54 protein-coding genes (2 of these 54 only partly in view) are annotated in these 55,590 nt (G+C 59.1%); 37 read left to right on the forward strand and 17 right to left on the reverse strand.

Features of this window, described 5'->3' with window-relative positions; all coding sequences use genetic code 11:
* Both QSJ36_RS07240 and QSJ36_RS07245 read left to right on the forward strand, forming a co-directional pair.
* Positions 1-477, forward strand: partial view of a 3'-5' exonuclease gene (locus QSJ36_RS07240; protein WP_102726579.1) — the 3' portion only. 117 nt of this gene lie to the left of the window's left edge; the window shows 477 of its 594 coding nt (coding positions 118-594); its start codon lies beyond the left edge, outside the window; its stop codon occupies positions 475-477.
* Between the two features lie 36 nt (positions 478-513).
* A complete protein-coding gene (locus QSJ36_RS07245) occupies positions 514-1,263 on the forward strand; it encodes a GDSL-type esterase/lipase family protein (RefSeq protein WP_285467938.1) in 750 nt (249 codons plus the stop codon).
* Positions 1,264-1,339: 76 nt separating this feature from the next.
* Here QSJ36_RS07245 and QSJ36_RS07250 read toward each other — a convergent pair whose 3' ends face one another.
* Positions 1,340-3,655 carry a thioredoxin family protein gene (locus tag QSJ36_RS07250; protein WP_285467940.1) on the reverse strand — a complete coding sequence of 772 codons (2,316 nt, stop codon included), beginning with the start codon at positions 3,653-3,655 and terminating at the stop codon, positions 1,340-1,342.
* Between the two features lie 81 nt (positions 3,656-3,736).
* On the opposite strand from QSJ36_RS07250, the gene QSJ36_RS07255 reads away from it, so the two are divergent.
* Together QSJ36_RS07255 and QSJ36_RS07260 are read left to right on the forward strand one after the other, a co-directional pair.
* Positions 3,737-4,144, forward strand: coding sequence for an OsmC family protein (locus tag QSJ36_RS07255; RefSeq protein ID WP_022397756.1), 408 nt, complete (start codon positions 3,737-3,739; stop codon positions 4,142-4,144).
* Positions 4,145-4,276: 132 nt separating this feature from the next.
* On the forward strand, positions 4,277-4,738 hold the full coding sequence (locus QSJ36_RS07260; protein WP_146017876.1) for a hypothetical protein: 462 nt from the start codon (positions 4,277-4,279) through the stop codon (positions 4,736-4,738).
* 11 nt (positions 4,739-4,749) lie between these two features.
* On the opposite strand, the gene QSJ36_RS07265 is transcribed toward QSJ36_RS07260, so the two are convergent.
* Positions 4,750-5,214: a hypothetical protein gene (locus QSJ36_RS07265; protein WP_022397758.1), complete on the reverse strand. Its 465-nt coding sequence runs from the start codon at positions 5,212-5,214 to the stop codon at positions 4,750-4,752.
* Positions 5,207-7,816 carry an MFS transporter gene (locus QSJ36_RS07270; protein ID WP_285467942.1) on the reverse strand — a complete coding sequence of 870 codons (2,610 nt, stop codon included), beginning with the start codon at positions 7,814-7,816 and terminating at the stop codon, positions 5,207-5,209. The genes QSJ36_RS07265 and QSJ36_RS07270 overlap by 8 nt, the downstream gene beginning before the upstream one ends.
* Positions 7,817-8,213: 397 nt before the next feature.
* Here QSJ36_RS07270 and QSJ36_RS07275 point away from each other — a divergent pair, with 397 nt between their 5' ends.
* The 10 genes from QSJ36_RS07275 to QSJ36_RS07320 all read left to right on the forward strand — a co-directional run bounded on the left by QSJ36_RS07275 (position 8,214) and on the right by QSJ36_RS07320 (position 19,243).
* Positions 8,214-8,780 (forward strand): hypothetical protein, encoded by a 567-nt coding sequence (locus tag QSJ36_RS07275; protein WP_285467944.1) that lies wholly within the window; start codon positions 8,214-8,216, stop codon positions 8,778-8,780.
* A gap of 86 nt (positions 8,781-8,866) precedes the next feature.
* Positions 8,867-9,754: a prephenate dehydrogenase/arogenate dehydrogenase family protein gene (locus QSJ36_RS07280; RefSeq protein WP_285467946.1), complete on the forward strand. Its 888-nt coding sequence runs from the start codon at positions 8,867-8,869 to the stop codon at positions 9,752-9,754.
* A 120-nt stretch (positions 9,755-9,874) separates the two neighbouring features.
* Positions 9,875-12,094 (forward strand): TonB-dependent receptor, encoded by a 2,220-nt coding sequence (locus tag QSJ36_RS07285; protein ID WP_285467947.1) that lies wholly within the window; start codon positions 9,875-9,877, stop codon positions 12,092-12,094.
* 15 nt (positions 12,095-12,109) lie between these two features.
* Complete coding sequence (locus QSJ36_RS07290) at positions 12,110-12,856, forward strand: ABC transporter ATP-binding protein (RefSeq protein WP_022397764.1); 747 nt, start codon at positions 12,110-12,112, stop codon at positions 12,854-12,856.
* Complete coding sequence (locus QSJ36_RS07295; RefSeq protein WP_285467949.1) at positions 12,853-15,678, forward strand: ABC transporter permease; 2,826 nt, start codon at positions 12,853-12,855, stop codon at positions 15,676-15,678. The genes QSJ36_RS07290 and QSJ36_RS07295 overlap by 4 nt, the downstream gene beginning before the upstream one ends.
* A 79-nt stretch (positions 15,679-15,757) precedes the next feature.
* Positions 15,758-15,940: a hypothetical protein gene (locus QSJ36_RS07300; RefSeq protein ID WP_285467951.1), complete on the forward strand. Its 183-nt coding sequence runs from the start codon at positions 15,758-15,760 to the stop codon at positions 15,938-15,940.
* Between the two features lie 77 nt (positions 15,941-16,017).
* Positions 16,018-16,527 (forward strand): DUF805 domain-containing protein, encoded by a 510-nt coding sequence (locus tag QSJ36_RS07305; RefSeq protein WP_215458406.1) that lies wholly within the window; start codon positions 16,018-16,020, stop codon positions 16,525-16,527.
* A gap of 674 nt (positions 16,528-17,201) precedes the next feature.
* Entirely contained in the window at positions 17,202-17,921 is a 720-nt protein-coding gene (locus QSJ36_RS07310; protein WP_285467952.1) for a DUF805 domain-containing protein, read from the forward strand.
* 4 nt (positions 17,922-17,925) lie between these two features.
* The gene (locus tag QSJ36_RS07315) at positions 17,926-18,555 is read left to right on the forward strand and encodes a CatA-like O-acetyltransferase (protein WP_180971077.1); all 630 of its coding nucleotides are present in this window, start codon (positions 17,926-17,928) and stop codon (positions 18,553-18,555) included.
* Positions 18,506-19,243, forward strand: coding sequence for a four helix bundle suffix domain-containing protein (locus tag QSJ36_RS07320; protein WP_285467953.1), 738 nt, complete (start codon positions 18,506-18,508; stop codon positions 19,241-19,243). Before QSJ36_RS07315 ends, QSJ36_RS07320 begins: the two co-directional genes overlap by 50 nt.
* Positions 19,244-19,293: 50 nt before the next feature.
* Here QSJ36_RS07320 and QSJ36_RS07325 read toward each other — a convergent pair whose 3' ends face one another.
* The 10 genes from QSJ36_RS07325 to QSJ36_RS07370 all read right to left on the reverse strand — a co-directional run bounded on the left by QSJ36_RS07325 (position 19,294) and on the right by QSJ36_RS07370 (position 30,887).
* Positions 19,294-20,271, reverse strand: a complete 978-nt coding sequence (locus QSJ36_RS07325) for an ABC transporter ATP-binding protein (RefSeq protein WP_102728495.1) — start codon at positions 20,269-20,271, stop codon at positions 19,294-19,296.
* A gap of 18 nt (positions 20,272-20,289) precedes the next feature.
* The gene (gene der / locus QSJ36_RS07330) at positions 20,290-21,684 is read right to left on the reverse strand and encodes a ribosome biogenesis GTPase Der (RefSeq protein ID WP_285467954.1); all 1,395 of its coding nucleotides are present in this window, start codon (positions 21,682-21,684) and stop codon (positions 20,290-20,292) included.
* 75 nt (positions 21,685-21,759) lie between these two features.
* Complete coding sequence (locus tag QSJ36_RS07335) at positions 21,760-22,851, reverse strand: LptF/LptG family permease (protein ID WP_022397772.1); 1,092 nt, start codon at positions 22,849-22,851, stop codon at positions 21,760-21,762.
* A 151-nt stretch (positions 22,852-23,002) separates the two neighbouring features.
* Entirely contained in the window at positions 23,003-23,539 is a 537-nt protein-coding gene (locus tag QSJ36_RS07340) for a recombination protein O N-terminal domain-containing protein (protein ID WP_022397773.1), read from the reverse strand.
* The gene (locus QSJ36_RS07345; protein WP_022397774.1) at positions 23,539-24,312 is read right to left on the reverse strand and encodes a tetratricopeptide repeat protein; all 774 of its coding nucleotides are present in this window, start codon (positions 24,310-24,312) and stop codon (positions 23,539-23,541) included. Before QSJ36_RS07345 ends, QSJ36_RS07340 begins: the two co-directional genes overlap by 1 nt.
* A gap of 7 nt (positions 24,313-24,319) precedes the next feature.
* Positions 24,320-26,206, reverse strand: coding sequence for a 1-deoxy-D-xylulose-5-phosphate synthase (gene dxs, locus QSJ36_RS07350; RefSeq protein ID WP_102727666.1), 1,887 nt, complete (start codon positions 26,204-26,206; stop codon positions 24,320-24,322).
* Positions 26,187-26,447 (reverse strand): exodeoxyribonuclease VII small subunit, encoded by a 261-nt coding sequence (gene xseB, locus QSJ36_RS07355; RefSeq protein WP_102727667.1) that lies wholly within the window; start codon positions 26,445-26,447, stop codon positions 26,187-26,189. The genes dxs and xseB overlap by 20 nt, the downstream gene beginning before the upstream one ends.
* Before the next feature lie 8 nt (positions 26,448-26,455).
* The gene (locus tag QSJ36_RS07360) at positions 26,456-28,339 is read right to left on the reverse strand and encodes a hypothetical protein (RefSeq protein ID WP_285467959.1); all 1,884 of its coding nucleotides are present in this window, start codon (positions 28,337-28,339) and stop codon (positions 26,456-26,458) included.
* On the reverse strand, positions 28,336-29,739 hold the full coding sequence (locus QSJ36_RS07365) for a sigma-54 dependent transcriptional regulator (protein ID WP_102721866.1): 1,404 nt from the start codon (positions 29,737-29,739) through the stop codon (positions 28,336-28,338). Before QSJ36_RS07365 ends, QSJ36_RS07360 begins: the two co-directional genes overlap by 4 nt.
* The gene (locus QSJ36_RS07370; RefSeq protein ID WP_102727669.1) at positions 29,736-30,887 is read right to left on the reverse strand and encodes an ATP-binding protein; all 1,152 of its coding nucleotides are present in this window, start codon (positions 30,885-30,887) and stop codon (positions 29,736-29,738) included. Before QSJ36_RS07370 ends, QSJ36_RS07365 begins: the two co-directional genes overlap by 4 nt.
* 126 nt (positions 30,888-31,013) lie before the next feature.
* On the opposite strand from QSJ36_RS07370, the gene QSJ36_RS07375 reads away from it, so the two are divergent.
* From QSJ36_RS07375 to rplN, 19 genes are all read left to right on the forward strand, one after another.
* Complete coding sequence (locus tag QSJ36_RS07375) at positions 31,014-31,445, forward strand: thioesterase family protein (RefSeq protein WP_102721864.1); 432 nt, start codon at positions 31,014-31,016, stop codon at positions 31,443-31,445.
* Between the two features lie 5 nt (positions 31,446-31,450).
* Complete coding sequence (gene gpmI / locus QSJ36_RS07380; RefSeq protein WP_102728500.1) at positions 31,451-32,995, forward strand: 2,3-bisphosphoglycerate-independent phosphoglycerate mutase; 1,545 nt, start codon at positions 31,451-31,453, stop codon at positions 32,993-32,995.
* Positions 32,996-33,630: 635 nt separating this feature from the next.
* The gene (locus QSJ36_RS07385) at positions 33,631-34,185 is read left to right on the forward strand and encodes a hypothetical protein (protein WP_285467960.1); all 555 of its coding nucleotides are present in this window, start codon (positions 33,631-33,633) and stop codon (positions 34,183-34,185) included.
* 409 nt (positions 34,186-34,594) lie between these two features.
* Positions 34,595-34,978, forward strand: coding sequence for a 30S ribosomal protein S12 (gene rpsL / locus QSJ36_RS07390; protein ID WP_285467961.1), 384 nt, complete (start codon positions 34,595-34,597; stop codon positions 34,976-34,978).
* A 27-nt stretch (positions 34,979-35,005) separates the two neighbouring features.
* The gene (gene rpsG / locus QSJ36_RS07395) at positions 35,006-35,479 is read left to right on the forward strand and encodes a 30S ribosomal protein S7 (RefSeq protein ID WP_012419364.1); all 474 of its coding nucleotides are present in this window, start codon (positions 35,006-35,008) and stop codon (positions 35,477-35,479) included.
* Between the two features lie 63 nt (positions 35,480-35,542).
* Complete coding sequence (gene fusA / locus QSJ36_RS07400) at positions 35,543-37,690, forward strand: elongation factor G (protein ID WP_022397786.1); 2,148 nt, start codon at positions 35,543-35,545, stop codon at positions 37,688-37,690.
* Between the two features lie 37 nt (positions 37,691-37,727).
* A complete protein-coding gene (gene rpsJ / locus QSJ36_RS07405) occupies positions 37,728-38,036 on the forward strand; it encodes a 30S ribosomal protein S10 (RefSeq protein ID WP_022397787.1) in 309 nt (102 codons plus the stop codon).
* Positions 38,037-38,081: 45 nt separating this feature from the next.
* The gene (gene rplC / locus QSJ36_RS07410) at positions 38,082-38,717 is read left to right on the forward strand and encodes a 50S ribosomal protein L3 (RefSeq protein ID WP_022397788.1); all 636 of its coding nucleotides are present in this window, start codon (positions 38,082-38,084) and stop codon (positions 38,715-38,717) included.
* A 41-nt stretch (positions 38,718-38,758) separates the two neighbouring features.
* A complete protein-coding gene (gene rplD, locus QSJ36_RS07415; protein WP_022397789.1) occupies positions 38,759-39,367 on the forward strand; it encodes a 50S ribosomal protein L4 in 609 nt (202 codons plus the stop codon).
* A 6-nt stretch (positions 39,368-39,373) separates the two neighbouring features.
* The gene (rplW, locus tag QSJ36_RS07420) at positions 39,374-39,658 is read left to right on the forward strand and encodes a 50S ribosomal protein L23 (protein WP_022397790.1); all 285 of its coding nucleotides are present in this window, start codon (positions 39,374-39,376) and stop codon (positions 39,656-39,658) included.
* 27 nt (positions 39,659-39,685) lie between these two features.
* The gene (gene rplB, locus QSJ36_RS07425; RefSeq protein ID WP_012419358.1) at positions 39,686-40,522 is read left to right on the forward strand and encodes a 50S ribosomal protein L2; all 837 of its coding nucleotides are present in this window, start codon (positions 39,686-39,688) and stop codon (positions 40,520-40,522) included.
* A gap of 35 nt (positions 40,523-40,557) precedes the next feature.
* Positions 40,558-40,827: a 30S ribosomal protein S19 gene (rpsS, locus tag QSJ36_RS07430; protein ID WP_022397792.1), complete on the forward strand. Its 270-nt coding sequence runs from the start codon at positions 40,558-40,560 to the stop codon at positions 40,825-40,827.
* Between the two features lie 20 nt (positions 40,828-40,847).
* On the forward strand, positions 40,848-41,558 hold the full coding sequence (locus tag QSJ36_RS07435) for a hypothetical protein (protein ID WP_022397793.1): 711 nt from the start codon (positions 40,848-40,850) through the stop codon (positions 41,556-41,558).
* Between the two features lie 39 nt (positions 41,559-41,597).
* Positions 41,598-41,936, forward strand: a complete 339-nt coding sequence (gene rplV, locus QSJ36_RS07440) for a 50S ribosomal protein L22 (RefSeq protein ID WP_022397794.1) — start codon at positions 41,598-41,600, stop codon at positions 41,934-41,936.
* Positions 41,937-41,975: 39 nt separating this feature from the next.
* Complete coding sequence (gene rpsC, locus QSJ36_RS07445) at positions 41,976-42,665, forward strand: 30S ribosomal protein S3 (protein ID WP_022397795.1); 690 nt, start codon at positions 41,976-41,978, stop codon at positions 42,663-42,665.
* Between the two features lie 51 nt (positions 42,666-42,716).
* Positions 42,717-43,139, forward strand: a complete 423-nt coding sequence (gene rplP, locus QSJ36_RS07450) for a 50S ribosomal protein L16 (protein ID WP_022397796.1) — start codon at positions 42,717-42,719, stop codon at positions 43,137-43,139.
* Positions 43,140-43,153: 14 nt separating this feature from the next.
* Positions 43,154-43,357 (forward strand): 50S ribosomal protein L29, encoded by a 204-nt coding sequence (rpmC, locus tag QSJ36_RS07455; RefSeq protein ID WP_022397797.1) that lies wholly within the window; start codon positions 43,154-43,156, stop codon positions 43,355-43,357.
* Positions 43,358-43,406: 49 nt separating this feature from the next.
* Positions 43,407-43,679, forward strand: coding sequence for a 30S ribosomal protein S17 (rpsQ, locus tag QSJ36_RS07460; RefSeq protein WP_012419351.1), 273 nt, complete (start codon positions 43,407-43,409; stop codon positions 43,677-43,679).
* Between the two features lie 37 nt (positions 43,680-43,716).
* Positions 43,717-44,082 (forward strand): 50S ribosomal protein L14, encoded by a 366-nt coding sequence (gene rplN, locus QSJ36_RS07465; RefSeq protein WP_012419350.1) that lies wholly within the window; start codon positions 43,717-43,719, stop codon positions 44,080-44,082.
* A 633-nt stretch (positions 44,083-44,715) separates the two neighbouring features.
* On the opposite strand, the gene QSJ36_RS07470 is transcribed toward rplN, so the two are convergent.
* The 4 genes from QSJ36_RS07470 to QSJ36_RS07485 form a co-directional block, all read right to left on the reverse strand.
* Complete coding sequence (locus tag QSJ36_RS07470) at positions 44,716-45,579, reverse strand: hypothetical protein (RefSeq protein ID WP_022397798.1); 864 nt, start codon at positions 45,577-45,579, stop codon at positions 44,716-44,718.
* An 18-nt stretch (positions 45,580-45,597) separates the two neighbouring features.
* A complete protein-coding gene (locus tag QSJ36_RS07475) occupies positions 45,598-48,270 on the reverse strand; it encodes a valine--tRNA ligase (RefSeq protein ID WP_285467982.1) in 2,673 nt (890 codons plus the stop codon).
* A gap of 154 nt (positions 48,271-48,424) precedes the next feature.
* On the reverse strand, positions 48,425-51,388 hold the full coding sequence (gene galB / locus QSJ36_RS07480; RefSeq protein WP_022397800.1) for a beta-galactosidase GalB: 2,964 nt from the start codon (positions 51,386-51,388) through the stop codon (positions 48,425-48,427).
* A gap of 306 nt (positions 51,389-51,694) precedes the next feature.
* Positions 51,695-52,813 (reverse strand): peptidylprolyl isomerase, encoded by a 1,119-nt coding sequence (locus QSJ36_RS07485; RefSeq protein WP_022397801.1) that lies wholly within the window; start codon positions 52,811-52,813, stop codon positions 51,695-51,697.
* A gap of 177 nt (positions 52,814-52,990) precedes the next feature.
* Here QSJ36_RS07485 and QSJ36_RS07490 point away from each other — a divergent pair, with 177 nt between their 5' ends.
* The 4 genes in view from QSJ36_RS07490 to QSJ36_RS07505 are tightly spaced (at most 55 nt apart) and all read left to right on the forward strand, a layout consistent with a single transcriptional unit that may run on beyond the window.
* Entirely contained in the window at positions 52,991-53,716 is a 726-nt protein-coding gene (locus tag QSJ36_RS07490) for a UbiA family prenyltransferase (RefSeq protein ID WP_022397802.1), read from the forward strand.
* A gap of 55 nt (positions 53,717-53,771) precedes the next feature.
* On the forward strand, positions 53,772-54,422 hold the full coding sequence (locus QSJ36_RS07495) for a MotA/TolQ/ExbB proton channel family protein (protein ID WP_022397803.1): 651 nt from the start codon (positions 53,772-53,774) through the stop codon (positions 54,420-54,422).
* Between the two features lie 24 nt (positions 54,423-54,446).
* Positions 54,447-54,881: a hypothetical protein gene (locus QSJ36_RS07500; RefSeq protein ID WP_022397804.1), complete on the forward strand. Its 435-nt coding sequence runs from the start codon at positions 54,447-54,449 to the stop codon at positions 54,879-54,881.
* Positions 54,882-54,900: 19 nt separating this feature from the next.
* Positions 54,901-55,590 carry the 5' portion of a hypothetical protein gene (locus QSJ36_RS07505; RefSeq protein ID WP_022397805.1) on the forward strand. It continues 75 nt past the right edge of the window, so 690 of the gene's 765 nt are visible here — the first part of the coding sequence; the start codon lies at positions 54,901-54,903; its stop codon lies off the right edge, out of view.

The raw sequence follows: 55,590 nt of genomic DNA on the forward strand, positions 1-55,590 counted from the left end.
CCTTCCCTGGAAGGGGAGCCGGAGCTGTGGACGTCCTATATTTCTACGGACAAACCCGTTTTATGGTCGGCCTCCCAGGTGCACGGCATTACTACGGAGATGCTGGCGGATGCGCCTTCCTTTCCCTCCCTGTGGCCGGCTATCCGTTCCCGCCTGGGGGACGCCGTGGTGGTGGGGCATAACCCCGCCACGGAACGGAAGTTCCTGCGCCGCTTTCCGGGGCACGGCTTCGGGCCGTGGCTGGATACGCTGGCGCTCGGGAAGATGTGCGTGCCGGGCCTGCCGGATTATTCCCTGTCCACCTTGTGTGATTCCCTGGGGCTTACTCCTTCCGTGGATGCGCTGCTTCCCGGCCGCCGGTGGCATGACGCCCTGTACGATGCGCTGGGAAGCCTGCTCGTCGTCCGGTTCCTGGTGCGGGAGCTGAAGCTGTCCTCCCAGCCCCTGGAGGTGCTTGGCAGGGCGTTGGGAAAGTGATTTTCCTTTTCTCTTGGAAAGATTGGCCTGCCGTCCATGCGTATTACAGGGAAGATGAAAGCTCCCGTTTTTCTTGCCGCTTTTCTGCTCCTGTCCCTTTCTTCCGTTTTTGCGGAGAAGCCCCCGGCAGGGATTGTCCCGGATCCCCCGGACGTTCCCAGGATGAACACGCAGCACTGGGTTCCCGCCCGTTACAAGGTAGTCCGGGAGCAGTTGCTGGGGAAGGAGTGCGGCATCCTGTTCGTGGGGGATTCCATCACGCAGGGCTGTGAGCAGGAAGGCGCGGAATGGTGGAAGAAGGTGTTCCTGCCGATGAAGGCGGTCAACTTCGGCGTCAGCGGAGACAGGACGGAGAGCATCCTGTGGCGCATGGAGGATACGGAGCTGGCAGTCAAAACGCCGCCGCGTTACTGCGTTCTGCTGGCCGGGACGAATAACATTGGCCGGTGGGAAGGGAAGCAGCCCGCGGAAGAAACGGTAAAGGGCATCCGGGAAGTGGCCGTGCGCCTGCTGAAGAGGTTCCCGGAAACCCGTCTGATCCTGATGGAGGTGACGCCCTACGGTCCCGATCCTTCCGCACCCCTCCGCAAGCGGCAGGAGGAGATCAATGAACGCCTGCGCGGTTTGAAACTGCCCCGGACCACCGTTCTCTCCATTAACGGACGCCTGTTGAATGCGGACGGAACGTTCCGGGAAGGAATGTTCAGAGACAAGGTGCACCTGACGGCGAAAGGCTACCAGGCCTGGGCGGAGGCGCTGATGCCCCTGCTGAACCGGGAAGGCTGAGTTTTCCCGGTTTCTTGTCCGCCTTGCCGTTGCTTTTGTGGTCCGGACTGGTTTCCGTCTGCGGAAAAGGCCGCTTTCAGCGGTCCATTTCCGTTTCCAGGAATTCCAGCAGGTAGGAGGGGGACAGGAGTTCCCGGGTGACGACCGGCTTTTTGCCGGGCAGGTACAGGGCGTTCACGGGAACCGCCGTGCGTCCCAGGTTTTTGAGTTCCTGGTCAATGGCGGGGTTCGTGCGGGTTTTGTCCGCCTTCATCATGACAATGCCGTATTTCCTGAAGGCGGCCAGCACTTCATCCGTGTAGGACGCCTTGTTGACCTGGCAGGTGGAGCACCACCGGGCCGTGAAGTCCACGTAAACGGGCTTTCCCTCTTTCAGGGCGGCCTGCATGGCTTCCGGGCTCCAGGGGGTCCACACGCTTCCTTCCGCCTGGCGGGCGGGAGCCGTAGCTGCGGAGGAATCCGCTGTTCCGGAATCCGCTCCGCGGCCGAACCAGGCGGCTCCTTCCGGAGGGAGCATGTAGTACAGGCCGGCCAGCAGGAAAATCACGGAGAAAATGCCTCCCGTGATGCGGGATTTCCGGTTGCGGTACATGGGGCACCATCTGCCGTACACCCAGAAGGCCATGGAGAACAGCACCAGGCCGAAGAACAGGAACAGGATGTCCTGCGGATGGTTGTCCGCGTCAAAGAACGCAATGTAAATCCACAGGAAGTAGGCGGCGGTGCCGAACATCAGGAAGGACATGGACTGCTTGAAGGATTCCATCCACGCTCCCGGTTTGGGAAGGTATTTGGTCAGGACGGGGAAGGCTCCCAGAATGATGTAGGGCAGGGACATCCCGAGGCCCATCATGGTCAGGCAGAGCACGATGCCCAGCGGCGGCTGGAGCATGGCCGCGCCGATGGCCTGCCCCAGGAACGGCGCGCTGCACGGAGTGGAAATGACCGTAGCCAGGGCGCCGGACCAGAAGGAGCCGGCATAGCCCTTCTGGTGCTGGAGGTCGTTGCCCATGGTGGTGGCCTTGACGCCTATTTCAAAAACGCCGAACATGCTCAGCCCCATGGCGAGCATCAGGCCCAGCAGGCAGAAGTTCACCCAGGGGTTTTCAAACCAGAAGGCCCAGTTCACAACGCCTTCCGCGCCGTGGCCCAGCCAGAATTCACTGCTGAAAATGCCGGGTCCCGCAGGGGCGCCCCAGTCGAACATGTTCGCTTTCAGCGCAATCAGGATGGCCGTAATGATCCAGAAGGAGATCAGGATGCCCAGCACGAAGGTCAGGGAGTGGGCCAGCACTTTTTTCCGTTCCCCCCCTCCCAGCTGGACGAAGCTCATGATCTTGAGGCCGATTACCGGGAAGACGCACGGCATGACGTTCAGGATGATGCCGCCGATGAACATGAAGAACATGATTTCCCCCAGTCCCATCAGCGGCGGCGCGGGAACGGGTCCGGAAGACGCGGGGGAGGCTTCCGCGGCTGTTGCCGCCGCCTGCGCTCCCTCGGAAAAGGGGCGGTTGTCAGCCGTGATGCTGACGCCTTCCTTCCCTGCGCGCAGGATGCCGGAAAGGCTGGCCAGCGGTTTTCCTTTGTCCGCTTCCGACAGGTTGTTGGGGTAAAGGCCGTCCGTAGTGTCATTGTACTGCATGGCCAGCTCGTAGTTGGAGCCGTCCAGTTTTTTGAAGGTCTGGGGAGTGGTGGGGTTGATTTCCCCCTGGTCGCAGAAGAAATAAACGGAATCTTCCGGAACCGGTTGCCCGTTCGTCCTGAGGTGCAGGGTGACGGTTTTTCCTTCCTGGGAAATCCGGGCCTTCAGTCCCTGCGCCCATGCGGGGGTGGAAAGTCCCGCCATGCCGCCGGACAGTTCGGCCGCGTCGGGGGCGGCCTGTCCGTCTCCGCGTTTCAGCGTCACGCTGAAGTCTTTGGTCTCCGGTGCGGCGCATTGTTCCGCGCACATTTGCCACGTCATGGTGGTGGTGAAGGTCGTTTCCGCGGGGGCGTCCTTTTCCGGAGTCACGCGGAAGGCCATTTTCGCCTTCCCGCTGTAACCGTAAAAATCCACGAGTCCTTTCCCCAATTCCGGAATTTGCCAGAAGGGGCCTTCCACCCGGAAGCCGGGAACGGCCTTGAACGCGGCTTCCATGGGCAGCCCTACCGTTCCCGGATTCTTGTAGTAGACGTGCCAGTGGTCCGGCAGAGTCAGCTCCGTCACGATGACGAAGGGTGTTTCTCCGTAGGACGTGACTGTAGCCTTGGAGGTTCCGGATGCCTGGGGCGTTCCAAAATCTCCCGCGCCGCCGAAGTTCATGGCTCCGAAGTCCTGTGCCGCCCCCGTACCTGCTCCCCCGGCAAAAATACCCAGGGAAACGGCGGCGGCTTTCAAAAAGTTTCTCATAACAAAGGCGGTTACCATAAAGAAAGGGGGGATTCAATGTTTGTGTGTTGCATGGTGCGGCGCCTTGTATAAAATAGGGTCATGGTAAAAACTAAAACGACGTACGAGGGCGGCCTCCACTGCTCCATGGTTCATGAGCCTTCCGGGGCCAAGCTTTCCACGGATGCCCCCGTGGATAACAATGGAAAGGGCGAGTCCTTCTCCCCCACGGACCTGGTAGGCGCGGCGCTCGCCGGCTGCATGAGCACGATCATGGGCATTGTGGCCGAACGCAAAGGAATTAAGCTGGAAGGCATGACGGTGGAAGTGGGCAAGCACATGAATGCTGACCCGCGCCGCATCGGCAAGCTGGAAGTGGTCATCACCGTGCCCCTCCCAGCCGATCATCCGGACAGGAAGCTGCTGGAACAGGCCGCCCTGAGCTGCCCCGTCAAGCACAGCCTGCATCCCGATATTGAAGTTCCCATCACCTGGAACTGGGTGGGTTGACAGCCGCCTGTGTTTTCTTGAGGCCGCCTGTGAAAACAGGCGGTTTTTTTATGATATTAAAAAATGTTGGAAAAATGTAATAATACTTGAGTGAACTTGACTTATATTGTCAGGTTGTGCATTTTTCCGGGCATGAAGAAATTTTTCCCTGTTTTGTGTTTGGTTCCTGTAACAGTGTGCGGGCTTTTGTGCGGATGCGGCGGCGGTTCGGGAAAATCAGGGGATGACGGGAGCGTTTCCCTCAGCGGTCAGCAGGTAAGCCTCTTTGAGGGAGGGGACATGCTGTTCAGGCTTCAGTTCGGCGGACGGGATGTGGACGTCATCAAGATGGAGACGAGAATCGTGTATGATGGGGTTTACACGTACCGGTTCAATGAAGGCGCGAATTCCGGGGTTTTGAATATTGTGCCGGCTTCCAACAGCCGCGCCGCCTGCGCCATGGCGGACGTGAATATTTCCTTTGACGATGCTGAAAGGAGCACGGGCGTGATTGTCTCCGGAACCGTTACGGAAACCGGACCGGACATTGATTTCTCCATTGACGGCGTTCCGCGCCCCATGGCCGGCTGGACGTGCCGCGTGCACCGGGATTGAGTTTCCGCAGATCAGCAGTCCAGGACGAGGGGAAAGTGCTGGCTGAGCGGGTAATCCGTGACCTGGATCAGCTCCACGCCGTAAAGGCTGGCAATGGCCGGAGCCTCGGACTTGTCATACGGCTCGCAGTAATAAATGGTTTTAACGCCATGGGCGCACAGCGCCTGCATGCATGAGGTGCAGGGCATCGTGGTGCATGCCACCACCTTCGCCTCCCCCCTGCGGAACAGGCTGCACAGGTTGATTTCCGCATGCAGCATGTATTTCTGGCGTTCGTCCCGGCTGGCCCAGAAGGTGTCCTGTGCCTTGAAGCCGGGGTACAGGCCGTTGTAGGCGGTGCCGATCACGCGGTTGTCCGCATCCAGGGCGGCGGCTCCCACCTTGCGGTAGGGGTCTTCCGAGCGCAGGGCGGCCGCATGCGCCAGCGTCATTACATATTGCGGAATGGGAAGGCGGGATGATGAGTTACTATTCATGGTTGGAAGACTGGAGTTCCGCCAGGAAGCCCGACTCGTCCAGATACAGGTTGGGCGGCAGGGAATAGGGGGTGGGGAGCGTAGCCCCGGCGATGACGTTGGAGAGGGGGGGATTCAGGTAAAAGCCCGGGAGAAGGCGTCCTCGCGTTCTGGCCCGCATGCCGAGCTGCACGGTGCCGTCATCCAGCTTGAAGACGCTCCTCTTCATGGACATGGCCAGGATGATGCCGCGGTCCGTGGCGAAGCAGGGGCGCCACCCGATGTTGGGAAGCACCAGGTCTCCGGAGCCGCTGAAATCGTAAAACGGCGTGCGCGTTTCCGGAACCAGGCTGTACAGCCTGCGGCGCAGGAAGTCGGAGCCCGTCACCTGCTTGATGCCCTCCGGCATGCTGTGGTCTCCGTCGCTGATGAGGTACACGGGGGTGCTGGTGAGGATGGGCCACAGGACGGAGGCCACCGTTTCATGCACTTCGTCATGCCCCACGCTGGTGAGCAGCAGTTCCCGGGGCTGGAGGGAGTTCACGCGCTCCAATTGCTGGGCGTTCATCCAGAAGTCGCACAGGCGGCTCTGGGAGCGGGAGCTGTCCAGCAGGGTGGCCAGCCACTTCCTGAGTTCCGGGTGGTCCGCCTCCACGGTGTCGTTCATCAGGCATTCGGCTATTTCATACCCGGTGAGCCGCGCGTTTTTGGCTAAAACGAGCGGCTTGTGGGCGATGCGCTCCAGGTGGTTCAGGATGGTGTCCCTGCCGATGCTGGCGGCAATTTCCAGGCAGGTGGAGGAGAGCTCCCTCAGGGTGTTGATGACGATGCGGGGGTTGACGGCATCAGGCGCAATGGGTTCTCCGATGGCGGCCGTGAAGCGGTAGGGGACATGGAGGGGGGCCTTGGAGAAGAAGCGGTTGCCGGAGTAGGAGAAGATGCTCCCCCACAGCTCGTCCATGTAGATGGGCACGATGGGGCAGCGCGATTTTTTCGCCAGCATTTCCAGCCCCCTGCGCGCGGCGCACAGGGTGCCCGTGCGGGTGAGCTGGCCTTCCGGGAAGATGCAGATCACTTCTCCGGCCTTGAGGGCCTGAATGGCCTTGGACAGGGATTCCCGGGGATTCCGGGATGAAATGGGGAGGCAGTTGAAGAGTTCCAGAATCCAGCCGAGCCAGCGGATGGCTACGAATTCCTCCGCCACGATGAAGCGGATGGGCCGCGGACAGATGAGGGAAAGGAACAGCGCGTCCCCGTACGTGACGTGGTTGGAGACGATGATGGCTCCGCCGTCCTCCGGAATGCGGTCCTGGTGGATGATGCGGGAGCGGTAGACGATCCTCATGATCCAGAGGCCCATCATGCGGATGAATTCGCGGGGAATGAGACGGAACGCCACAATCGTGATGACCACGCCCAGGGCGGCCAGCACCCAGAATTGGTTCTGGATGGAGAAGATGTTCCTGAGCATGAGCTGGAAGCCGACGGCCACCAGGCCCATCAGGCAGTCCATCAGATTGCCCGCGGCGATGACCGTGCTGCGGTTGGAGGGATCGCAGTTGTCCTGGAGGTGGGCGTTCAGCGGCACCAGGTACGCGGCGGCGAAGGCTCCCGTGATACCGAAGCCGATGTTGCTGGGCAGCGAGCCGGGAGCGAAGAAGGACAGGAAGATGCAGCCGATGGTGAAGCCGATCGCGCCCAGGGGGATGAGGCCCAGTTCAATTTTTTTACGGCAAATGATGGAGGCTATGACGCCGCCCACCACCGTGCCGCCGCTGAGCCACGCCATGAGAATGGCCGCGGACATGCTGAATCCGGTGCCGTCAATGGGGTGCTCCTGGGCGATCTGGAGGGAGATGAGCATCAGGGCCCCGGCCAGGAACCAGAAGTAGGAGACGCCGATTTCGCTGAGCCTCAGGTCCCGCTGGCTCCACAGGTACTTGAGCTGCACGAAGTGCTCGTAAAAGAGCTTCCACTCGAATTTCCGGGTCTGGTTGGCCGGGTACCGGGGAAGGGACAGGGCCGCAATGGCTACGGGAACGGCGATGCAGGTGAGGATGAGCGTGGGGAAGGCGGCGGCTTCCCAGCCGTCGTTGGAGGAAACTTGCAGGATGTCGAACCAGACGAAGATGCCGATCTGCGCCGCCAGCATGGACAGGATGAGGCTCATTTCCATCAGCCCGGAGGCGTAGCCAAGCTGGCGGGAGCCCACCATGTCCTTCACCACCCCCTTTTTCGCCGGGCTCAGGATGGTCGCCTGGACGGAGAAGACGCAGAACCAGAAGACGGCCATTTCAATGTTCTCATACTTGTAGCACAGGAACATGGCCCCCAGCACCAGGATCTGGAGGAAAGACATGAACTGGATGATGCGGGCCTTGCAGAAGCAGTCCGCCAGCCAGCCGACGAAGGGGGAGAACAGGATGTAGGGCAGTACGAAGATGCAGGCAAGGATGTACTGGAGGGAGTTGACCCAGGAGTCCGGCCCGTACACGGCGCTGTTGGCGGCCAGCCAGACGCCCAGGGGAATCAGCAGGAACTGGGCGGCTTTTTCATTGAAGGCGTTCTGGGCTTGAATGAGAATCAGGGAATAAAAGCCCCTCCATTCCTTTTTTGAGGGCATTTTTTTCTTAGATGTCTGTACGTCATCCATGTGGGGCGGATTGTAGCAGATCACAGGGGGTAGGGAAGGATAATCTGTTTCCGTACCGGAGCGCTCCGGGGAAGGCGTGCAGGAGGCTTTTTCCCGATTTTTGGAAAGGAAAAGGATGCGGGGACGGTGGAACGGCCATGGCCGGACGGAGGTGAAAGCGTGTATTCCCGCAGTGAAGCGGAGGACGCGCCACCGGGCCTGAAAACCCCCGTGGAGCGCCGCAGCCCCGTACGGCTTTGCACGGATGAGGGGCCGGAAGCCGGAGAATCCTTGTCATGAAGCGGTTCGGCAAACAGGCTTTATGGTTGACATGAAGGTAGGGGGCCGTAGGATGCTGGCAGAAAGCTATCACCCGAAGAGAGATCATATGAATACTTCCCAGACGATAGGCGTGCTGCTGGCCGCAGGCGCAATCCTTCTGCCTTCCTGTGAAACGGAACGCGTGAATGAACGCCCCATCGGCATTTATCCTACGGAAAATGTCTATCCGTCCGGCTCCGGCGTCATGGGCGCCCAGGGCAGCAGCCTGTTGAATGAGATTCAGCGTGAAAATTCTCTGGACCCGGTAGCGGGTCAGAATTCCGGCTTCAATCCGGATCCGGCCCAGACCAATTCCGGCACCATCGGCAACATGGTGGGGGGCACCAACAATATCACGCCTCCGCCGCCCGTTGCGCCCAAGCCTGTCGTTCCCAATCCCGTGAGTGACTCTGCCAATTCCGGCATTGCCGCTCCCAGGCCCGTGGAGCCCTCCACTGCTTCCTCCATTCCCGTGGCGTGGCCCACGGCGGACCCCACGGTGGTGGTCAGCCCGTATGACCGCACCAAGAAGATCAAGATTCTGAACCGGGGCACCAACAAGCCCTACCCTTCCGGTACCGTGCTGCGGGACACCAACTTCCCGAATGAGATCAAGAAGTTCCGCGTGCCCTGATGCGGCCGCCGCAAAAAGATGATGCCCGCGCCCCTGAACATGCTGTATGTTCCGGGGCGCTGGTGTATTCTACCCCCTGTGAAACCATGAGCGAAGCTTCCAGAAAACAGCTTTCCTTTTCCTCCGTAGCCATTCTCGGCCCCGGCCTTCTGGGCGGTTCCCTGGCGCTTGCCGTCAGGAAGCAGCTGCCGCATGTCCACGTGCGCCTGTGGGGCAGGAGGGAGGAGCCGCTGGAATATGCCCGCTCTTCCGGAGCCGCCCATGCCGCCTCCACCCGGTTGGAAGAGGTGGTGGAAGGCGCGGATCTGGTCGTGCTGGCTACCCCGGTGGGCGTGATGTCCCGCCTCATTTCCGGAATGCTCCCCCTGCTGAAACCGGGCGTGCTGGTGACGGACGTGGGTTCCGTGAAGGGCTGCGTCCACCAGTCCGTGGGTTCCGCTCTGACGGAAACCGGCGTGGCGTTTATCGGCTCCCATCCCATGGCCGGTTCTGAAAAGCAGGGCATGGAGCATGCCTCCGGGGAACTTTTCCGGGACGCCACGTGCATTCTGACCAATGACGAGCACGTGCATGAAGACATGCTGCTGCTGCTCCAGCGGTTCTGGGAGCGCGTGGGCTGCCACTGCATCCGCATGAAAGCGGCGGACCATGATTCTTCCGTAGCCCGCATTTCCCATATACCGCATGCCTTGTCCGCCCTGTGCGTCCACACCGCCTTGGACGGGGGGGATGTGAAGCTGCTGGGGCTGGTGTCCGCCGGCGGTTTTCGCGACACCACCCGCGTTTCCATGGGGGAACCGTCCATGTGGGCGGAAATCCTGACGGAGAATGCCCCCGCCGTCCTGGACCGGCTGGACGAAGCCCTGTCCCAGTTGGGGGAGGTGCGGAACCGGCTGGCCTCCGGAGACAAGGAGGCGCTGCGGGAATGGCTGAAGGCCGCGGCGGAGAGCCGGGCGCAGGCTCTTGGCCTGTGAGAGGCGCCGGGAGCGTTCTGCTGCCGGATGTGCCTTTGCAGGAAGGGAAAGGAACGGCCTGTTATCAAATTGTTAACAATCCGGGATGGACGGCCCGATGTTCCGTTTTATACTTGCCCCATGCGTTTATCCAACATGAATACCCCGCGCCGCCGCCAGGGGCGTGGTTTGCACCGTGCCGCCGCCATTGGGAGCCTGCTTGTCCTCGGGCAGTCCGCCTATGCCGAGACTAAACCCGCCGCCGCAGAGGAGGGCGTGCAGGAAATGCCGGAACGCGTGATGACCATCCGTTCCAAGTCCCTGCGGGCGGAGACGGTCAGTTCCGCCACCCTCACGAACATGAAGACGGAAGAAGTTCCGCAAACGGTAAACGTTATTACGCGGGATCTGATGGATTCCAAGGGTTCCGATTCCCTGGTGGAGGCCCTGCGCATGGATTCCTCCGTCAATACGGGGGGGGACATGCTGCTGTCCCGCACGGCGGACCAGTACACCATCCGCGGTTTTGCCGGCACCGATGTGCAGATAGGCAACATGCCTCTTCCCCGCGGCATGGGATACGGCATGGATACGTCCCTGATAGAAAATATTGAAATTGTCAAAGGCCCCATCGGGTCCATTTCCGGCGGCCAGACCAGTACGCTCGGGGCATACGGCGCCGGCGGTTCCATTAACCTGATCCTGAAGGCGCCTGATTTTGAGGAACGGACGGAGTTGACGGCTTACGCCCGTCTTTCCCATCACGGGCAGAAGTACCGCGTAACTATGGACGACACCCGGTACAGGGGTAATGAAACGGACGGTTTTGCCCTGCGCACGGTGGTAGCCGCCGAGTATGAACGCCCGTTCTGGCTGAGCAACGGAGCCAACGGTGGCCAGAAGTACACGGTTTCCCCCATTTTCCGCTGGCAGCATGATTCCCGTACCAAGACGGTGCTGACGACCAGTTTCCAGTACCAGAATTCGCCGACGACGATGGGCATCCCCGTGCTGGGCGGCCACTTTGTGGGGCCGTATGACGCCTGGTACGGTTCTCCGAGCGGAAGGCTCAATTCCAAATCCCTGCTGGCGATGCTGGATTTCGAGCGCAAGCTGGAGAAGGTCTGGACAATCCGCATCGGCGGCGGCATGGGGTACAGCGATGTGGATTACAATGTCTGGGGCATTTCTTCTTCCGCCGGACGCGGAATGAGCACGGAGGATTATTACAACCAGATGATCGCTTCCGGAAAGGCCAAATACGAAGCCGCGTGGAGCGACGAGTGGAACATCAACTGGAATTTCTATTCCAACGCGCTGGCGGAGTTCAAGACCGGACAGGTGGAGCATGAAGCCCTGATGGGCGTTTCCTACACGGGGAGCAGCACCTATGGCGACGGTTCCAGCCTGGTGACGAACGCTACCGCGAACACGAACGGCTATTTCTCCCTGTACAATCCTCCGCCCTTTTTCCCCGCCGGGCGCGACTATTCCGGAGCCAATGCGACGGATACCGTGGTTCAGCGGGCGGGCGTCCTGCTGCAGGATGTCCTTAGCTACGGACAGTGGCGTTTCCTGGCCGGTGTGCGCGGGGACGCGCATTTCAGCCTGGACAACAATTACGCGTTTGCGTGGAGCCCCCGTTTCGGAATTACCCGCATGTTCGGTGAGCGCGTAGCTCTGTTCGCCAATGCGGCCCGTACTTCCGCCCCCAATTTCGGGTATCTGGATGAAAACGGGAAGGAACTGACCGATTCCTGGCGTACGGACCAGATGGAATTCGGCTTCCGGGTCAGCCCGGTGGACAAGGTGTGGTTCTCCGCTTCCTGGTTTGACATCATCCAGAATAACACTCCCGTAGCCATAGACGGATATACCAACCGGTACTATTCGGACGGCTCCAAGAGGGCGGAAGGCGTGGAACTTTCCCTGAACGGGGAAATCACCAAGAACTGGAGTTCCTACCTTTCCTACACCTACACCCGCACCAAGAACCGGACCTCCGGGGAAGTGTATCCCACCATCGCTCCGAATGCGCTGGCCCTCTGGCAGAAATACCGCATTGACGGCGGCCTGCTGAACGGCACGGTGCTGGGCCTGGGCTACCGCTGCAAGGATTCCTACTACGCCACGTTCCGCGGTGCAAAGATTGCGGACAATTATACCATTCCTTCCTACAGCGTGTTTGACTTCACGGTGGAAATCCCCCTGCCGGAAACCAAATGGCTGAAGGATGCCACCCTGAGGCTGGCCGTATACAACATTTTCGACAAGAAATACGTGCAGTCCACCCGCCACGCCGTGCAGTGCACGGTGGGAGAGCCCCGCACGTTTGAAGTAGGCGTGAAGACTACCTTCTAACCATTCCTTCCAGCCATGAGTTCCCCCGTCATTTCCGTCACCCGCCTCAAGCGCAGCTTCAAGTCCGGTTCCGAGGACATAGCCGTGCTGAAAGACATCAGCCTTACCGTGAACCAGGGAGAGTTCGTCGCCGTCATGGGCGCGAGCGGCTCCGGAAAAAGCACCCTGCTGAACGTGCTGGGGGGGCTGCTGCCTCCGGATTCCGGCACGGTGACGGTGGATGGGCTGGACCTCGGCTCCATGTCTGATGCCGCCCTGACAGTGTACCGGCGCGACCGCGTGGGGTTCATCTTCCAGATGTTCAACCTGGTGGGAACCCTGAACGTGGAGGAAAACATCCTGCTGCCCTCCCTGGCGGGGGGCAAAAAAGTGGCCTCTTCCACTCTGGACGCCATGATTGAAAAAGTGGGGCTGTCCCACCGCCGGCACGCCATGCCGGATACGCTCAGCGGCGGGGAACAGCAGCGGGTGGCGATTGCCCGTGCGCTGGTTTCCGGCCCGGCGCTGGTGCTGGCGGATGAACCCACGGGCAATCTGGATTCTGAAAACACCCGGCTCATGGGGGACCTGTTCCGGGATTTGCACCGTACGCAGGGCTGCGCCTTCGTGCTGGTGACGCATGCGCCGGACGTAGCCATGTGGGCGGACCGCGTGATTGTGCTCAAGGACGGCCGCATCGTGGACGACAGGCCCACGGCGGAATTTGCCGGGCCTGTAGAATTGTCCTCCTTCTATGAACGCACGCTGAATGACGCCTTATGACGCTGCTGTTCAAACTGATTTGGCGGGACCTGCGCGCCAACCCCGGCCGGGTGGCGGTCAGCGTGTTCGCCATCCTCGTCTCCGTCAGCCTCATCGTCTGGATGATGGGGAGCTATGATACGCTGGTCAAGGAGTTCGATAACGACGCGGAGGCCTACATGGGCAGCTATGACCTTTGCCTGGTGCCGGAGGCGCCCAGAGGGCCGCTTCCCCCCGGGCAGTACTCGCGGTTCAGTGATCCGGATCTGGCCGCTCGCCTGGCTGCCTCCCCTCTGGTGGAATCCGTGAACGCCGCCTGCCAGGTGCCCCGCCTCCAGATCGGCTGCGGGAATGAACGCGGCAGCTTTGACGAGCAGACGCGCGACCGCATGGGGATTCCTCCGCAGAGCCCCATCCTGGTGGGGAACCATGCCGTGGAATGTCCTTATGATTTGAAGGAAGGCGTCTGGCCGGATATGGCTTCCTCCTCCGCCATGGAGGGGGTGCTGGGCAGCGGAAGCGCCAAGTATTTCAGCGCGGGCGTGGGAACCGTCATGAACGTGCGCGTGGGAACGCACGTGTACGACGTGAAGGTCGTGGGCATCGTCAAGCAGGCCAAGGCTACCCCCGGCGTCATTATGGGACCGGGCGGCATGTCCGGACCGGCTTTTTCCTCCCTCTTTGTGCCCGTAAAGGTGTGTGAAAAAATCACGGGTCAGCCTTTTGCTCCCAATTTGATTTACGTTCAGCTCAAGGAAGGGGTGGACAAAAAGGAGTTTGTGGACGGCCTCCGGCAGGAGCTGGCCCAGGCCTCCGCCGTGGTGGCGGATACGGATTCCATTATCCAGCGGCTTTCCAGCGACCGTTCCGTCCGTTCCCAGAAGGAGAGTGCGGAGATGTCTGTCTGGCTCGTCCTGTTCTCCTGCGTCTTCATCATTTTCACGACCCTGAGCATCGGCGTCAGCGAGCGCACCCGCAGACTGGCCCTGATGCGTGCGCTGGGGATGAGCCGCATGCAGATCGCGCTGCTGATTGTGGGAGAGGGGCTTTTCCTGTGCATTCCGGCGCTGCTGGGCGGCCTGGCCGCCGGCTTTTGCCTGGTGTACCTTCTGGAGGAAGGTTCTTCCTCGGTCCCCGTCCTGACCTGGACGACGGTGCTGGCTGCCGCCGCGTGCGCCGTGGGGGGGGCCTTGCTGGCTTCCATCATTCCCGCATGGCGCGCTTCCCGCCAGTCTCCGCTGGAAGCGGCCGTGCCCTCTTCCGGATTCATCGGGAAAGTGAGCCGCGTTCCCGTGTGGTCCGTGATCGCCGGGCTGGCGTGCGTGTGCCTCCAGCCTGCGGCCCTGCTTCTGCCGGGCCTGGAGGTGGAGACGCGCAAGTGGATCTTTTTCTGGCTGGGGTATCCCGGCCTGGTGGCCGGTGCGCTGTTCCTGGCTCCCGCCTTCGTGCGCGTGACGGAGTGGGCCGGATCATGGATCACGGGGCTGCTGCTGCGCGTGCCGCATTCTTTCCTGAAAGTGCAGCTCAGCCGCAACCTCAGCCGTTCCGTGGGAACCGCCGTATCCATGTCCGTGGGCCTGTCCCTCTTTGTAGGGGTGCAGACGTGGGGATATTCCATGCTGGTTCCTTTCTCTCCGGATACGTCCACGCCCGGAACGCTGGTTTCCTTCCTGCATACGGAGTTCAAGCCTGCGGACGTTCCGGAGCTGATGGCGCGGTCCAGCCTGAGGAATTCGCGGATGTATCCCATTTACGTGGATGAACCGGACATTGCCCCGGCGCAGATGAAGACCCCAGGTTTTTCCGGAATGCGCAACCGCTCCATCGTGCTGGCCGGCATTCCCGTGGCGGAGATGGCTCAGGGAAGCCATCCCCTGTTCAGGCCCGTGTTCGTTTCCGGCAACCCGCAGGAAGCCTATGCCATGCTGGAATCCACCCGTTCCCTGCTGATTCCGGACACCTTTGCCCGGACGGTGGGGCTGAAGGCCGGGGATGACCTGATGCTGGTGAATCCGTCCCATCAGGGGCGCCGTTCCGGAAATGCTCCGTCTGCCGGAGCTCACGGACGAGGCAGAGGCCCCGGCATGCAGGGGGAACCCTGGAAGGTGGCGGGAGTCGTCTCCTTCCCCGGCTGGCACTGGCTGACCAAGACCAGCGGCATGCGCGTGCGTCGCGGCGGCTTTGTGGCGGCCCTGGCGATTGCCGATGAACGCTGGCTCAAGGAGGAATACGGCCATCAGGGGTTCCAGTTCATCTGGGGGGACACCGCCCCCGGGGTAAGCAACCTGGAGCTCCAGAACGACCTGGGGGAATACGCCCTGATGAAGGTGCGGCAGCAGGAGAACGAAGGGGAAGGCGTGAAGCCGCTGGTGAAGGCCCTGACCCGGGAAAGCCTGGGGGGGAGCGTCACCAGCCGCGGTGACGACGTGATCTTTACGATGAGCAAGCTTCCCATCATCATGATGGTGATTGCCGTGCTGGCCGTGCTCAATACTGTTCTGGCCTCCGTGCAGTCCCGCCGCCGGGAATTCGGCCTGATGCGGGCGGTAGGAGTGCCGGCCGCCATGGTGATGCGGATGCTCTGGGCGGAGACGCTGATGGTCTCCCTGTGCGCCGTCGTCATGAGCCTGGCCCTGGGCGTGCTGGGAGCCTGGTGCTCCATCCAGATTCTGGAATACGGTTATCACTTCGGCATCGTCACTCCTCCCATCACGATGCCCTGGGCCCATCTGGGGTATGCGGTGCTTCTGGTGCTGGCCCTTTCCTCCCTGGCGTGCCTTCTGCCTGCGTGGCGCATGAAGCGCGCGTCTGTGACGGACTTGCTTTCCGTCCGGGAGGGGTAGGGGCCTTCTGGATTATATTTGTCGAAAAAAGTATTGATTGCTGAAAATTAAGCAAATAGGATCAGCTGTATACTTTAGAATGAAATATTTTTACCATGACCGGAATGGAGAATTGCATGGTCCTGCTGAACTGGATTTTCTGGCCTGTGAGGTAAAATGGGGCGGTCTGCCTGATCATTTGATGATCCGTCCAGTGGATGGTGAAGAATGGGTTGCCCTGGCGGAGGCAGTGAAACGGGAACCGGATTTTATCCGAACGTGATGTCTGTTCCGCCGGAAGAGGTAGCCGGTCTGTCGTTTTGGAAGCGTCTCCGGTATTATTATCGGAGATCATGGAGAATGGCATTCGTCTTTTCCGGACGCGCTTCCCGGCGGGAATGCCTGTCCGTTTTCCTGTCCATGACGCTGGCGGATTGCCTGGGGCTGGCGGTTGCCCAGATTCTGCTGGGGCTTGCTCTTCCTCCCCTGATGCCGGGAATCGACGTGTTTTCCTGTTTGTTCTTCATCTTCCTGCTCTTGAGATTGTTGCTGGGGTTGCTGATTGTCCTTCAATTCTTTGCCTTGTGTTGGAGAAGGCTTCATGACTTGTCCCTGGCGGGCGGTTGGTCGTTTGTTCTTCCTTTTGTCCTTCTGGCTGGCAGTTTGCCGGTAGAATGGTTGTTTGGTCGTTTGTTCCAGTCTGATGCGTGGGGAATGTTCATGGCACATGCAGGAAAGGCCGGAGTAATGGCGGCAGGAGGAATGGGAGTGGCCGTTTTCGTGTTGTCCGGAACCTGGGTTGTTGCGCTGCTGGGCCTGTTTCCCGGTACGAAGAAGGAAAATCAATACGGTCATCCCCCGGAGGTATGACCGTTCCGTTTCCCGGACAGAGAAGAACCGGGGATTTTTCCTTTCGCCGGAAAGGGAGGATAATATCGACAAACCCCGTAATGCGTGTTTGACTGAAAGGGCTTTCCCGTGAACCTGTCTTCTTCCAGTCCTGGTCCTTTTTCTGAAAGGAAGTTCAGCTTGCCTGAATGGATGGCGGCAAGATGGAGGTGGTTGTTTTCTTGGTCCGGCCGCATTTCCAGCGCCTCATATTTATATGCGTGGCTGTTTTATGGCGTGTGCATGGGGACGCTGGTTTTTTCAGGATATTGGGCCGCGGTGAATGGGAGTATTCATCCGCGTTTTATGGTAACGGCTGAGCATGGAATAAACCTGGCGTGTTTGAGTGCGGCCATGCTTGTTCCATGCCTGGGACTTGTTTTTCGCAGGCTCCGTGATCTTGATCCGGGCCTCCTCTGGGCGGTTCCCGTTTACGCGGCTTCCTTGGGATGTGCGGAGACGGGCTTTTATCATGTGTACGGATGGGCGCGGGCTGCGGCGGGAGGGAATGCCTCCCTTTTAATTTGCGGCGCCATGTTTTTCTGCATGTTTCTGTTTTGTTCCCTGGCGCCGCTTGCGCTGGGATGTGTTCCCGCCAACAGCCGGTCCGGCATTTCCGGGCGAACCGGGGAAAGAACGGAAGGAAAGGAGTGATTGTGAAACGTTATTATTACCATACGCCGGATGGGGAATTGCATGGGCCGTCCGATTTTGATTTCCTGGTCAGGGAAGTCCGCTATGCCGGATTACCGCTGGGACTGATGGTCAGGGAGGAGCGTTCGGAAGACTGGATATGGATAGGAGACATTCCGGGAGCTCCGCCGGAATGGAAGTTGCTCAAGGAGCGGTATTCCAGAACCGGGGAATGGATGAAAGTGGGCAAAATATGGAAATGCGGCAGAAGAAGTCGTTTTAAGTGGTTTTTTTCCCTGCTGGTGATGCAGTCCCGTTCCTCGCGCCGGGAGGCGGCTGTTGCCTACGGCGCACTTCTGGCGTCTGCTCCTCTCGTCTGGATAGTTTGTTTTTGTGGAGCCTGCGATGTTTTTGAACCTCTTCCTTTTGGGATGCTTTTTGCTCTTCTGTCGGGGTTGTTGCTGTTGTTTTTCTTCTTGTTTTGCTTCATTGCGCTGGGCGTCAGACGTTTTCATGATGCCGGGCTGGATGGGGGCTGGTTGGCGATCGTCTGGCCGGTATGGATAGCAGTCCTGATTTGTTCTTTTAAGGGAAAGTTTCTGGCAATGTCCTTTTGCTGGGATCTTGTAGGGGGAATATTTACGGGCATAGCTGTCTTGACTGCTCCCGTCCTGTTCAGTCTTTTGCTGCCGGAGCAAAAGCGCAAAAACATCTATGGAGAGCCTTCCTGGAATAGAAAATAAGCGCATGAAAAAGAAAATAGAAATCGCTTCCTGGCCGCGAAGGTCCCATTACGAGTATTTCCAGACGTTTGAATGTCCCATGTTTTCCATCACGTCTCCCGTGCGGGTGGATGCCTTGTACCGTTATGCGAAACAGGAGGGGATTTCCTTTTTCGCCCTGTGCCTGTTTGTGCTGTTGAAGGCAGTGAATAAGATTCCCCAACTGCGCCAGAGGGTGGAGGAAGGGGAGGTGTGGGAGTATGAATCCGTGGACGCCCTGGTTCCGGTGCTGGCTAAGGATGGGGAATTCACCCAGATTTTAGTAGAGTACCGGGCGGAGCTGGCTGATTTTCTGGAGCATGCCGTTCCGCTCATTCAGGCGGCCAAGCAGGCTCCGGCCCGGGCGAATCCCTGCCATCGGACGGATATTGCCGTGTTCAGCTGCCTGCCGTGGATTCCGTTTACGCAGGTGGCCAGCGCCTACAGGGTGTTCCGGGGGCAGTACCTTCCCCTCATCCATTGGGGGAAGATGGAGGCGGACGTTTCCGGCAGGCTGATGATGCCCGTGGCCATTCAGGCGAACCATGTGCTGGTGGACGGGGTCCATGTTGGTAATTTTTATAAAAATATTGATTGTTTTTGTTGCGGGTTTTAGGCTGGGACGCATGGCTTCCCTGTTGCGCCCTTCCGGCGATTACCGGTCTCTGCTTTCCTACAGAAAGGCGGAGCAGATTTATGATCTGACCTATTATTTTTGTAAGGCGTACTTGTCTTCTCGTGACAGGACGGTTGATCAGATGGTTCAGGCTGCCCGTTCCGGAAAGCAGAATATTGCGGAGGGAAAGGAGGCGGGGCTGGTCTCTATGGAAACGGAAATCAAGCTGATGAATGTAGCCAGAGCCAGTCTGGATGAATTACTGGCTGATTATGAAGACTTTTTGAGAGTGAGAGGCTTTCCCGTGCGGGAAAAGGATTCACGAGAGTCCCTTTTTGTCAGAAAGAAGGGTGCGGATAAATGTCTGGCCCGGGATTATTTTTTGGAACTGGCCCGGACAAGGCCGCCGGAGGTGGTGGCCAATATGGCCATTTGCCTGATTTTCCAGGCCAAGTATTTATTAATGCGGCAGCTCAGGTTTTTGGAGGGGAAGTTTCTTGGAGAAGGGGGGATGAGGGAAAGAATGAGCCGGATGAGAAGGGATAGGGGTGATAGGGGTGATAGGGGTGATAGGGGTGATAGGGGTGATAGGGGTGATAGGGGTGATAGGGGTGATAGGGGTGATAGGGGTGATAGGGGTGATAGGGGTGATAGGGGTGATAGGGGTGATGATGGGAATTCCCTATAATCCCTAAAGTTTCCTGTGAGCCCCATAGGCCCTATTCTTCTCCCAAGGTTTTACTGATTCCCGGCCAGGCATCCCGGGCAGTTTTGGACTGAGTGCCCCGGAGATATTTCCACCAGCTCCGGTTCCCGGTCCGTCAGGCAGAGTTCCGGGTTCCCGAGGGTATTTCTGGGGCGGAAGCTGCATCCGCAAGGTTCCTGCATCATGTTGGGGGGCAGTCCGGGAATGGTGTAGAGGGGGGAGCCTTTCGCATGGAGTCCGGGAATGGATTTCATCAGGGCCCTGGTGTAGGCGTGCCGGGGATGTTCCAAAAGCTCCCGCGCCGGGGCGCTTTCAACAATGCGGCCTGCGTACATGACGTTGATGCGGTCCGCATATTGGCGCACCACGCCGAGGTCATGCGTGATGAGGATGACGGAGGTGCCCATGTCCTGCTGAAGTTTTCTGATGAGGTCAAGCACCTGCTTCTGCACGGTGACGTCAAGGGCAGTAGTGGGCTCGTCCGCAATGAGGATTTCCGGCCTGGTGATAAGGGCCATGGCGATCATGACGCGCTGGCGCATGCCGCCGGAGAATTGATGGGGATAGGCGTCCATGCGCTGTTCCGCGTCCGGTATGCCTACCAGGGCAAGCTGTTCCAGCGCGCGGTCGCGCGCCTCTTTTTTGCCGGCTCCCTCATGAATGACGAGGGGTTCCGCCACCTGCTCCCCGATGGTCAGGTACGGATTGAGGGAGGTCATGGGATCCTGGAAGATCATGGAGATGCGCTTGCCGCGGATGGAACGGAGTTCCTTTTCCGGACAATGAAGCAGGTCCGTGCCGTCCAGCATGGCGGAACCGCTTTCAATGCGGCCCGGAGGCATCGGGATGAGCCCCATCATGGAGTAGCAGGTGACGGATTTTCCGGACCCGGATTCCCCCACGATGCCGAGCGTTTCCCCCGGCGCCACGTCAAAGGACACGTTTCTCACCGCCCGGACGATGCCGGCCCTGGTGTGGAAGGAGGCGCTGAGGTTCCTGACGGAGAGCATGCGGAGAAGGCGGGATTGTCAGTCATTGCGCACGCGCGAGCGGGCGGAGAAGATGACCGGGATGCCGGGAGCGGGGTAGGCTTCCCTGATTTTGTTGCGCAGGTACTGGGAGTAGCTGTCCGTGAGCAGGTTCTTGTCATTGACGAAGAGGACGTAGCGCGGGACGGGAATGGTGTTGTACTTGGGGTCCACCGCCGTGGTGACGTAGTAGATTTTCAGTCTTCTGGTGGAGCCGCTGGCGGTGCCGGGAGGGTTCATCTGCTGGGCAAGCTGGATGAGGCGGTTGAGCTGTCCGGTGGTGGGCAGGTTACGGGATTCCCGGCGGATGCGCGTGATGACCTTGAAGATGATTTCCACGCCCTCCGCTTTTTTTGCGGAGGTGGCGATGAAGGGCGCATAGTTGATGAAGAAGAGTTCCCTGCGCACCTGTTCCTCCACTTCCGCCATGCGGTCCTTGCGCGGGGCATTCGGGTGGAAGAGGTCGAATTTGTTCACGATGATGATGCAGGGTTTCCCTTCCTCCGCAATGATGCCGGCGATACGGCGGTCCTGCTGCGTGATGCCTGCCGCAATGTCAATGACCAGCAGGCAGATGTCCGCCCGGCGGATGGCTTTTTCACTGCGCATGGCGGAGAAGACTTCCACGGAGGTGTCCCGCCGGGAGCGCGGGCGCATGCCGGCGGTGTCGATCAGCACGTAGGGCTGGCCGTCGTGCAGGTAGGGGACGTCAATGGCGTCGCGGGTGGTGCCCGCCACGTCGGAAACGATGGTGCGCTTGTCCCGGAGGATGGCGTTGACCAGGGAGGATTTGCCCGCGTTGGGGCGTCCAACGACGGCCACCTTGATGGGGGGGGCGGCGTCCTCCCCGTCTTCCGCTTCTTCCTCCAGTTCTTCTTTCAGCGGGGCGCCCTCCTGTTTGAGGAAGTCGTCCAGCCGGGAGGCGAGTTCGGAGAAGCCCCTGCCGTGGGCGGCGGAGAGAAAGATATGGTCGTCAAAGCCAAGTCCGGCGAATTCGCCCAGGTTCAGATCCTGCTTTTCATGGTCCGCCTTGTTGAGCAGGAGGATGACGGGAACGTCCGACTTGCGGAGGTGGTCCGCAATGCTCTGGTCGATGGGGGTGAGGTGGTCCCGGCAGTCCAGCACGAAGAGGATGAGGTCCGCCGTTTTCATGGCTATGTCCGCCTCTGCCGCCACCTGTTCCGCAAAGCCGTCGGTCAGGCGCGCGCCGATGCCGCCCGTGTCCATGATTTTACAGGCGCGGTCCGTAATCTTGCAGGGGGCGGAGAGCCGGTCGCGAGTGACGCCGGGTTCATCATGCACGATGGCGATGCGCCTTCCGGCCATTCTGTTGAAGATGGCGGATTTCCCGACATTGGGCCTGCCTACGATGGCGATGGTGGGGACGTGCTGCATGCACGCCATGTTACCCGAAGGGCCGGAGCTGTGAAAGCTAATTCCGCGCCAACGGCGGGCGCTTCCGCCGGGGGCTTATCCCTTGTGCCTGGCCTGATTGTGAAGGTACAGCGCCACGGCGATCGTGATGACGTTGGGAAGCCATAGCAGGATGTAGGGGAGCATCGTGTCGCTTTTCCGGGACAGGTCCGCAAAGATCAGGGCCACAAAGTAGAGGGAGGCGATCAGGATGCCCAGGGCAAATCCCGTGGAGGTGTCTTTTCTGCGGGTGTTGATGGCCAGGGGCACGCCAATGAGGGCAAAGACGATGCAGGCCAGGGAGAAGGAGGCGCGCCTGGGCAGTTCCGTGGCGAATTCCGTGGTCTGTTTTTTATCCAGATAGCCGGGCGTGTTCAGGGCTTCCCTGATTTCCCGGTTGGTGAAGCGGTTGGCCTTGATGCGCCGGGAGCGGGATTTGTCCAGGTTGATGCTCAGGGGCATTTCATCCATGGTCACGCTTTGGGAGATGGAGTCCTTTTCCTGCGTGGTGATGAGCGGATTGATGAGGTGCAGGTAAAGGGTTTTTTTCTCGGGAGAGAAGTCCATGGTCACGCGTTCCGAGTGCATGGCCACGGCGGGGGATTTGTCGTCCGCCTTCTGATAGATGTGCATGCCGTGGATGACGTCGTCCACGCGCTTGTCAATGTAGATTTCCAGATTATCGAATTTGGTGATGGCCTGTCCTTCATTGAGAAGCCCCTTCGGGTTGATGGAGGCGGCCTTGATGAGCAGTTCGGAAATGGATTGCTTGGCGCGGGGCGCGATGTCTATGTTGATCCAGTAGCAGAGGCCGGAGAGGGCGATGCCGATGGCGATGGCGGGGGCGCTCAGACGCCACAGGCTCATGCCGGACATGCGCATGGAGGTGAGTTCGTTGTCCGAGGCCAGGCGTCCGTATACCAGCAGCACGGCCGTCAGGAATCCCCATGGAATGGAGAACATCAGCGAGAAGGGTATTACCTGGAAGATGAATTCCAGAACGATGCTGATGGGCGCCTTGTTTTCCACCAGAAGGGGGCGCAGTTCCTTGAACAGGTTGCCCAGGAGCAGCAGGGCGCTCAGGGCCATCACCCCCAGGGCCGTAACACCCAGCAGCTGGCGGGCAATGTATCTGTCAAAGATCTTCATGCAGTAAAACCGTGCCGGAGATTTTGCCCGAAGGCCGCGGACAAGTCAATCACGCGCACGGAACAATCCGTATCCTTCCCCGGAGGGAAGGAGGAGTTGGATGGGAGGATGAAAGTCCGTGCGGCTGGTGAAAAAGGATGCGGCATGTTGTTCAGTTTTCTTTTTGTTCCAGGCTGCCGAGCAGTTTTTCCCGCTGCGGGGGAAGCTTGCCGAAGTGGGATTTCAGAATGACGTGCGCCGGAATGCCGGGATGCGCGATGCCGTGCAGCCGCGCGAGTTCCTGTTCAAAGTGCAGGACGGCGCGGAGGGTGGGGTCGTTGTTTTCCAGATAGGCGTATGCCCGTTGCAGGAGGTCGTAGAATTCCGGGATGGGCGTGTCCGGCTCCAGCATTTGGAGAAACAGGCGCGCGAAGTAGCCTGCCGCGCTGAGCCGGAGGTAGCTTTTCCGGAGGGGCAGGCGGGGGGAGAGCAGGTCTGCGGAAGTCAGGGAGTGCAGGTCTCCCGTTTTTGCCTGCGTCCACTGCATGCGGCACTGGTAGAAGAGGTCCAGGCGCCCGGCAAAGGGGCTGTTGGGCTTTCTGGCGCTTTTGGCCGCCGTTCTGATGATGCCTTCCTCCGTGCACCAGACGACAATCAGGCCGTTCTCTCCCAGGGGATAGAGCTTCAGGACCGTCGCTTCCGCATTCATCAGCGGCGTTTTTCCAGCCCTGTTTTAGCCGGTTGTTCCGTTGGGACGGTCTGCCCGTAGGGGGAGGGCAGGATGCCGGCTTCCGTCATGGCGTCCGTAAAGGCCTGGATGGCGCTGGTGCCTCCGTGGATGCGGATGGCGGAAAGGAGCTGTTCCTGGGCGGCGTCCTTGTCTCCTCCCATGAATTTGATGATGGCCTGGGTGCAGTAGTAGTACGGCGTGTCGTCCATCGGGCCGTACAGGTTTTCCAGTTCCTTGGCCAGGGGCCGGTTGTCCAGCTTGCGGGCGCAAATATAGCGCTTGAATTGCAGCAGGGGAGTCATGCCGGGATTGTCCTTGAAGGGAGGCAGAAGCTCCGTGAAGGCTTTCAGCGCCCTGGCATAGTCATGATTGACGTAGTGCGCTTCCGCCAGGTTGAACTGAATGGTGAGGTTGGAGGGATCCAGCTTCTGGGCCTTTTCAAAGTTTTCCAGGGCCTTTTCAATGTTGCGGATTTCAATGTAGCATGCGCCGCGGAGATTGTATAAGCCCGGGTTTCCTGCATAAAGCTTTTCCAGCTCCGTCAGGGAGAAGAGGCATTCCATGGTTCTCTTCTGCGCAAAGAGCTGTTCCGCCTTGCGGAATTGGTCAATGTAGCTTTTTCTGGTTGCTTCCGGCAGGCTGTTGAATTCCTGAATCCACGCCGGGGACGGAGGTTCCGGCGGTGTTTGCTGCGCGGAGGCGGGGAGAAGGGCAAGCGTCAGGGCTGCCAGTAGGAAGGTGCATGCTTTCATGGATGGGTCAGGAATTCAGGTGGGGAATGATTTTTTGTAGCGCGGCTTCCGCCGTGAGTCCATATTTTTTTCTGAGGATGGGTTCCGAACCGTGTTCGATGAACTGGTCCGGCCATGCGATGGCTTCCACGGGCGTGGTGACGCCTCCGGCTTCCAGGGATTCAAGCACGGCGGAGTTGAAGCCGCCGCTGATGGAATGGTCTTCAAAGGTGCAGACCACCCGGCTGGAGGCCGCATGCCGGCGGATGCATTCGTCATCCAAAGGCTTGATGAAGCGGGCGTTGATGAGGGTGACCGTGTGGCCCTGCGCTTCCAGCAGCGCTGCCGTCTCCCGGGCGATGCCGATCATGGTGCCCAGGGAAACGAGGGTCACGTCCTTCCCCGTCTGGAGCACTTCCGCCTTGCCGATGGGGAGGATTTCCGGCGTGGAGGGAAGGGGGACCCCGGCGCCGCAGCCCCGGGGATAGCGGATGACGGTGGGGCCGTTCTGGTAATGGTTCATGGTCCGGAGCATGTGGACGAATTCCGCTTCATCCTTGGGTTGCATGAAGACGATGTTCGGGATGCTGCGGATCATGGCGATGTCAAACAGGCCGTGATGCGTGGGGCCGTCGTCCGGGGAGAGCCCGGCGCGGTCCATGCAGAAGCGCACGGGTAGCTTTTGGAGCGCGGCGTCATGCTGGATCATGTCAATGCAGCGCTGCATGAAGGTGGAGTAAATGGCGATGTAGGGCTTCATGCCTTCCGCCGCCAGCCCGCACGCAAAGAGGGCTCCGTGTTCTTCCGCAATGCCTACGTCAAAGTAGCGCTTGGGGAAGGCTTCCTTGAACAGGTCCAGCTTGGTGCCGCTGGCCATGGCGGCCGTGATGGCCGTGACGGATTCGTCCTCGTGCGCCATTTCCACCAGCGTGGAACCGAAGATGTGGGAGAAGGTGGGGGTGGCGGTTGCCTGCGTTTCGCCGTCCCGCACGCAGTAGGAGCCCAGGCCGTGGAATTTGGTGGGGTTGTCCAGTGCGGGCTGGTAGCCTTTTCCCTTCTGGGTGACCACGTGCAGGATAACGGGTTCGTTGAGGTCCTTGATGTAGGAAAGGGTGCGGATGAGGGTGGGGATGTCGTGCCCGTCCAGGGGGCCGAAGTAGCGCAGGCCGAATTTATTGAAGAGCAGGGAGGGGAAGATGAGGTTCTTGGTGGTGCCTTCCAGCTTGAAGGCGAAGTCCCTGGCCTGCGTGCCCCCCAGCTTTTCAATGAAGGAGGCCGTCTTGTCCCTCAGCCAGGAGAAGGTTTCCGAGGTTTGCAGGGAGTTGAAGTATTTTGCCAGCGCGCCCACGTTTTTATCAATGGCCCATTCATTGTCGTTCAGAATGGTGATGTAGCGCTTGGTGGTCTGGCTGATGTTGTTCAGCGCCTCCAGGGTGGTGCCGCAGGTGAATGCCGCATCCCCGGCTACGGCCACTACATGGTAGTCCTCCCCTTTCAGGTCCCTGGCCGCGCACATGCCCAGGGCGGCGGAAAGCGCCGTGCCCGCGTGGCCTGCGCCGTAGGCGTCATGGGGGGATTCCGACATTTTGGCAAAGCCGGAGAGCCCTTCATGCTGGCGGATGGTGTGAATCAGCGGCGCGCGCCCCGTGAGCATTTTATGGACGTAGGCCTGGTGGGAAACGTCAAAGATGATTTTGTCCCGCGGTGTTTCAAAGACGCGGTGAAGGGCAATGCTCAGTTCCACCACGCCCAGGTTGGGGCCCAGATGGCCGCCGGTGAGGGAAAGGGAGTGGATGAGGGTGTTCCGGATTTCTTCCGCGAGCCGGGGCAGTTCCGATTCAGGGATTTTCATCAGGTCTGCATGGCTGCGGATGCTTGCCAGCAGCTCCGGAAGTTCAGGTAAGGGAGAATTCATTGCTGTCTGGTTCATCGGGATCCGTTCCATCCTGGACGGTCTCCGGGTTGCTGAGGGTTTGGATGCGCAGTTCCGCATCATGAAGGATGCCGCGGCAGTGGCGGATGAGCTTGTTGCCTTCTTCCACCAGGGCTATCATGTCTTCCAGTTCGGTGACGGGGGCTTCCGTCAAGCGTATGATTTCTTCCAGGCGGGCTACGGATTCTTCAAATCCGGGAGCGTTTTTCCGTTGTTTGGTCATATGGGGAATTAAGGTTGAGGGGTGGAAGCGGTTTCCTGAAGGTCTTTGTAAAGAATCATGTCCGCTCCCTGGATGAATTGGCGGGAGTCCGGCGTCCCAAAGCGTTGCGACAAGGGGTAGAGCGCACGGCTGTGGTCAAAGAGGTATACGGGATTCCTGTCCTTCGTCTGAAGCAGGACGGTGCCTTCCAGAACGAGGGGGGTGAATTCCCCGTAGGAGGCGGCAATGGTGCGGAGGTCCGCATTGAGCGTGGATGAGGGAGTCACCAGGATGCTGCCCACCTTCCCGCCGTGGAATTTCAGAATGCGTTCCAGCACCATGAATTGCTCCACCATTTTGGGGAGGCCGATGGCTTTCCTGTCTGCGTACCAGCCGACGGCGGACGGCTGGTCCGTGAGGATGAAATCCTTTTCCGACGTCTGGGCGCGAAGGTCCCGGTTGAGGCCCGGGGGGAAATAAGGGGGCCATGCCGGAATGCCGCGGCTGGCCGTCAGGATGCCCACCCGCACCATCTGGGGAAGGCTGAGCAGAAGGGGGAGGGAAGTGATGAGCAGGGCGAGCAGCAGGACGCCGCCCCGCAGGATGGGGACTACCTCCTTGTTGGAGTGCCGTGCGATCAGGTTGAGGACGAAGGCCGTGCCGTAGGCCGTGAAGAAGGGGGCGAAGAGGATTTGAATCTGTCCCAGGGAAATACCGGATTTGTTGGAGGTGTAAAGGGCCATGCCGATGACGGCGGGCACCCACATGGCGAAGACGCCCCATTTGGCCTGGTTGACTTCCGGCCTTCTGAATTTGTGCAGGAGGGCCAGCAGGAACACCATGGCCAGGGGAAGGTTCCCGAGGTTTTCGTAAAGGAGGTCGCCCTGCGTCAGGATGTTGTTGACGATGGAGGTGACGGCTTTCTGGGCGGCGATGGGAATGTCCCCGGCGGCCAGGGAGTTCATCGCGATTTCTTCATTGCCGGTCAGCCCCGTGAAGATGGTGTAATAGGCCGTTCCGAAGAAGCCTCCGCTGAGGGAGCGGTTGATGTAAACGGGGTAGGCCAGGAGGAGGAACAGGATCACAAGTCCCGGAATGCAGTACAGGCCGTGAGGCTTGAAGCGGATGCCCACGAAAATCAGAAAGCCGGCCATGGGCCACAGGCCGATCCAGCCGGCGAGGCAGACGCATGAAAAACAGATGGAGCTGTAAATGAGCGGCATCAGGAATTTACGCTTTTCCTCCCTGTTTTGCAGGGCCGTGGACAGGAAATGGATGCCCCAGGCAAAGAAGAAGAGCATCATCATCTGCGGGAGGCCGCTGGTGGCGTATTGCAGGAAGAGGTTGCTGAGAATCATCGTCAGGCAGGTGAAGCTGGCGATGGTGACATCAAACATTTGGTGGAGGATGTAATAGCAGCTCAGGACAGCCAGGATGAAGAACATGCAGGAAATGCCCGCCACGATGCGGTCCGGCAGGTAGATCATGGAGCTGCCCGTCATGCTCCACAGGTCAAACTTGTGGACGCCGGCCACCTTGAAGACGGCGGCTTCCACCAGGATGTTCAGAGGGGCGTTGCGTGTGTCCCGGAGGGCGTAGGGATTGAATTTTTCCGGATTGACGAGGGATTCCCCCTGTCCCGCCAGAATGGTTTCCTGTTCGCGGATCTGGGCGTCGGAAAGAAAGGGGTTGAGGCCGGCGCGGGTGCTCCCGGAGACCATCTGGATGGGTCTCAGCCAGTTGGTGGCCATCCCCTGTCCCCTGGCCACGTTCCGGGCGATCTGGGCCTGGTCCATGGCGGCGCTGGCGTTCAGACCGTTAAAATTGAAAAAGTACTGCACACCCGTAATCGCCAGCAGCAGGATGAGGATGATGATAAACGGTGTGCGGGATGCCGTGGTGGGCGCATTCATGAAGGTTGAATATCTTGTAATTTGCGTTGAAGGGTGCGGCGGCTGATGCCCAGAAGGTGGGCTGCCGCCGTTCTGTTGCCGTTTGACCGGGCCAGCGCTTGTTGGATGGCATTCCGCTCCAGCAAGGATAAATTCAAAACCCCTGCCGGGACAAGCCCATTCTGTGTGCTGGGGGCATTGTCCTCCAATTGTTCCTGCGCCATGCTCCCCGGGGCGGCCGGCTGCTGCGGCGCGTGCAGCCGGGGTGGGAGATGGGAGAGTTCTATGCTGGCGGAGTTGCTCATGACGACGCCGTGCTCCATGGCTGTGCGCAGCTCCCGCACGTTTCCGGGCCAGGAGTAGTTCCGTACGGCGTCAAGGGCGTCCCGGGAAAGGGGTTTGAATTCCTTGTTGTTCTCCCTGGCGAATTCTTTCAGGAAGGCGGTGGCGAGCAGGGGCACGTCCTCTCGCCGGTCCCGGAGGGGGGGCATCTGGATGTGGACCACGTTGAGGCGGAAATAGAGGTCTTCCCGGAATTTGCCCTCCTGGACGAGTTTCTTCAGTGATTTGTTGGTGGCGGCAATAATGCGCACATTCACCGGGATGGGCGTGTTGGAGCCTACGCGTTCAATGGTCCGTTCGGACAGCACCCTCAGCAGGCGGACCTGCGTTCCGGCGTCTATTTCCCCGATTTCATCCAGGAAGATGGTGCCGCCGTCCGCCTGTTCAAAGCGGCCGATGCGGCGCTGCCCGGCTCCGGTGAAGGAGCCTTTTTCATGGCCGAACAGCTCGCTTTCCAATAACTGGGGGGAAAGGGCCGCGCAGTTGACGGCCACGAATTTATTCTCCGGCCTGCCGGAAAGGGAATGGATGGCCTGGGCCACCAGTTCCTTCCCGGTTCCGCTTTCCCCTTCAATCAGCACCGTCGTCTTGCTGGGCGCCACCTGGCGGATGATGGAGAACACGTGTTCCATGGCGGCGGACCGTCCGAGCAGTTTTTGCAGGCCGGAGTCCGCCTGGATGCGGGTGGTGAGCTCCTGGTTGGCCGTCTCCAGGTTCCGGGTATGGAGCGCCCTTTTGAGCACCAGCTCCACGGCATCCAGGTTCAGGGGCTTTGTGACGAAGTCGTACGCGCCCTGTTTCATGGCTTCCACGGCGGCGTCCACGGATCCGTAGGCGGTCATCATGATGCTCTGGGGGGGATGGGGCAGAGAAGCCGCGGCTTTCAGCACGTCCATGCCGCTTTCCCCGCCCAGCCGCAGGTCCGTCAGGACCAGGTCCGGGGATTCCTCCCGCAGGAGAGTGACGGCCTGGGAAAGATTGGCGGCAGTGTACACTTCGTAATCGTCCTGAAAGCCCATGCGCAGGGCGTCGCGCGTGGGTTTTTCATCATCTACGATCAGCAGAACGGGCATCTTCATGACGGGATGGAGGAGGGCAGGAGCCTGATGGTGCGTTCCACGCGCGGCAGGAAGACCGTGATGGTGGTTCCCTGCCCCGGCTGGCTGGCCAGGGTGATGGAGCCGCCGTGTTCCTTCACGATGCGGCGCACGATGAGCAGGCCCAGGCCGGAGCCGGTGGATTTGGTGGTCAGGAAAGGTTCGTAAATGCTGCCCATGACTTCCGGGGAAATGCCGCAGCCGGTATCCGCCACGGTGACGAACACGCTGTCATCCGTATAACCGCTTTTAACCAGAATGGTGCCTCCCTCCGGCGGGATGGACTGGTAGGCGTTTTTGATCAGGTTGTAGAAGACCTGCTTGATCTGGACGGGGTCCAGGCTGAGGATGGGGAGGCTGGGCTGGAGGTCCGTGTTGATCTGGATGCCGCGCTGGCGGATTTCCGGCTCCAGCAGTTTCAGGACCTCCATGATGATGGTTTCAATGTTGTGGGGTTCCCGGATGGGCTTGGTGGGGCGGATGGCCTGGAGGAATTGTTTCAGAATGACGTCCAGCCGCGTGGTTTCGCTCTCTGCCGTTTTCAGCAGTTCTTCCATGTCCGTCCGGTACTCCGCGGGCAGTTGTTTTGCCTTCCGGGCCAGGAGCTGGAGATGAAGGCCGATGGAGTTGAGGGGGTTGCCTATTTCATGGGCCACCCCCGCGGCCAGCAGCGTGAGGGCGTTCAGGCGTTCCGCCTCGATGTTCTCCGCGTTTTTCTTCTGCCGGGGCGTTTCATCCCGTATCAGGATCAGATGGCCCTGGCTCCTGCCGCCGATGGGGGAGATGAAAATGTTCAGGAATTTGTGCTCCGGATAAAAAATCTCCACGTCCCGGGAAACGGCGGTCCGGCTCTGCTGGATGGTGTCCCAGGTGCAGTCCCTGCCCAGGAAGATGCAGAAGTCTTCCGGCGTGATCTGGCCGCGTTCCTTGTCAAGGAGCTTGAGGGCGGCCTGGTTGACAAACAGGATTTTTCCCTTGCTGTCCAGCAGGATCAGGCCTTCCTGGATGGCTTCAAACACCTGCTGGAAAAAACCCTGCTGTTCCGCCAGCTTTACAAAGAAACGCTGGAGGTCCTCTTCCTTGATATGGTCAATGCGGCCGATCAGCTTATCGATGGTGTCTTTCTTCATGGCGGCGTTTCCGTCCGGGCTCGCCCCTATATATAAAGAGAGGGATGTCACAAATCAAGCTGATGTGACATATTGTCACGCATTTGCGGCTGGACATGCTTCCGGGAAAGGAGGCAGGATGAAGGCATGCCTGAAGAACTTCCCTGCATCCCCTTTGTCAGAACACGCCAGGTAGCCTTTCACGATACGGACGCCTCCGGCGTGGCTCATTTCACCCGGCTGCTGTGCCTGGTAGAGGAGGTGGAGCACGAGTACCTGCGTTCCCAGGGGCTGGAGGTTCTTTCCCCCGATTGCGGCTGGCCCCGCGTGCATGTGGAGGTGGATTACGCCAGTTCCGCCGGTCTGGGCGACTGGTTGAGCATTGAATTGAGCCTGGGAGCGGTGGGAACCAGTTCGCTGGAATGGAAGTTTGCGGTGTTCCATTCGGAGCATCCGGTCATGAGTGGAAGGTATGTAGTTGTCCGCGTGGGGAAGGGGGGGAAACCGCAGGCTATTTCAGAGTCGGAGAAGGAATGCCTGATTTCAGGCTTTTCAAAAGGAGGGGATGCCTGTAAATAAGGCCCATGTCTTCTAAAAAGCCTGTCGTTCTTGTCATTCGCGACGGCTGGGGCCGCAATCCGTTGGGGCCTGATGTCGCGAAAGAGTACGGTGACGCCACTGTTCTGGCTGATACCCCCTTTACTGATTACCTCCTGGCCAACTATCCCCACAGCCTGCTGGGCGCTTCCGGGGAGGACGTGGGCCTTCCGGACGGGCAGATGGGCAACTCCGAAGTGGGGCACCTGAACCTGGGCGCTGGCCGCGTGGTTTTCCAGGATCTTTGCCGGGTGGACAACGCCATCAAGGACGGCTCCATGGGTGAAAATTCCGTGCTGAAGACCGCTTTTTCCCAGGCCGCCGGCTCCCGCCTGCACCTGCTCGGCCTGGTGAGCGACGGCGGCGTGCACAGCCATATCAACCATTTGGTAGGCATCGTCAAATACGCCTATGAAGCGGGCGTGCGCGACATCTGCATCCATGCCATCACGGACGGCCGTGACTGTTCCCCCACCAGCGGGGCCGGATTCATGCGCCAACTGGAAGAAGCCATCAAGCCTTACGGCGCGAAAATCGCCACGGTTATCGGCCGCTTCTATGCGATGGACCGCGACAAGCGCTGGGACCGCAACAAGCTGGCATGGGACGCCATCGTGCTGGGCCGCGGCGAACAGTGCACCTGTTCCCCCTCCGAATATGTGGAACAGTGCTACGCCAAGGGCGAGACGGATGAATTCCTGAAGCCCGGCATTTTTGCCTACGGCAACGAACAGCGCGTGCGCGATAATGACGTGGTGTTTTTCTTCAACTTCCGTGCGGACCGCGCCCGCCAGATGAGCGATGCCTTCCTGTATCCCGGGTTTGACGGCTTTGACCGTGAAGTGACGCCCAGGGTTCATTATGTGACGCTGACGGAGTACGATGCCAAGTATCCCTCCCCCATCGTTTTTGAACAGGAGCAGCTGGACAACATTTTCGGACAGATTGTGTCGGAAGCCGGGAAGACTCAGCTCCGCATTGCGGAAACGGAAAAATACGCCCACGTCACTTTCTTCTTTAACGGAGGCGTGGAAACGCAGTTCCCCGGCGAGGACCGCATTCTGGTTCCCTCCCCCCGTGAAGTGGCCACTTATGACCTCAAGCCCCAGATGAGCGCGGAGGAAGTGGCGGACAAGTTTGTGGACGCCGTGGACAAGTACGACGTGGTGATCATGAATTTTGCCAACGGGGACATGGTGGGCCATACCGGATTTGTGGAAGCCGGAGTCGCCGCCTGCGAAGCGGTGGACAGCGCCCTGGAAAAGTGCGTGAAGAAGGTGCTGGCCCTGGGCGGCAAGCTGCTCATCACCGCGGACCATGGCAATGCCGAACACATGCGCAATGAGGACGGCTCCCCGAACACGGCCCATACCACCAATCTTGTGGACCTCATTTATGTGGCGGACGACAAGGACCAGGTCAACCTCTCCAACGGCATTCTGGCGGACGTGGCCCCCACCCTGCTGAACCTGATGGGGCTGAAACAGCCTGCCGAAATGTCCGGGCATTCCCTGGTGACGCCGAAAAAATAACGGTTCCCGCAGTTGATCTTTGGAATCCGTTTCCAGCTTGCGTGGCTGGAAACGGATTTTTTTGTCTCCGTGTTGCCCTGACGGAAAAACGCCGGAAAAGGATGCGGATAAGCAATCCGTTACAGACTGGAGACGGGGAAGCATTCCCCTGTCCACGGGGAGCGGAGCAGTCCTTTGTGGAACTGGAATGCAAACGTCCGCCAGGATGTACCGGCTTTAGGGAAGAGGGTTCGCTAACGTTCCCTTTCAAATTGAGATGCCGGAGAGGCTTGCGCCGCATCCCGTCCGGGCACGCAGTTCCGAAGGTTTTCCCTTTCCATGCAAACGGCTTCCGATAGGCAAGGGGGAGTCATCGCAAGTTTTTCTCCCTTGGAAATACCGCTTGACCACGGATTGCTTATCCGTTGGCTTCCGGATATGCTGCCTGTCAGGAATTATGGATTGGATCTGCTGAGAATTTTGTTGTGCCTGACGGTTGTCTTTTTCCATTACAGCGGGGGATGGAATTGCGGAGGGAGCGTGGCTGTGGATGGCTTTTTTGTCTTGAGCGGTTTTCTGGCCGTTCGATCCGCCGGAGGTTTCACACAAGGAAGCATCGGGGAATATTGCCGGAAAAAGGCTGACGCCTGCTGCCGGTGCTGTTGATTGCCTGGACTGCCGGTTTTGCCGTTCTTCTTATTGAAGGCCAGCAGGCGACGGCGTGGGCCGGAGTCAGGCTGCTGATAGCCGCGCCAACACTTGCGATGTGGAAGATGATGGGGAAGGCGGCGGTCTGGTTCATCGTCTGCATCATGGCCTTTCTGGCGCTGTTTCCGTGGCTTTACCGTTATTACGAGAAAAGGCCGTTCCTGTGGCTTCTGGCGGCAAGCGTTCTTTTTGCTGCGTTCCGGAGCGGCACCGTGATGGACTACGGCAGGCTGTATTATCAGGTGAGTTTCCGCCTGTGGCAGTTTTTGCTGGGGATGTGGTGTGCGTCCTGGAATATGGAACGGTGGAAGAGTCCATGGCGGTGGTTTTGGATTGGAGCAGGCGCGGCGTGGCTGCTGGCTTCTTCTGCCGCCACCCATGAAGGAATCGGAGCCCTGAGCTATTCATTCCCGGGGTACGTTGTTTCTTCCGTCATCTTTGCCCTGTGCATTGCCTCCCTGTGGAGCGTCCGCCTGCCGTCCCTGCCTGCCCCCCCCCCCTGAAATGGGTGGGGATTGGCGCGGGAATGAAGTGGCGGGTGGATGGGCCCCCAGTTTTATTCTGGGGAATCGCCTTGTGTGTTTCCCTGGTTATCGCCTTTTTCGTCTATCAGCATGTGGAGGTCCGCTGGGTGAGGAAGAAGCTGAAAAAGGCGCCGGCAACCCGGAATGAAGCTTGGGAAAGAGCAGGGGAAAATGGCACGGATGAAATATTTAGGAAAAGATGAATAAAAGACTTGTCATGATATAAAATCACGTTATATTGGCCGTCCCCAAACGCGCCGAAAGGCGCAAGAAATACGTTTTCTATCGGGTTTGCCTCCGGAAAAAAGGCGCGCTTCCTGCTTACTGAAAGGGATGTTCGCCTTGAATATCGGATCAGACCGACGAACCACAACCAAAGCAGGAAAACATGCCGACCATTAATCAGCTCGTCCGCAAGGGACGTATTACTCCGGAAGAGAAGTCCAAGTCACGCGCTCTTCATAGCTGCCCGCAACGCCGCGGTGTTTGTCTCCAGGTAATGACCCGTACGCCCAAGAAGCCGAACTCGGCTCTTCGTAAAGTGGCTAAAGTCCGTCTTACCAATGGTGAAGAAGTGATCGCCTACATCGGCGGTGAAGGTCACAACCTCCAGGAACACTCTATCGTGCTCGTTCGCGGCGGTCGTGTGAAGGACTTGCCGGGTGTTCGCTACCATATCGTCCGCGGGGCTCTTGACTGCCTCGGTGTTGACAAGCGTCGCCAGGGCCGCTCCAAGTATGGCGCCAAGCGCCCGAAGGTTGCCTCCAAGTAAACATTAACATCTTACCTACTATATATTATGGCCCGCCGTAAACGCGTCTATAGAAAAATCGAACGTCGTGACCCCCGTTACGACAGCGCTCTTGTTGGCAAACTGATCAGCAAGGTTATGCTGGATGGCAAGCGCTCCCTTGCGGAACGCATTGTTTATGCCGCCATCGACATGGCTAACGAAGGCACGGACAGCATTGATCCCCTGGAAGTGATCACCCGCGCCATTGAAAATGCCAAGCCCCGTGTGGAAGTGAAGAGCCGCCGCGTAGGTGGCGCCACCTACCAGGTGCCTCTGGAAGTGGACCCGGCCCGTTCCGAATCCCTGGCCATGCGCTGGATTGTGAACTACGCCCGCAACCGCAAGGGCGTGCCGATGCACAAGGCTCTTGCCAACGAAATCAAGGAAGCCGCCAACAACCAGGGTTCCTCCGTCCGCAAGCGCGACGACGTTCACAAGATGGCCCAGGCCAACCGCGCCTTTGCCCACTTCCGCTGGTAATCCCTTCAGCGACTGTCAGCCGAACCATTCACTTTCGATCATTACAGATACTTTCCAGACACTATGTCCGATCACGTAAACAATCCCAATCGCAAGGCTCCCCTTGAGCGCTACCGCAACATCGGTATCTCCGCTCACATTGACGCCGGCAAAACTACTTTGTCCGAGCGTATTCTTTTCTACACCGGCATGATCCACAAGATCGGTGAAACCCACGACGGTTCCACCACTACCGACTGGATGGAGCAGGAACGCGAACGCGGTATCACCATTACCTCCGCTGCCGTTACCACCAACTGGAAGCAGGTGAAAAATGAAGGTATCAGCAAAATGTTCGAAGGCGAAAACTTCCAGCTGAACATTATTGACACCCCCGGGCACGTTGACTTCACCGCTGAAGTGGAACGTTCCCTCCGCGTGCTTGACGGCGCCATCGTGGTATTCTGCGGTGTGGCCGGCGTGCAGCCCCAGACGGAAACCGTATGGCGCCAGGCCACCAAGTACAGCGTTCCCCGCATGTGCTTCGTGAACAAGATGGACCGTACCGGCGCCAACTTCAACAACGTGCTGGACGACATCCACAACAAGCTGGGTGCGAACGCCGCCGCCATTCTGATCCCCATCGGCGCTGAAGACCAGCTCCGCGGCCAGATTGACGTGGTGAACCAGAAGGCTGTCATGTATGCCGACAACGACCGTCTGGGCTCCACCTACACGGTTGAGGAAATCCCCGCTGAACTCAAGGAAGAAGCCGAACTGGCCTACCATGAACTGGTGAGCCGCGTGGCCGACGTGGACGACGAACTTGCTGAAAAGGTTCTCATGGAAGAACCCTTCACCCCCAAGGAACTCAAGGAAGCCATCCGCCGCGCCACCATCACCAACAAGTTCATCCCCGTTGCCGGTGGTTCCGCCTTCAAGAACAAGGGCGTCCAGTTCCTGCTTGACGCCGTGGTGGATTACCTCCCCTCTCCGGTGGAAACCGTTCCCGCCCACGCTGAAAGCACGCTGGATGCGGAAGAAACCTTCAAGATTACCGCTACGGACGACGCCAAGCCCATGGTTCTGGCATTCAAGCTCTGGGCTGACAAGTTCGTCGGCAAGCTGGTGTTCATCCGCGTGTACGCCGGCGTCCTCAAGAAGGGTGACACCGTGTACAACCCCCGCACCCGCAAGACGGAACGCGTGGGCCGCATCATCCAGATCCAGGCTGACCAGCACACGGACATTGACGCCGTATACTCCGGCGACATCGCCGCCATCGTGGGCCTGCGCAACGTGACCACGGGCGACACCATCACCAGCCCGGACAACGATGTCTGCCTGGAACCCCCCACCTTCCCGGAAACCGTTATTTCCATGGCCGTGGAACCCAAGACCAAGGCCGACCAGGAAAAAATGTCCAACGCTCTGGGCCGCCTGTCTGAAGAAGACCCGACCTTCCGCGTGAAGACCGACGAAGAAACCGGACAAACCCTGATCTCCGGCATGGGTGAACTTCACCTGGAAATCATCATTGACCGCCTGATGCGCGAATTCAAGGTGGAAGCCGACATCGGCAAGCCCCAGATCGCCTACCGCGAAACCATCACTGCCCCCGCCCATGGCGACGGCAAGCTGGTCAAGCAGTCCGGCGGCCGCGGCCAGTACGGCCACGTGGTGATTGACGTGAAGCCGAACGAACGCGGCAAGGGCCTCACCATCGAAAACAAGATCGTGGGCGGCGCCATTCCGAAGGAATACATGAACGCCGTCTATGCCGGCCTCAATGAAGCCATGACCACGGGCGTTATCGCCGGTTATCCGGTGGTGGACGTGCACGTTGAAGTGGTGGACGGTTCCTACCACGAAGTGGACTCCAACGAAAACGCATTCAAGATGGCCGCCATCTTCGCCATGAAGGACGCCTTCAAGAAGGCCAAGCCCATCATGCTGGAACCCATTATGTCCGTTGAAGCTTCCACGCCGACCGACTACCAGGGCGACATCATGGGTGACCTGAACCGCCGCCGCGGCCAGATCAGCAACATGGAAAACAAGGCCAACGCCTGCATCCTGAAGGCCATGGTTCCCTTGTCCGAAATGTTCGGTTATTCCACCGCCATCCGTACCCTTTCCAGTGGCCGCGCCTCCTACTCCATGGAGCCCTCCCACTTTGAACAGGTGCCTCAGAACCTCGTTGACCAGATCGTCACCGAGAAGGCTAAATAAACAAACCTTTGAAGTATAACCAATAGACCGCACGTCCATGCAAAGTCCAAAAATCCGCATTCGACTCCGCGCATTTGACTCCCGCGCCATCGACCGCTCCTCCCAGGAGATCGTTGAAACCGCCAAGCGCACCGGAGCCAAAGTTCACGGCCCGATCCCGTTGCCGACCCGCATTGAAAAATTCTCCGTGAACCGTTCCGTTCACGTCAACAAGAAGTCGGCTGAACAATTTGAAATCCGCACCCACAAGCGCCTGCTCGACATCGTCGACCCGACCGCCCGCACGATTGATGAGCTCAAGAAGCTCAATCTCCCGGCCGGTGTGGACATCACGATCCGCATCTAGTTTGGTACCCGGATAAGTAATTAAAAAACAGAAAGACACACTACAATGGCTCTAGGACTTATCGGAAAAAAGGTCGGCATGACCCGTCTGTTTGACCAGGAATCCGGCGCTATGGTGCCCGTGACCGTCATTGACGTAAAGGGCAACACCTTCGCCCAGATCAAAACGGAAGACAAGGATGGCTACAACGCCATTCAGGTTGCCTTTGATGCGCAGAAGGAAAGCCGCGTGGCCAAGCCTCAGGCCGGCCACTTCAAGAAACTGGGCATCCAGCCCACCAAGCTCCTCAAGGAATTCCGCGTGGAAGCTTCCGAACTGCCTGCTGAAGGTGCTGAAGATCCCGGCGTGGACCTCTTTTCCGCCGGCCAGTGGGTTGACGTGATCGGTACTTCCAAGGGGAAGGGCTTCCAGGGCGCGATGCGCCGCCACAACTTCCACGGCTCTCCCGCCGCCCACGGTTCCATGATGCACCGCCGTACCGGTGGTGTGGGTGGCTGTTCCACCCCCGGCCGCGTCTGGAAGAACCAGAAGATGCCCGGACAGATGGGCAATGCCAAGCGCACGGTACAGAACCTGAAGGTTGTGGCCGTACGTCCGGAAGACAACGTCATTCTTATCTCCGGCGCCGTTCCCGGTGCACGCGGTTCCTACCTCGTGATCCGCCCCGCCAAGAAGAAGTAAGGCTTTAGTTAACCTCACATTGATTATAGGAAAACCTATCTATGTCCGCAAATACCTTTACATTAGAAGCCGCCGCTGCCGCCAACATCCAGCTTGTAGGCAGTGACAAGGGCTCCCAGGCCGTGCATGACCTCATCGTGGCCTACCAGGCGAACCGCCGCACCGGTTCCGCCAACTCCAAGACCCGCGCTGAAGTCAGCGGCAACAACAAGAAGATCTTCCGCCAGAAGGGCACCGGTAATGCCCGTCACGGCGACAAGCGCGCTCCCATCTTTGTGGGCGGCGGCGTGGTCTTCGGTCCCCGCCCCTGCGACTACACCAAGAAGGTGAACAAGAGCACCCGCCGCCTGGCCCTGCGCCGCGTGCTGGGCGATCTGATCGCCGCTTCCAAGGTCAGCACCGTTGCCGAATTCTCCGTGGCCGACGGCAAGACCAAGTCCTTCATCAAGGCCGTCAAGGATCTGACGGACGCCAGGAAGGTGCTCATCGTAGCCGCTTCCTTTGACGATTCCACCTATCTTGCCGGCCGCAACGTTCAGGAAGTTCTCCTGATGACCGCCGCAGAAGTGAACATTGAACAGCTCATGAACGCTGATGCAGTGATCCTCGTTGACAACGCTTTAGAAACCCTCGCCAGCCGTACTGCTTAAGAAGCCATGAAAGACATTTACCAAGTCATCAAGAAGGTGCGCATCAGCGAAAAGGCCACCATGCTCCAGGAAACCACTGGCGAGCTGGTCCTTGAAGTTGACCGCGACGCCAACAAAATCGAAATCAAAAAGGCTGTCGAAGTCGCTTTCGGCAAGAAGGTCGCTTCCGTGCGCACCGCCAACTATGACGGCAAGCTCAAGCGTCAGCGCCGTGCTGATGCAGGTCGCACCGCTCATTGGAAAAAAGCTTACATCAAGCTTGCCAACGGTGAAACCCTTGACCTCGTTTAAAGCCCCCTACTAGGAAGGAAAGCTATCATGTCCCTCAAGTCATTCAAGCCAGTTACTCCCTCTAACCGCTACAAGGTGTGGCCGTCCTTTGACGAAATCACCACCTCTACCCCGGAAAAGAGTCTCTGCAGACCCCTCAAGAAATCCGGTGGCCGCAATAACAACGGCCGCATCACCACCCGCCACATCGGCGGTGGCCACAAGCGCAAGTATCGCCTGGTGGACTTCAAGCGCAACAAGTTTGACGTGCCCGCCACCGTGCTTACCATCGAATACGATCCCAACCGCACCTGCCGCATCGCCCTGATCGAATACAAGGACGGTGAAAAGTCCTACATCCTGGCTCCTACGGGCCTCCAGGTGGGCATGAAGGTGGAAAGCGGCCAGAAGGTTGCTCCCAAGGTCGGCAATGCGATGCCCCTGAAGAACGTTCCCCTGGGTACCTCCGTTCACAACATTGAAATCCGTCCGGGTTCCGGCGGCAAGGTTGCCCGTGCAGCCGGCCAGCAGGCCATTGTTTCCAACCGTGAAGCAGGTTATGCGCTGATCAAGATGCCCTCCGGCGAAATCCGCCGTTTCAATGAGGATTGCTACTGCACCATCGGTCAGGTTGGCAATACCCAGCACATGAACGAAATGTCCGGCAAGGCCGGCCGCACCCGCTGGATGGGCGTTCGTCCCACCGTGCGCGGTATGACGATGAACCCCGTCGACCACCCGAACGGTGGTGGTGAAGGCAAGTCCAAGTCCGGCGGCGGTCGTCAGCACCTCAAGTCTCCGTGGGGCCACGTCAAGGGCCAGAAGACCCGCCGTCTCCGCAAGCCCAGCGACTCCGTCATCGTACAGCGCCGCAACGCCAAGTAACCAATACACAATAACTTTAACTAGGATCATATAACATGGGACGTTCTCTCAAAAAAGGCCCTTTTGTCAGTCAAAAGCTTCTCGCCAAGATCGACGCTCAGCTTGAAACCGGTGACCGCAAGCCGATCAAGACCTGGAGCCGCGCATCCATGATTACGCCTGACTTCGTCGGTCTGACCTTCCTGGTGCACGCCGGCAAGAACTTTGCCACGGTGTACGTCACGGAAAACATGGTAGGCCACAAGCTTGGTGAATTTGCCCCGACTCGTGTCTTCAAACAGCACGGCGGTATCGGTAAGAAGTAATCAGTAAGTTAACAATCAACATGTCGAACTCTTCTTCCATCCTTGCCTATTCCCTTACCACCCTTGTAGGGCTGGGCGGGATACTGCAGGGAGCGGAAGAGGATACGGCGGCACTGACGCGCAGAATCGAGCGTCTCGAAAAGCAGAATGCGGCCCTCAAGGCATCCTATGTCCAGGCCCGCAGCGACGCCGACAAGGCGGCCGCCCAGCTGGTGGACATCCGTACCCGGCTGGAAGCTTTGGGAGGCGCAGCGCTAGGTAATAGTGAGGAACGCCTGATTCAGGCGGTGGCAGACATCGAAGCCTCCAATGACCGCATTCAGCGGCTGGAGCAGGCGTCCGTCAAGCTCTCCGGAGCCATCCTCGCCTACATGAAACAAGCCATATCCGAGGACGCAAATGCAAGGACGGCAGTGGAAAGCTCCCTGCGCCTGCTGGAGTCCGTTCTGGGATACAGGCAACAGCCCGTGCGAGATGGCGCGGGAACCCTGGCGGAAGCCAAGGTGCTCAGCATTGACTCCGAATCCGGAGTAGTGGTGCTGAACGCCGGTAGAACGGCAGGGATGCAAGTCGGGATGCCCGTACAGGTGACCCGGGGAGCGCAAACCATCGGAGAAGCCGTAGTCACGGACGTCCGCAAGGAAGTATGTGGCGCGCTTGTTCAGAAACTTGCGGCGCCTGCCGAGCCGGTGCGCGTCGGAGATTCTGCCTCAGTAAAAACCAACGACTAAATCATCTTCATCAATAACCTGCACTACGAGGAAAAACCCATGGAAGTGAAAGCTGTTTACAAATACGCCCGCATCTCTGCCAAGAAGATGCGCGATATTGCTCAAGAAATTCAAGGCTTGTCCGTCTCCCAGGCGACCGACATCCTGTCCTACACCCCCAAGAAGGGTGCCTACCTGCTGAATAAGACGCTCAAGTCCGCCTTGGCCAACGCCGAGAATAATGCGGAACTGTCCGTTGACACGCTGGTGGTCAAGTCCGTCATGGTCGATGAAGGCCCCACGATGCGCCGCACGATGCCCCGCGCCCGTGGATCCGCCAACATGATCCGCAAGCGCACATCCCATATCACCGTCGTACTGGCCGATCAAGAAGGCTAAGTCATTCCAATCTAACACACATATAGCTGAACTAATATCATGGGTCAGAAAGTAAATCCAATCGGGTTCCGCCTCGCCGTCAACAAGGACTGGCGTTCCAAGTGGTACGCCACGGGCCAGGATTACGCCACCAAGCTGCATGAAGACTTGGTGATGCGCAAGTACATCAAGGAACAGTTGATGTCCGCCGCCGTCTCCAGCATCGTGATTGAACGTGCCTGGAACAGCGTCCGCATTACCGTCCACACCGCCCGTCCGGGTCTTGTCATCGGCCGCAAGGGTGAAGAAATTGAAAAGATCCGCCAGTACCTCCAGGGCCTGTGCGGCGCTTCCACCCAGGTCAACATTGACATCGTGGAAATCCGTTCTCCTGAAACGGACGCCCAGCTCATCGCTGAAAACGTGGCCGTCCAGCTGGAACGCCGCGTTTCCTTCCGCCGCGCCATGAAGCGCGCCGTGCAGGTAGCCATGGAACGTGGCGCCGACGGCATCCGCATCCGCTGCGCCGGCCGTCTCGGCGGCGCCGATATCGCCCGTGCCGAATGGTACCGCGAAGGCAAAGTGCCGTTGCAGACGCTCCGCACCCCGATTGACTACGGTTTCGCCGAAGCCCGCACCCTGTACGGCATCATCGGCGTGAAGTGCTGGGTCAACAAGCGCGATGAAGTCGTCTCCCAGCAGACCTCACGCCCGTCCGGCCCCCGCGGTCCCCGTCGTCCGCGTGCCTAAGAAAGCCGCCATCACATTGTTCATCACACTTAACACAAGGAGGAATAAGATATGCCTTTAATGCCCAAAAGAGTGAAGCACCGCAAGATGCACCGCGGCAGCCGTTCCGGCAATGCCACCAGCGGTACCTATGTTGCCTTTGGTGACTTCGGCCTTCAGGTGCTCGACCGCGGTTGGATCACCAACAACCAGATTGAAGCCTGCCGTATTGCGATCAACCGTTACCTGAAACGTAAAGGTAAGGTGTTCATCCGCATTTTCCCGCAGAAGTCCTTTACGTCCCGTCCCCCGGATACTCGTATGGGTAAGGGCAAGGGCGCCGTGGAAGGCTGGGTGGCCGTTGTCCGTCCCGGCAACATTCTGTTTGAAGTAGGCGGCGTGACCGAATCCCAGGCCCGTGAAGCCCTTCGTCTGGCTTCCAACAAGCTGGGCGTGCCGACCCGCTTCGTCTATCGTCAAGGCGTTCAACACTAAAGCTACTCATCACCATGTCCGATAAGAATTCCCCCAAAGAACTTCGTGCTATGTCCGCCAAAGAGCTTTCCGCTCTGGTGCGCAGCCTTCGTGAAGAACTCTTCAATCTCCGTCTCCAGCAGGCCACCGGCCAGCTGGAAAACAACCAGAGAATCCGCACCGTCCGCAAGGACCTTGCCCGCGCCCTTACCATCAAGGGTGAAACCGGGGAAGCGTAAACTGAGGATTTCCGGTAACAACAGAATATTCTAACACTTTTAGAATCCAATGTCCGAACAAACCGAAACAACCAAGAAGCCCGGCCTTCGCAAGACGCGCGTCGGCGTGGTGACCTCCACCAAGATGGACAAGACCATCGTCGTGGAATACGTTGCCCGCGTTCCGCACCCCAAGTTCAAGAAGATCGTCAAGAAGAGCAAGAAGTTCTATGCCCATGACGAAAATTCCACGGCCAAGGTAGGCGATAAGGTACGTATCGTTGAAACCCGCCCGCTTTCCAAGCTCAAGTGCTGGGAACTGGTGGAAGTGCTTACCCACTAATCAGGAATCAACCATTAAATAAAGGAGATTTGATACCATGATCCAGATGGAATCCCTAGTCCAGGTGGCCGACAACACCGGTGCCCGCTCCGCCAAGATGATTGGCGTCATCGGCAAGCGCACCCGTCAGGCCCACATTGGCGACATTATTACCTGCCACATCCGCGAGTCCATTCCCACCGCTTCCGTGAAGAAAGGTACTGTGGTGAAGGCCGTAGTGGTGCGCACCGCCGCCCCGATCCGCCGTGATGACGGCTCCGTGCTCCGTTTTGACGGCAACGCCGTCGTCATTATCGACAAGGACAACAACCCGCGCGGCACCCGTATTTTCGGGCCGGTCGCCCGTGAACTCCGTGAAAAGAAGTTCATGAAGATTGTTTCCCTTGCTCCGGAAGTGCTCTAACCGAGACACCTCAGGATTTTGAACGCCGTTCTCTGAAGAGAGGACGGCGTTTTTTTGTTGCCCGTATTTTTCCGGTGAATGTGTGTTTGAGGCGTTTTTCATGAGAAACAATAAAGTCACCGGAACTACGAGTTTGCCGGGCGTCTGGGAAGAGAGTCCGGAATAGTTTATGGGGCAGGTTTTTTCCTGTTTTTGAAACGTCCCGATGGATTCCCGTGTTTCCGAGTTGGGAACGTGTTTTTACATCGCACGGCATGAAGATGTCGATACGGGTTTTTCAGGCGGAAGGGAGGCAAGGGCCTCAGGCGGTCTGTCTGAGAGAATGTCTTGGGGCGTGCCGGGAGCCAAGAGACTTGAGATGCGCCCGTTCCGCTTCCGAGCAGGGGATGACGGCGGAAGATGCGGGAACCGCTGATAGAAGGCCATTTCAGAGAATTCGGAGAGGGAAGGCTGTTTGTCCCGTCTGAATCCGGATTTGGGGCCCAGGGATAGGGCAAAGAGCGGGAAACGCGTTGTTCGGGATTGCTGTTCTTGCTGCCGCCGGACAGGAAAGGAGCCTTTTTCCGAGCGTTACGCGCAGGAGAAAGGCCGGGAGATCCCGGGGAGGCCAAGGCGGAGGGGGCCACGCGCACGCTAGTGTTTGTGCTGTTCCGCGCGGGTTTTTTCCAACTGCTGGGAGGAACCGCAGGCCGGGCACCGGAACCAGTGGAAGAGGAATATATGCAGAGCCGTGGCAAATACGTAGCCGAAGAGGGGGATGCGATGGGCCGCCTTGTTGCGGGTGTATTTTTTAAAGGAGAAGACGTGGGCGCGGCATACGCTACATTTCCGGGGCAACGCCAGGGAAAGATACAGGATCAGCGCCAGAAACCAGGGGCCGAAGCATAGGCTGATGATTAACCAGCCTCGTTCCCCGTTGAGAAGCACGAGGGTGATGATTGCGATGGAAAAGAGGGTGCAGACGAAGAGGAGGAGGACGGAGGCGGCTCCCAGCCATGTCCGGAAAGGAGTCATGTGCTTGACGCCCTTTTTGCGCAGGTAGGTTTTTGGCTCTTGCCGGACATGGACGCGCTTGGCGGGCTGGTAGCTTTGTTCTTCCTGGCGCCTTGCCTTGGTGGAGAGATGTTTCGCAGGGCCGTCGGCACGAGGGCGTGGCCGTTTTTCCCTGCCGGGTCCGGATGTCCGCGGAGTTGTCTTCACCGCCGGAGCCAGTTCCACCACGGGAGTGGCAAGCGGGAGGCTTCCGTCCGTGGAAGCGTGCAGTGCAGCCGGTTCCGGCGCTGTGGGCATTGCAAGCGCCTGGTTCACCCATTCCCTGAAAACGGGAGCCGGAGGTATTTCCGTGCGCAGTTTCAGCATCCGTTTTGCCTGATGGAGTTCAGGCAAAACGGTGAAAGGGTCCGCGGAAGCGAATTGTTCAAGAGTACGTATGCCCACCGCTTCCAGCAATTCAATGAATTGCTCACGACCGGCAAAGTACTGTTGAAGGTCATTCATTCCCGGAAGAATAGATGATTAGGAAAGGGAATCAAGCATCCCTTTCAGTTGGGCCTGTTTTGCCTCCCAATCCGCCAGACGGGCTTTTTCCTGGTCCACGACTTCCGCCGGGGCTCTTTCTACAAAGCCCGCATTGCCCAGCTTGGAGGAGGATTTGGCGATTTCCCTGGCAATTTTGTCCAGCTCCTTGCCCAGTCGTTCCTTTTCCGCTTCCACGTCAATGAGTCCTTCCAGGGGAAGGAAGAGCTCTCCCAGCGGCGTGAGGGCCGCAGGCGTTCCCTTGGGGGCGGAGTAGGCAGCGTCCCGGGTGACGGATTTGGCGTTTGCCAGAATGGACAGCCGGAAGAGGATGTCCAGCGGGACGTCATGGGTGGTTTTCAGGATGAAGCTGACGTTTTTGTTGTTGGAGAGGTCGTATTCCGCCTTCAGGTTCCGGGCCTTGTTGGCCGTTTCATAGAGAGCCGCAGCCTGGGTGTTCGCCAGCGTGATGCGGGTTTCGTCCAGCCCTGCCAGAAGACCGTCCGCGGAGGGGAGCGGGGTGCGCATGAGCGGAAGGCCGCCGTTGGCGTCCGCAAAGCCCAGGGAAGCCCAGAGTTCCTCCGTGATGTGCGGCATGACCGGATGCAGCAGGGCCAGGTAGTGCCTGAGCACCGTGTCCATGGTGGTTAGCGTGGCCGCCCGTGCCGCAGGGTCCGCTCCGTCCCTCAAATCTCCCTTGACGGCTTCCAGGAAGCGGTCGCAGTATTCGTTCCAGAAGAATTGGTACAGGTTCTGGATGAGGGCGTTGAATTCGTAGTCCGCCAGCGCTTTTTCCACATCTGCATGGAGCTGCTTGAGCTTGGAGATGATGGAGATGTGCACGGGGGAGTAGTGCGGCGCAGCGTCTTCCTCCGCCGCGCCCTGCATCAGGCGGAAGCGGGTGGCGTTGTAAAGTTTGTTGGCAAAGTTCCTGCCCTCGCCGATCTGGTTTTCGTCAAAGCGCACGTCCGTGCCCGTGGGGGCGATGCGCATGAGGCCGAAGCGGAGGCCGTCCGCGCCGTAGTTGGCGATCAGGTCCAGCGGGTCCGGGGAGTTGCCCAGGGATTTGCTCATTTTACGTCCTATTTTGTCGCGGATGATGGACGTGAAGAAGACGTTGCTGAACGGCTTGTCATGCTGGAAGCGGTAGCCGGCCATGATCATGCGGGCCACCCAGAAGAAGATGATGTCCGGTCCCGTGACGAGGTCCGTGGTGGGGTAGAATTTGGCGCGGGTTTCGTCATCCATGGTGGAGAAGGGCCACAGCCAGGAGGAGAACCATGTGTCCATCACGTCGCTGTCCTGAGTCCAGTTTTCCGGATCCGCGGGCGGCTCGGTTCCCACGTAGAGGAAGCCTTGCTCCAGGGCGGAGGCGTCCAGAGCAGGGGCGTTCCTGAGTTCTTCCGCCTTGTCCTTCCGGTACCAGACGGGGATGCGGTGCCCCCACCAGAGCTGGCGGGAGATGCACCAGTCCTGGATGTTTTCCAGCCAGTGGGCATAGGTTTTCGCCCAGCGCGCGGGGCGGAAGGTGATGTCCCCGCCGGCCACGGCGTCCGCCGCCTCCTTCACGCACGGGTATTTGAGGAACCATTGCATGGAGAGGCGCGGTTCGATCGGGACGTTGGCGCGTTCGGAGAAGCCCACCTTGTTGTCATAGTCTTCAATTTTGACCATGAGGCCCGCGGCTTCCAGCATTTCCACGGATTTCCGGCGCGCGTCAAAGCGGTCCATGCCGTGCAGTTCCGGCACTTCCGTGCAGTTGATATGGCCGTCGGGGGTGAGGATGTCTATGATTTCCAGATTGAATTTCCGGCCTATTTCAAAGTCGGCCTTGTCATGGGCCGGGGTGATTTTCAGAGCGCCCGTGCCGAATTCTATTTCCACGTATTCATCCCCGATGATGGGAATGGGGGCGGCGTTGAGCGGGCGCATGACGTTTTTGCCGATGAGGTGGGCGTACTGCGGGTCCTTCGGGTTGACGGCCACGGCCACGTCCGCCATGATGGTTTCCGGACGGGTGGTGGCTACGTGAAGGGCTCCGGAGCCGTCTTCCAGCTTGTAGAGGACGGTGTAAAGCTTGCTTTTTTGCTCCGTCATGATGACTTCCTCATCGGAGAGGGCGGTGAGGGAAACGGGGCACCAGTTGACCATGCGGCGGCCGCGGTAGATGAGGCCTTCCCGGAAGAGGTCAATGAATACCTGCCCGACGGCTTTGGTGTATTCCTCATCCATCGTGAAGCGTTCGCGGTCCCAGTCACAGGAGCAGCCCAGCTTGTGGAGCTGGTTGATGATGATGCCGCCGTGTTTTTCCTTCCATTCCCAGACTTTTTCCAGGAAGGCTTCACGGCCCAGGTCATGGCGGCTCTTTCCCGTCGTCTGCTTGAGGTCCTTTTCCACCCGTACCTGAGTGGCGATTCCGGCGTGGTCCGTGCCCGGCAGCCACAGGGCTTCATATCCTTTCTGGCGCGCGCGGCGCACCAGGATGTCCTGGATGGTGTTGTTCAGCACATGGCCCAGGTGGAGCACTCCCGTGACGTTGGGGGGAGGAATGACGACGGAGTAGGCAGGCTTTTCAGAAGCCGGGTCAGCCTTGAAACAACCTTCTTCAATCCAGCGGGATTGCCATTTTTCTTCCACTAGGGACGGATCATATGCTTTGGGCAGATCAGACATGGGCAAAAGGGTACCATAAAGTTTTTTTCTTTCAATCCCTACCTGCCCTGGGATGGGTGGAAAAACCGGCTCTTTCCGCCCCAGGGGCAGCAGTATGAAAAAGCCGCCGGCTCCCTGGCGGGAACCGGCGGCCTGAGCGGAGTTTTTTCAGGATTTATTTGACCGTCACGGTCGTCTGGGCCGGCTTGAGGCCGTTGGAGATGACCTGGAGCGTCACTTTTCCGGATTCACCCTTGCGGGAACGCAGAATGACCTGGGCAAGACCGTTGAAGGCCTTGATTTTCATGATGTTTTTGTTTTCCGGGTTCGCCATGGTGGTGAAGTCCGTGGGATCGCCGTTGCAGATGCCGGCAATGTCCGCGGGGCCGCTTACCTTGAAGGTGAGCTGGTTTTTGCTGCGGGGCACCATGCGGCCCTGCGCGTCGCGGACGGCCACGGTGACGTAGGAGAGGTCATAGCCGTCTCCCTTGATTTCACTGCGGTCCGGCTTGAGGGTGAGCGCCGCCGGTTTTCCGGTGGTGGTTACCGTGTCCGTAGCCCAGGGCTTGCCGTCTTTTTTGACGACGACTTTGAGGGTGCCGGGCGTGTATTTCACGTCTTCCCACACGAGGCGGTAGCGGTCTTTTTCACCGGTGCCCTTTTTGCGGACGCCCTGGGATTTCCCGTTGAGGAAGAGTTCCGCTTCATCCCCGCTGGTGTAGACATGCACGGGCGTTACCTGGCCTTTGCGTTCCGGCCAGTTCCAGTGCGGCAGGATGTGGGCCATTTTGACATCCGGCCTCCAGTGGGCCTGGTAGATGTAGAAGCGGTCTTTCTTGAAGCCGCACAGGTCCACGATGCCGAAGTAGGAACTGCGGGAGGGAGCGCGGTTGCCCAGCTTCTTGAGCTCGGCCATCAGTTTTTCACGTTCCGGACCTTCCGGCACGTTCAGGGCGTTGGTGGCGTCCAGGTTGTACGGGGTGGGTTCTCCCAGGTAGTCGAAGCCCGTCCACACGTATTCGCCCGCGCTGTTGGGGTTGTCGTCCTGGGCGGCGAATTCCACGTCCGGGCGGTAGGCCCAGCCGGGGGCGTAGAGGTCATAGGAGCTGACCTGGTAGAGGAAGAAGCCCTTGCTCTTGTTCCAGTCCACGGGGAAGAAGTATTCTCCGCGCGTGCTGACGCAGGAGGAGGTTTCACTGGCGTAGAAGGGCTGGTCCGGGCGATCCTTGGAGAAGGCCTTGTACGCCCAGGGCTTGTAGTTGTAGCCATAGACGTCCATCGTGTCCGCGAAGCCGTTCCGGGCGGCCCCGGCGTCATTGCAGCCGGCCGTCACCTTGCGGGTGGGGTCTTCCCGGTGGAAGAGGTCCGTGAGGTTCTGGGAGACGCTATGCAGGTTTTTGTTGCCCTGTTCCGGCACTTCATTGCCCGTGCTCCAGGCGATGACGCTGGGATGGTTGCGGTCCCGGTGGCAGAAGTTGACCAGGTCGCGTTCATGCCATTCGTCAAAGTAGTTGTGGTAGTCCTGCCCTTTTTTGGCGCTGTGCCACATGTCGAAGAGTTCGTCAATGACCAGGATGCCCATTTTGTCGCACAGGTCCAGCACTTCCGGCGCGGGAGGGTTGTGGGACGTACGGATGGAGTTGACGCCGAATTCCTTCAGGATTTCAATCTGGCGTTCATAGCCGCGCGTATGGGCGGCTCCGCCCAGCGGCCCCAGGTCATGGTGCTGGCAGACGCCCTTGAGCTGCACGCGCTCCCCGTTGAGGTAGAAGCCCGTGGGCTTCCATTCAATGGTGCGCACGCCAAAGTTCGTGAGTTTCTGGTCAATGACCTTGTCACCCAGCTTGACCGTGGTTTTCATCTTGTACAGATGGGGGGCCTCAAGCGTCCACAGGGTGGGGTTTTTAAGCGTCAGCGTGCTGGTGACCTTGCCTTTTTCCCCGGCGGGGATCGCTTCCCCCCTGGTGGTGGTTGTGGCCACTACCTTGTCACCGTCCAGAATTTCTTCCGTAACGGAGGGGGTGACGGCCTTGTCCGTGGTGTTTTTCACCGTGGTGTCCACTTCCACCTTGGCGGAGGATTTAGTGATTTCCGGGGTTTTGACGAAGACGCCCCAGTGTTCGATGTGCACGGGGTTGGATTCCGTGAGCCACACATGGCGGTGGATGCCGCCGCCCGGATACCAGCGGGAGGAGTTGGGGGGATTGTCCACCCTGACGGCGATGGTGTTTTTCTGGCCGAATTTCAGGAAGGGCGTGATGTCCACGCGGAAGGAGCCGTACCCGTATTTCCATTCGCCGGCCAGGTCTCCGTTTACATAGATTTTTGGGCGGGACATGATGCCGTCAAAATCCAGATAGAATTGGTTGCCCTTGGCGTCCGCCGGTACTTCCAGCGTTTTGCGGTACCAGCCGATGCCGTCCCACGGGAGTTTGCCTGTTTCATTGGGAAGGTCCATGCGGTATGGCCCTTCCACACCCCAGTCATGCGGCAGGTTCAGGGAACGCCAGTTTTTGTCGTTGAAACCGGGGCTGGAGGGATGGTCCGCTTTGCTGGCTCCGGCGGCGGCCTGCGGGCGGATGATTTCCCCCTTGTCGTTTTTAAAGGTGATTTCACGGATGCTGGCCCAGTTGCTCTGGTTGTTGCCCGTGACGGTGACGCGGAAGTAGCGAGGCTTGCCGGTTTTGTTTTCCACCGTGTCTTCCTTGGAGTCGTTTTGTCCGGAAGTTTTGTCTTCAATGGTCGTCCAGCGTTTTCCGTCACCGGAGCCTTCCAGCTTGAAAAGATGGTTGTTTTGTTTTTCCCACAGGATGTTGACGGTTTTCACGTCCACGGGGCGTCCCATGTCCACAGTGATTTTCTCCCCGCTTTTGCCGCCGTCGGCACACCAGCGGGTGGACTTGTCCCCGTCCACGGCATTGTCCGCCGGATTGCCGGATTCCTCACTGGTGGCAGTGGCGAATCCCATGGCTTTTCCCGGTTCCGGCTGTGTGCTGCCATCCGGCATTTTTCCGAAACGGGCAAATTTCCAGTTCCAATCCAGGCTCTCCGTTTTGGTGGCGTCCAGGGGCGCCGCCATGAGGCTGGCGATGCTGAACGCAGTAATGCAGAGGGTCGTGCGTGTAATGTTGGTGAACATATCTGTGGTATTACGACTGGAAATCTGCAATCTTGCAAGATTTTTATTCAGCAGAATGCGGTTTCTGCACGGATTCCGTCAGCAGGGCTTCACGTATCCGGCGGGATGACTTGCAGCCGCCGTCCGGTTATGTATGGAGGCGTCTTCCGGAAATATGGTTGAGAGGAAGCTGCCCCCGGTCAAAGAAAGAGGACGAATGAATCGGTTGGATGGACTGGAACCGGGGGAATGAAAAAGAGAATGCCGGACCGGCCTTGTTGAATGGGCCGGTCCGGCAACGGGGGAAAGGGGAGAGGCGGGAGGAACTCAGATGTACACCTTGACGATGGCTTTTTTCCGGAGGCGTTCCACCCATTTTTTATAGCGTTCATTGCTGCGCTTGTTGCGCGCCATCATGTCGATCTGCTCCTTGATGGCGGAAAGTGGCGGAGGAGGGGCCAGTTCCTTTTTTTCCACCAGCACGATGGTGAAGCCGGTGGAGTCCACCAGCGGCCCGATGATTTCGCCGGGCTGCGCGCCAAAGATGATGGCGGCGGATTCCGGGGAGAGCGTGGAGCGCTCCGTGACGGGCCAATCGCCGCCTTTTTCCGCATAGAGGTCTTTGGAGTACCGCTTGGCCATGTCTTCAAAGGTGGCGTTTTTGGATTTGATTTCCTTGGCGATGAGTTCCGCCAGGTTGAGCTGCACTTCCGGCGTGGAGGCGGAGTCGTCCCCCAGCATGGGGATGAAGATTTTCTTGAATTTGATTTTGTCCTTGGTCAGGTCCCGGTATTGTTCCTTGGTTGCCTCGTATTCCTGCCGTATTTCTTCCGGGGTGGGCGGTATTTCCTGGTCGTATTTGGAGGCGCGCATGATCTGGACCTGGAGCTGTTTTTTCGTCATTTCCCGGAAGGCGCGGATGGTCATGCCGGAGAGGTTGAGGTTTTTCAGGAAAGCGGAGCGGTCACCGTTGAAGGTGGTCAGGATGGTGCGGTTGATTTCCTGGTCAATGAGGGAGTCGCGGATGACGCCGCCCATGCCTTCGAATTCGTTGCGGAGCAGTTCGCGCTCCACCAGGTCTTCAATGATGTTTTTTTTCGCCAGGGCGAGCTGTTTGTAGAATTCGGGACCCTGTTTGGGGTACTGGGCCGCGAGTTGCGCGCCGATGGGCATGAGCCGCACGCTGACTTCATTGGCCGTGATCGGGCGACCGTTGACGGTGGCCGCTATCCGGTTGACGATGCGCTGGGGCTGCATGCGGGAGGCCGGCGCTTCGTTCGGGGAGATGCGCTTGGATTCGTCCGGACGCACCGTTTCTCTTCCTTCATCCCCGTGGAGCTGAACGGCCCGGGGAAGGGAGGCCCGGGAATCCACGATGCTTTGCGCCTGTGCAGATAAGGCCATGGTACAGATGAGAAGCGCCTGGATGTGGGTTCTGATATTCATGGAGGGGAGAAAAAGAAGCTTTAATGTTTCCGGATGATAGGGAACAGCCCTGTAAAGACAATCTATTTCTGGGTATGTATGGATACCGCCCTGCATGGTAGGGAGGGCCGTTTCCACACTTTTGCTGACTGTGGATGTGCTTGGTAAATGCCGTTTTTCCCTATACAGTGTGCGCCGATGCATGATTGCCGTTTATTGAGGGGAGTGATCCGTTCCTCCCGTCCGGCCAATATTCCCACGCTGTTCACCAATGCGGCCGTGGCGTGGGCTGCCGTCCGGGGAGCGGAGCTGCCGCCTGCCGGCCTGTATGCGGGCGTGGTGCTGATGGGGGTGTGCTTTTATTTGTACGGCATGTGGGAGAATGACCGTGTGGATGCCAGGTGGGACGCTTCCCGTTATCCGGACCGTCCCGTGCCGTGCGGCGCGGTGAGCGTGTCCGTGCTGAGGCTGCTGTCCCTGGTGGCCGGGCTGTCCGGCCTGGTGCTGAATATGGCGCTGGGCGGGGAGTTTGCCGCGGGCGCTGTGCTGCTGATCGTGATTTCCCTGTACAATATGTTTCACAAGTTGTGGAGCGGCTCCGTTTTTCTGATGGGGCTGTGCCGCGGGCTGTGGGTGCTGGCCGCCGGGCTGGTGTTTGCCCATGCGGCCGGGGAACCCGTGCTGCCCGCGTCCCTGCTGTGGTATGCTTTCGGCCTGTTTGCGTTTACCTGCCTGATTTCCATGGTGGCCCGGCGTGAAGCGGGCAGGCCCCGGGTTCAGGCGGCCGTGGTGCTGCTGCTTTCCGGCATGTGCCTGTTTGATGCGGTATGGCTGTTGTGCCTGGGTTCCCTGCTGTGGATCGGCGCCGTTTTATTGTGGGCCGGAACGCGGCTGCTGCAGAAGCTCGGCTGCCGGGCTACATAGGTTTGGATTGAATTTACATGGAAAGTGTGCATCATCTGACGCGAGAAAGTGGGTTATGAATGAATTGATCATCAAGATAGGGCCGTTGTTCTGGGTTTTAAGCATTCTGGCCGTGTACGCGCTGGCGGTTGTTGCGGAGCGGATTTTATATTTCCACAGGATTCAGATTAATACCGGGGATTTTTTAAGGGGCATTTCCAAGCTGGTGAATGCCGGAAAGACGGATGAAGCCCGGCATGAGGCTTCCATTCTGCCTGGCCCGGCGGCCCGTGTGGTTGCCTCCGTGCTGGCGCATGCCGGATTGCGGCGTGAAGAGCTCCGGACCGTGGCGGAGGATTCCGTGCAGATGGAGGTGTTCCAGATTGAGAAGAATATCCGCGGCCTCCTGGTGGTGGCTACGGTGAGTCCGCTGATAGGCGTCCTGGGGACGATTCAGGGGCTGGTGGGTTTTTATTCCCAGCCGGGCCTCCTGGAAGGGAAGGCCCCCACCCTCGCCATGTCGGACGCCGTTTACCAGGCCCTGCTGAGCTCCGCCCTGGGGCTGAGCATTGCGATTCCCGCTTATTTGTTTTATTCCTACCTGGCTTCCCGCTCCCGCCAGATCGTGCATTCCCTGGAACGGGCCGGCACGGAGGCCGTGTGCCTGGTGTGCGACGCCCGCCAGAGGCGCGAGGAGGGAGAGAGCATGGCCGGACGGGGAGTGTAAGCGTAACAGGGAAGGAAAAAAGGCATGCAGATCAAGACGCGCTCAACGTTGCCCACCGGGGCGTTTTTCATGCAGGTGGTCGTCCTGCTGGATTTGGTCGTGCTTGTTTGCGTGCTGACGATCATGACTTCCCGCGTGGGAATGGCGTACGGGTATGAGGTGAAGGCCCCGTCCTCCCGTTTCCTGATGAATATTGTGGGGGATGTGGAGTTTATTTCCGTCACGGCCGGCGACCAGCCCGCTTTTTACATTGGGAACCGCCTGATTGAAGGCGGCCTTCCCGGCGTTTCCGCAGAATTGGACCGGATTTCCCGGGAGAACGAGGGGGATGGAGGGGGACGCGTGGGGATTGCCTTGCGGCTGGATTCCGCCGTTTCTCGGGCTCTGGAACAGCAGTTGGTGGATATGGTGCTTGCCAAGGGAATGACGTGCTATATTGCCGCGGAGCCTGCGGATTGATTTTTTTCCATTCTGCCGCATGAAGCTGAACAAAAAGAGCCGGGCCAAGATTTTCGACCTCCACGTGGGGTTGACGTTTGACTGGCGGGAGACCGGCATTTTGCGCTGGCGCATTTTGCTGTGGATGCTTTTGTTCGGCGTTTGCGCATCCGTGGCCGCCGTGTTTGTCCATGTGGAGGTGCCGGGAGTCCGCCGCCGGGGGGACCAGCCGGGCGCCGTGGTTCTGCTTCCTGCGGATAATCCGCGCCTGCACCAGTATGTGCTGCGCAATACTCCGCTGCCCGTAAGGGGCCCCGTCTGGGCTGATCCGGTGACAGCCGGCCCGATCGGGGAAACGGGCGTGACTCTGCCTTCCCTGCGCTCCGCCGATACGCCTCTGGCTCCTCTTCCCCCCGTGTCCGTCCCCACCGTGGCGGACCAGGTGTGGCGCATGTGGCAGCATCCGGATTTCCATATACGCGCCATGATGAATCCTTCCCTGGATGTTTCCGGCACGTGCATTCCCTACCTGTCTTTTTGTTCTCCGGGGCTGGACGGCCGGATTGTTACAGCCGGCTCCCTGTCCGGTTTTTCCAGGAGCGAGGACCATACGGGGCTGAGAAGCGAGTTTTTTGTGGTAGTGGACGTATGGGGCGTTCCCTCCCAGGTGCTGCTGCTGGAGTCTTCCGGCAGCAATGGAGCGGACGAGTCCGCCATGAGGTTTGCCCGC

It is taken from the genome of Akkermansia sp. NBRC 115031, from assembly GCF_030268505.1.
GTDB lineage: Bacteria > Verrucomicrobiota > Verrucomicrobiia > Verrucomicrobiales > Akkermansiaceae > Akkermansia > Akkermansia massiliensis.

What these genes read in the sequence shown, in the direction of transcription:
- QSJ36_RS07245 (WP_285467938.1), top strand. Translation starts at nt 514, where the DNA reads ATGCGTATTACAGGGAAGATGAAAGCTCCCGTTTTTCTTGCCGCTTTT.
- QSJ36_RS07250 (WP_285467940.1), bottom strand. Translation starts at nt 3,655, where the DNA reads ATGAGAAACTTTTTGAAAGCCGCCGCCGTTTCCCTGGGTATTTTTGCC.
- QSJ36_RS07255 (WP_022397756.1), top strand. Translation starts at nt 3,737, where the DNA reads ATGGTAAAAACTAAAACGACGTACGAGGGCGGCCTCCACTGCTCCATG.
- QSJ36_RS07260 (WP_146017876.1), top strand. Translation starts at nt 4,277, where the DNA reads ATGAAGAAATTTTTCCCTGTTTTGTGTTTGGTTCCTGTAACAGTGTGC.
- QSJ36_RS07265 (WP_022397758.1), bottom strand. Translation starts at nt 5,214, where the DNA reads ATGAATAGTAACTCATCATCCCGCCTTCCCATTCCGCAATATGTAATG.
- QSJ36_RS07270 (WP_285467942.1), bottom strand. Translation starts at nt 7,816, where the DNA reads ATGCCCTCAAAAAAGGAATGGAGGGGCTTTTATTCCCTGATTCTCATT.
- QSJ36_RS07275 (WP_285467944.1), top strand. Translation starts at nt 8,214, where the DNA reads ATGAATACTTCCCAGACGATAGGCGTGCTGCTGGCCGCAGGCGCAATC.
- QSJ36_RS07280 (WP_285467946.1), top strand. Translation starts at nt 8,867, where the DNA reads ATGAGCGAAGCTTCCAGAAAACAGCTTTCCTTTTCCTCCGTAGCCATT.
- QSJ36_RS07285 (WP_285467947.1), top strand. Translation starts at nt 9,875, where the DNA reads ATGCGTTTATCCAACATGAATACCCCGCGCCGCCGCCAGGGGCGTGGT.
- QSJ36_RS07290 (WP_022397764.1), top strand. Translation starts at nt 12,110, where the DNA reads ATGAGTTCCCCCGTCATTTCCGTCACCCGCCTCAAGCGCAGCTTCAAG.
- QSJ36_RS07295 (WP_285467949.1), top strand. Translation starts at nt 12,853, where the DNA reads ATGACGCTGCTGTTCAAACTGATTTGGCGGGACCTGCGCGCCAACCCC.
- QSJ36_RS07300 (WP_285467951.1), top strand. Translation starts at nt 15,758, where the DNA reads ATGAAATATTTTTACCATGACCGGAATGGAGAATTGCATGGTCCTGCT.
- QSJ36_RS07305 (WP_215458406.1), top strand. Translation starts at nt 16,018, where the DNA reads ATGGCATTCGTCTTTTCCGGACGCGCTTCCCGGCGGGAATGCCTGTCC.
- QSJ36_RS07315 (WP_180971077.1), top strand. Translation starts at nt 17,926, where the DNA reads ATGAAAAAGAAAATAGAAATCGCTTCCTGGCCGCGAAGGTCCCATTAC.
- QSJ36_RS07320 (WP_285467953.1), top strand. Translation starts at nt 18,506, where the DNA reads ATGTTGGTAATTTTTATAAAAATATTGATTGTTTTTGTTGCGGGTTTT.
- QSJ36_RS07325 (WP_102728495.1), bottom strand. Translation starts at nt 20,271, where the DNA reads ATGCTCTCCGTCAGGAACCTCAGCGCCTCCTTCCACACCAGGGCCGGC.
- der (WP_285467954.1), bottom strand. Translation starts at nt 21,684, where the DNA reads ATGCAGCACGTCCCCACCATCGCCATCGTAGGCAGGCCCAATGTCGGG.
- QSJ36_RS07335 (WP_022397772.1), bottom strand. Translation starts at nt 22,851, where the DNA reads ATGAAGATCTTTGACAGATACATTGCCCGCCAGCTGCTGGGTGTTACG.
- QSJ36_RS07340 (WP_022397773.1), bottom strand. Translation starts at nt 23,539, where the DNA reads ATGAATGCGGAAGCGACGGTCCTGAAGCTCTATCCCCTGGGAGAGAAC.
- QSJ36_RS07345 (WP_022397774.1), bottom strand. Translation starts at nt 24,312, where the DNA reads ATGAAAGCATGCACCTTCCTACTGGCAGCCCTGACGCTTGCCCTTCTC.
- dxs (WP_102727666.1), bottom strand. Translation starts at nt 26,206, where the DNA reads ATGAATTCTCCCTTACCTGAACTTCCGGAGCTGCTGGCAAGCATCCGC.
- xseB (WP_102727667.1), bottom strand. Translation starts at nt 26,447, where the DNA reads ATGACCAAACAACGGAAAAACGCTCCCGGATTTGAAGAATCCGTAGCC.
- QSJ36_RS07360 (WP_285467959.1), bottom strand. Translation starts at nt 28,339, where the DNA reads ATGAATGCGCCCACCACGGCATCCCGCACACCGTTTATCATCATCCTC.
- QSJ36_RS07365 (WP_102721866.1), bottom strand. Translation starts at nt 29,739, where the DNA reads ATGAAGATGCCCGTTCTGCTGATCGTAGATGATGAAAAACCCACGCGC.
- QSJ36_RS07370 (WP_102727669.1), bottom strand. Translation starts at nt 30,887, where the DNA reads ATGAAGAAAGACACCATCGATAAGCTGATCGGCCGCATTGACCATATC.
- QSJ36_RS07375 (WP_102721864.1), top strand. Translation starts at nt 31,014, where the DNA reads ATGCCTGAAGAACTTCCCTGCATCCCCTTTGTCAGAACACGCCAGGTA.
- gpmI (WP_102728500.1), top strand. Translation starts at nt 31,451, where the DNA reads ATGTCTTCTAAAAAGCCTGTCGTTCTTGTCATTCGCGACGGCTGGGGC.
- rpsL (WP_285467961.1), top strand. Translation starts at nt 34,595, where the DNA reads ATGCCGACCATTAATCAGCTCGTCCGCAAGGGACGTATTACTCCGGAA.
- rpsG (WP_012419364.1), top strand. Translation starts at nt 35,006, where the DNA reads ATGGCCCGCCGTAAACGCGTCTATAGAAAAATCGAACGTCGTGACCCC.
- fusA (WP_022397786.1), top strand. Translation starts at nt 35,543, where the DNA reads ATGTCCGATCACGTAAACAATCCCAATCGCAAGGCTCCCCTTGAGCGC.
- rpsJ (WP_022397787.1), top strand. Translation starts at nt 37,728, where the DNA reads ATGCAAAGTCCAAAAATCCGCATTCGACTCCGCGCATTTGACTCCCGC.
- rplC (WP_022397788.1), top strand. Translation starts at nt 38,082, where the DNA reads ATGGCTCTAGGACTTATCGGAAAAAAGGTCGGCATGACCCGTCTGTTT.
- rplD (WP_022397789.1), top strand. Translation starts at nt 38,759, where the DNA reads ATGTCCGCAAATACCTTTACATTAGAAGCCGCCGCTGCCGCCAACATC.
- rplW (WP_022397790.1), top strand. Translation starts at nt 39,374, where the DNA reads ATGAAAGACATTTACCAAGTCATCAAGAAGGTGCGCATCAGCGAAAAG.
- rplB (WP_012419358.1), top strand. Translation starts at nt 39,686, where the DNA reads ATGTCCCTCAAGTCATTCAAGCCAGTTACTCCCTCTAACCGCTACAAG.
- rpsS (WP_022397792.1), top strand. Translation starts at nt 40,558, where the DNA reads ATGGGACGTTCTCTCAAAAAAGGCCCTTTTGTCAGTCAAAAGCTTCTC.
- QSJ36_RS07435 (WP_022397793.1), top strand. Translation starts at nt 40,848, where the DNA reads ATGTCGAACTCTTCTTCCATCCTTGCCTATTCCCTTACCACCCTTGTA.
- rplV (WP_022397794.1), top strand. Translation starts at nt 41,598, where the DNA reads ATGGAAGTGAAAGCTGTTTACAAATACGCCCGCATCTCTGCCAAGAAG.
- rpsC (WP_022397795.1), top strand. Translation starts at nt 41,976, where the DNA reads ATGGGTCAGAAAGTAAATCCAATCGGGTTCCGCCTCGCCGTCAACAAG.
- rplP (WP_022397796.1), top strand. Translation starts at nt 42,717, where the DNA reads ATGCCTTTAATGCCCAAAAGAGTGAAGCACCGCAAGATGCACCGCGGC.
- rpmC (WP_022397797.1), top strand. Translation starts at nt 43,154, where the DNA reads ATGTCCGATAAGAATTCCCCCAAAGAACTTCGTGCTATGTCCGCCAAA.
- rpsQ (WP_012419351.1), top strand. Translation starts at nt 43,407, where the DNA reads ATGTCCGAACAAACCGAAACAACCAAGAAGCCCGGCCTTCGCAAGACG.
- rplN (WP_012419350.1), top strand. Translation starts at nt 43,717, where the DNA reads ATGATCCAGATGGAATCCCTAGTCCAGGTGGCCGACAACACCGGTGCC.
- QSJ36_RS07470 (WP_022397798.1), bottom strand. Translation starts at nt 45,579, where the DNA reads ATGAATGACCTTCAACAGTACTTTGCCGGTCGTGAGCAATTCATTGAA.
- QSJ36_RS07475 (WP_285467982.1), bottom strand. Translation starts at nt 48,270, where the DNA reads ATGTCTGATCTGCCCAAAGCATATGATCCGTCCCTAGTGGAAGAAAAA.
- galB (WP_022397800.1), bottom strand. Translation starts at nt 51,388, where the DNA reads ATGTTCACCAACATTACACGCACGACCCTCTGCATTACTGCGTTCAGC.
- QSJ36_RS07485 (WP_022397801.1), bottom strand. Translation starts at nt 52,813, where the DNA reads ATGAATATCAGAACCCACATCCAGGCGCTTCTCATCTGTACCATGGCC.
- QSJ36_RS07490 (WP_022397802.1), top strand. Translation starts at nt 52,991, where the DNA reads ATGCATGATTGCCGTTTATTGAGGGGAGTGATCCGTTCCTCCCGTCCG.
- QSJ36_RS07495 (WP_022397803.1), top strand. Translation starts at nt 53,772, where the DNA reads ATGAATGAATTGATCATCAAGATAGGGCCGTTGTTCTGGGTTTTAAGC.
- QSJ36_RS07500 (WP_022397804.1), top strand. Translation starts at nt 54,447, where the DNA reads ATGCAGATCAAGACGCGCTCAACGTTGCCCACCGGGGCGTTTTTCATG.